Raw genomic sequence first — 57120 nt, forward strand, 5'->3', positions numbered from 1 at the left:
ACTGTCGCGATGTCCTCCATGCGCACAAAGCCGCCGTCGTTGGCTTTGACGATCATGCGCTTGAAGTCGTCAACACTCCGCAGATCAGTGTTGACCGTGACGTCGGAGAGAGTGAAATAGCCCTTAGTCTGGCCGGCCGCAGCCTGGAAGTTGTTGGCCGCGATTGCAGCCGAAACATCAGCTGGCGACACGCCGTGGCCCGCCATTCTCGCGGGATCGAGCCATAACCGCATCGCAAAACTCTGGCCGCCGAGGATGTCTGCCGCTGCGACGCCGTCTACAGTTGACATAATCGGTTGCACCACGCGCGAGAGATAGTCGGAGATCGCGCTGGCCGTCAGTTCTTCGCTGGAGAAGGCGATATACATGACAGCTGTGGTCTGACCGGCAGATTTGGTGACGACCGGATCGTTCGATTCCTTAGGGATTAAATATTTGACCGAGTTGACCTTGGAGAGCACTTCAGTGAGCGCCTCGTTGGGCCCGAAATTGAGCTTGATATAGACCTGGATCGTCGAGGCACCGAGCACCGAGGAGGACGTAATGTAATCAACGCCTTCGGCCGAAGCGAGCGCTTGCTCAAGGGGCGTGGTGATGAACCCCTGGATCATGTCGGCGGAGGCGCCAGGATAAGAGGTTGTGATATTGACGACCGTGTTGGTCAGCTTAGGATACTGCCGGATTGGCAAAACGGTGGCCGCACCAATGCCGGTCAGCAGGATCAGGAGACTGACGACGATAGACAATATCGGACGTTTGATGAAGAGCTCGGTAAATGCCATCGCGATGCTCGCATTCAAGAGACTGACGGAAATTCGCCAGTAAGCCAGGCTACAGCAACAGTCATCAACGCGGCGACTGTGGCTAGGGGACCTTCTCAGGGTAGAGCCCCATGTTTCTCTTAAGCTAGCAACCGCCCCGGGGGGTCCGGCTCGAACCAGTAGAGCTGAGCCTCTGGGCAAAGCCGCAGACAATGTAAAGAGTCAGCTCCGTCGTAGCAGCCGATGTCCAAGATCACTGGGTCTTGCTTCTGGAGGGAGCACACCATGTGCTGATGGACCTCCAACGCGGAAGTGGGCTGACGTATTTCCATTTAACCTCGTCCCACGCCTCAATGGCAGCAATGCCTTGCAGCACACTTATCAACTCAGCTTAGGATTTCGCGCCGCCCCACCCTTCGGACGATCCAGCTTCGACGCTGAAACTACAGACAAGCCGACGGGCAGCTCAACTCTACAGAGGTAAGCCGGGGATATAGAACGGGTTGCATAACCTATACCAACGTTTGTCGACGAGCGACGCCCGCATGAGCCGCGCGAGACTTGTGATGTTGCTCGAGAGCACAGGCGTTTCCCTTCGGTCTTGTGCTTCACGATGAACCGGCCATCTTGGGTCCGCCCGCAAAGTAAGTGAACGTCAGGAAGGCGAAGGTCTCGGCCACCGCTCGCTGCGCGGCTGACGCGGGAGGGCCGCGAACCGCGCCCAACTCGATCAACCGGGTTTTGTCCGCATGGAGCGCCGGCCAGTCGCGCCTTGAGGGCCAAGAGCATTTCCTGGGCATCTGCCTTGCTCTCGAAGCCGATGACGAAGTCGTGCGCAAAGCGCACGGTCACAACGCGACCGCGTGCGTGGCGACCGCTCCAGTGGTCGACCCAGCGATCGAGGAGGTAATGCAGGAAGATGTTGGAAAGGAGCGGACTGATCCTGCCCTTTGCGGCGTGTGTCCTGCTTCTCGCCGCTCTCACGAACGCCAGCTCGCAGCCGCATCTTGATGAGCTGCAGGATACGAGGATCGGCAATCCTGTGCGCCACCATCCGCAGCTTTCACTCGTGGTCGACCGAATCGAAGACACTGGATATGTCATGATAGCGGGATGCAGGGCATCAAGCTCCATCTGAGGATTCCGCCCCGGCCGGAAGCCGTAGGAGAACCCGAGGAATTCGACCTCATAGGCGGCGCTCAACACCTCGGCCACCGCGCTTTGGACGATCTTGTCCTCTAGCGGCCGGCACACCGAGAGGCCGCCTACCCCGTCGGCTTGGGGATGTAGACGCGCCGCACCGGCTGTAGCCGGTAGGGACAGTGTGGACCCGTGCGCAGAGATCGCGGATTGGCCCGTGAGCCCCTCTTCGTACTTTGCCTCCCTTATCCCATCGACCTCCGCGCCGGCCTGCGGGCTTTTGTCGTCGAAACGCCCGAAGCAGAGCGTCTTTCTCGATGTGGTGCAGCAGGGCTGTGAACCGGTTTGGACATATGGTCGGCATGTTCCCCAAGGAGAAGGCCATGGTTCGCCTCATTGGAGCGGTCCTGCTCGAACAGAACGACAATGGGCCGTCCAGCGCGCCCGTTACATGACGCTGAAAACCATCGCGCCTTTGCGCGATGATTCGAGCGTCAGCCTTCCGGCCGCCAGCTGAGCGGCGCGGCCCTCTTGCCGGCGAACCGGTTGCCCGAGCGCCAGTTACAGCATGCTGAGGAACACGAGTATTTCTGACAGTGCTTTTCGCGCCCTACTGCGGAGCTCACGAAGACGCGATTGCTAGCTCTTGGAGCCTCGACGCAAGAGCGATCGAACAAGCGGAATAAGAAAAGACCCAATCATCGAAGGCTCCTTGGGCTCGGACCACCGCGTCTGGGCTGAACGTTACAGTTCGCCGGGGCTCTGCGGCAGCCACTACAATCTGTGGGGAACCGAGGACGGCTCCTACGCACCGGGCACCCGCACCCGCACCCGATAACAAACTTACGCCGCCGACAGTATTTTTACTCCGCTTTGCTTAGCATTTCTGCTCTGGACTACGCGCCTCATCGCCAGGAATGCCCTCACGCACGCTGCGGCACTTGACGAATTTCATTTTCATTCGACGCTGCCGAAGCCAGCATGAGGGACGCGTTGCGAGTAATCGCTGCGGCTTGGCCGTAGCGCAGCGCGGAAATTTACGCTAGCTTCCGCTCGCGAGTTTGCAAATGCCTACCCGCATTCGATCTTTCCGAAGACAACGAGCGACCATTCGACCGCTTGCCCCCTCCCATCCTCAGAGCTGGGATAATCCGGACAATGAGGAAATCTGGTTTGAGTTGGCGCGCGCCATCGGACGTCAGATCGCACGGGATGAAAATCATGGCTCGGGGCAGCCGATAGAGGACCGGCATGACGACACCGTCATCGAAGAAAACGGCCGTAATATACGCGCGCTATTCGAGCGACATGCAAAAGGCGAGCTCGATTGACGGTCAGCTGTTACTCTGCCGCAAGGTCGCATTGCGCAACAACCTCGATGTCGTCGGCGAGTTTGTGGATGCCGCAAAATCTGGTCTTACCGAAGGTGCGCGGGACGGCTATCAGCGCTTGCTCAACGGTGTGCGAAGCCGGCAGTTTGACGTAGTCGTCGTTGAGCATTTCGACCGCTTGTCGCGCGATCCCGCAACCATCCAGCGTCTCAAGCAGGTTTTCGAGTTCAACGGCGTTGAGCTGATGGATCAGAAAGGAGTCTACGCGACCGCCACTGACATTAGCATCGCAAGTCTGTACAACACGATTTACAAGCCGCAGCTCGCCGAAAAGGTTCGGCGCGGCCATGACAACGCTGTTGCGAACGGAAGAATTCCGGGCTCATACGCCTATGGTTATCGGCCAAGGCCGGGCGCGCCCGGCGAGCGCGTAATCGATGAGAACGAAGCAAAGATTGTGCTCCGCATCTTCAAAGAATATGCAGCGGGCCGCTCGACCCGAACTATCGCCGCTGACCTCACCCGCGAAGGCGTGCCCTCACCAGGGGCAACTCGTCACAAGAACAAGGCGGGTCGCACCACCTGGAACCATCAGTGCATCACAGGCGGTCGGCATGGTCGCGGCATTATCGGCAACGAACTATACATCGGCGAGATACATTGGAACGTTCGCTCGACAATTCTTAACCCAGAGACGCAGAAGAAACAGAAGCGCCGCAATCCAGCAGAACGCCACATTATCGTCAAAAAGCCAGAGCTGCGGATCGTTCCGCAAGGGCTCTGGGAGCTAGCGCAGAAGGTTCGTAGGGTGCGCGCGGTATCTATGTTCGGACCGACTGGCCAGCCGCGGCGTCGCGCCGTGAGTCCGCGCAACAATGAGCACCCGCTTGCCGGTGTGCTCCGGTGTGGCGTCTGCAATGGCCATATGCGAATCGCTCAATCCTCGCGTAACGGTGCGCCGCGCGCGGCATGCGCGAGCGCGCATCAGCGGGGCACCTGCGAGCACACCCGTAGCTTTGATATGGACGTTCTGCTCGAGGATGCCTCCGAAAAAATCCAGGTGAAATTGCTTTCGCCGAAAGCCATTGAAGAGGCGATGCGTACTTGGAAGGAGGAGCGCAAAAACGATCGGAACAATGGCAGCGAACACAATAAGCTAGAGCGTCGACGCCGCGTATTGACTACCGAGATCGAACGCCTCTCTTATGCCATCGCAAATAGCCGCCGCAAGCCGGACGAATTGCTCAAGCGGATCGATGAGTGCGACCTGGAGCGGGAAAGCGTTGAAGAGCGCTTGCGGCTGCTGGGCGGTGGCGGCGAAAATATAGTTGGCTTCGATCGCCCGAAATTCAGTGACCGATACTCCTCGGAGGTTAGAAGGCTTATCACCGCGCTCAAAACCAATCCGAAGGCGATCGAAACTCGCATTGCCTTCCGCAACTTGATTGAATGCATAGTAGTGCATCCGGTTCGCAAGCGGATGCCCTACGAATATACGCCCTACCTGAACAGCTCCGCGCTTTGCGGAAAGAACCTTTTTCCCGAAAACCGCAGCAAGGAGCGAGAGATCAGCACGTTTGCATACTACGACAATGGCAAGTCAGGGAAATCCGTGTCCTCGTAATAGACGCGGACCTGCATGCGGTGGCGGCCGTCGCGGATCTCGCCGTCGAGATGAGACATCGGCGTACTCATTGGATATCGGCAGCCAATTTCAACGACCGAGCTGCCGCAAGCAATCGCTTGTCACGTGTCCAGATTGTTGCCTCGACTGTCAACATCGTCGATGCGAGCAAGTGGGCATCGACACACCCAATGCCCAATCCGGACAACTTTCGCTTAACGATAAACTCTAAGACTTCGCTATTGCTGGCGATCGTCGCCTTAGGGAGGAGGTTCAGTTCATCAAGCATGTCAGAAGCCTTCGACACGCGCCCCAGGAGCAATTCGCCGATCACGAACGGATGAATAACGATGTCACCGTGATCGAGGAGGCCAGCAAGCCGTCCATCCGTGCGGCGGAAGTGGTCGATCCAGATCGACGTGTCCGCCAGGACTTTCACTTGGGCCGGCGGCGCGGCGGAGCCTTGGCGTTGGGTTCGGTACCTCCCATCCGCGCGAGACGGCGTGCGGCCTCCCGTTCAACGAAGGCTATCAAGGCTTCCCTAACGACGGCTGCCTTTTCGCTGACGCCAGCAAATTCCTGCGCCTTGGCAAAAAGCTCGTCGTCTATCGCGATCGTCGTTCTCATGGGGCACCTCTACATCGAATATAGCATCATTTGATGCAGAATTCCATGCCTTAGATCACCACCGGCCCCCGCCCCAGCGTCACCTCGACGATCTCCGGCGGCACGCCGACGCGGACCGGCATAAGGCTGCAACCGAGGCCGCCGGAAACGATGAGGTCGCATTTGAGCCGGAAGTGACCATAGGCGAGCCGCAGGCCATGCTGCCGCGAAACTGCCGGCGACCAGCCGAGCAGGCGGATCTGGCCGCCATGGGTGTGGCCGGACAGTTGCAGCGCGACGCGGGCGGGCACGCGCGGCGCGATATTGGGCTCATGCGCGAGCAGGATGATCGGCGCATCGTCGGTGGCCTTGGCAAGCGTCGCGTCGAGATCGTCAGCGCCGAAGCGCCCCGTGCTCCGGAAGCGGCGCGCCGGCAGAAAGGCGAGCTGATCGCCGAGGCCAGCGAGCCAGAACGCGCGGCCGTCCTTGGCGAGCCGCACGACGTCGTTCTCGTAGACAGGAATGCCGGCCGCCTCCAGCGCGCGATGCGCGACCGTCGGCCCGTGCCCCACCTGCTGCACGGTCCTGTCCGCCCAATAATCATGATTGCCCATGACGGCATGGACGCCGAGCGGCGCTTTCAGACCGGCCAGCACCTTGGCCCATTCGTTCGCCGGAATGATGCGCGTGACCTGGTGCAAGCCGGCGACATAGTCGCCGAGCAGCACGATGATATCCGCGTTCAGTGCGTTGGTGCGCTCGACGATGGAATCGATCCGCTCCAGTGACATCCAGGGATCGCAGGCATGGATGTCGGCGATCACGGCGATCTTCAGCGGAAAGTCCGCGGGCCATTGCCGCGGCGTCGGATGATAGCGGGTGACGCGAAGCCGCAGGACCGGCTCGACGCCGACGCCATAGGCCGCGGTCGATACGCCGAGGGCGGACAGGCCGCCGATGGAACGGAAGAAATGACGGCGCGTGATCATGGCAGCCCGATCGTGATGCGGCTTCTTGATGCGATCCTATTGGAGCGGAAATGGGGTGGGTTTGTGCAGACCCTCTGCACGAGATCACCGGAAATTCATGACGGCGCGAGCAGTCTGCAGTTGCGTAGATCAGTCGTCGCTCTCGTCGGTGCCGAACAGGCCGATCTGTGCCGCCGCATCGCGCGAGGGCTCGCTGATGCCGAGATGGCGGAAGGCGTGCGAGGTGAGCAGGCGGCCGCGCGGGGTCCGCTGCAGATAGCCACACTGGATCAGATAAGGCTCGATGATGTCTTCGATCGCATCGCGCGGCTCCGACAGAGCGGCGGCCATCGTCTCGACGCCGACCGGACCGCCGCCATAGTTCTGCGCGATGGTCGTGAGGTAACGGCGGTCCATGGCATCGAGGCCGGCGGCGTCAACCTCGAGCGCGCTCAGCGCGTGGTCGGCAATCTTGCGATCGATCCTGTCGGCATCGGCCGCCGAAGCAAAATCGCGCACGCGGCGTAACAGCCGGCCGGCGATACGCGGCGTGCCACGCGCGCGGCGCGCGATCTCGTTGGCGCCATCCACGCTCATGCCGACGTTGAGCACGCGGGCGCCCCGGGTGACGATGCTTTCCAGCTCCTCGATGGTGTAGAAATTGAGCCGGACCGGAATGCCGAAACGATCGCGCAAGGGATTGGTGAGCAGGCCGGCCCGGGTGGTGGCGCCGACGAGAGTGAATTTCGACAGCTCGATCTTCACCGAACGCGCCGCCGGGCCCTCGCCGATGATGAGGTCGAGCTGGAAATCCTCCATCGCGGGATAAAGCACTTCTTCCACTGCCGGGCTCAGGCGATGGATCTCGTCGATGAAGAGCACATCGCGCTCTTCGAGATTGGTGAGGAGTGCTGCGAGATCGCCGGCCTTGGCGATCACCGGGCCTGACGTGGCGCGAAAGCCGACGCCGAGCTCCTTGGCCACGATCTGCGCCAGCGTGGTCTTGCCGAGGCCCGGCGGGCCGACGAACAGCACGTGATCCAGCGCCTCGCCGCGCTTGCGCGCCGCCTCGATGAAGATGGACAGATTCTTGCGCGCCTGCTGCTGGCCGACGAAGTCGGACAGCGATTGCGGGCGCAGCGCAGTGTCGCCGACATCATCGCTGCGGCGCTCGGGCGTGACCATGCGGGGAGGCGTGCTCATGCGGGCAGGATAACACGGTGCAGCGGTTTCGCGAGCCACCAGCACAGGCTCGCCGGGATGACAGCGACGACGGCGAGCATGGCGGAAAGCTTCAGCGCCTCAGGCGCGGAACGGACACTCGGCAAGATCACCGCCGAGGTTTCGGAGGGCACAACGAACATGCCAAACCCGACGAACCCGGCGGCGGCCACGGCCGCGGCGAGCCACGCCATCCAGATCATGTTGAGGTCGGCGTAGACCGCGGCAAGCGCGAAGATCAAGCCGGCGGCGACTGCGGGAAGGAACGAGGCGAGAACCGTGGCGATGGCCAGCAGCACGATCGCGATCGAAACCAGGGTGCGCAGTGCTTCCAGCTCGACGAGCGCAAGAAACATCTGCAGCACCGCGGCCCCGAGCGTCGCCACCATCACCGAAACCAGCGTGGCGACCGTCAGCGGCCCCACAACGGAGAAGATCACGACGATGCCGGCCACGCGCGAAAGGCGGCGAAAAAGACCGGCGACGGGATTGGCGCGGGCCGCATTCACTTCGACAGCTCCTTCAGGCCCAGCCGGATGAGCTGCGCGGTCTCGGCGCTCTCGCCCGCGCTGCGCGAGGCCGATGCGATCGCGGCCGCAGCCTGCGGCTGGCCGTAGCCGAGATTGACCAGTGCGGAGATCGCATCCGCGACCGGCCGCGGGGCGCGCTGGTCATCGACAGCGCCGGCGAGGTGCACGACCGCCGGATCGACATTGGAGAAGGCCGGCGCCTTGTCCTTCAATTCGGTGACGATGCGCTCGGCGACCTTGGGACCGACACCGGGCGTGCGCGTCACCGCAGCCTTGTCACGCAACGCGATCGCGTTGGCGAGATCGGACGGCTGTAGCGTGCCGAGCACGGCGAGCGCGACCTTGGCGCCGACGCCCTGCACGGTCTGGAGCAGGCGAAACCACTCGCGCTCCTGGTCGCTGCGGAAGCCGAACAGTTTGATCTGATCCTCGCGAACATAGGTCTCGATCGACAGCACGGCGGCCTCGCCCGGCGAGGGCAGATGCTGCAGCGTGCGCGTCGAGCAATGCACCTGATAACCGACACCGCCAACATCAAGGATGACGAAATCCTCGCCGTAGGAATCGATCAGGCCCTTGAGCTTGCCGATCATAAGCCTGCCACCTTCAGCCGCAGCGCGGTGCTCTGGCGATGATGGGCGTGGGTGATGGCGATGGCGAGCGCGTCGGCGGCGTCCGCGGACGGCGGATCGGCCTTCGGCAGCAAAATCTTGAGCATCATCGCGATCTGCTGCTTGTCGGCGTGGCCGGCGCCGACCACCGTCTTTTTCACCTGGTTCGGCGCGTATTCGGCAACACTGATGCCGAACATCGCGGGGGCGAGCATGGCGACGCCGCGGGCCTGGCCGAGCTTCAGCGTCGCGACGCCGTCCTTGTTGACGAAAGTCTGCTCGACCGCGGCTTCCATCGGCTTGTGACCGGACAGGACGGCGGCGAGCCCCTCATGGATCGCGAGCAGCCGGCTCGCCAGCGGCAAATCGTCCGGCGGCTCCACCGAGCCACAGGCGACGTAGATCAGGCGGTTGCCCTCGGCCTCGATCACGCCCCAACCGGTACGGCGCAAGCCAGGGTCGATGCCGATGATGCGAACGGGGCCACGAATCGGGAGCGTCGTCATGAGCCAGTGATAGCGGCTGGCTGCCGTGGGGGAAACAGAAACAGAACGAAAGTAACAGGGGAAGTGGCCCCCTACCCGCCCATCTTCGCCAGCAGCGCGTCCGACACCTCGAAATTGGCGTAGACGTGCTGGACGTCGTCGTGCTCGTTCAGCAGGTCTATCAGCTTGAGCAGCTTCTCGCCGGTCTCGTCGTCGACCGCGACCGTGTTCTGCGGCTTCCAGATCAGCGCGGCCTTGCGCGGCTCGCCGAACTTGGCCTCCAGCGCCTTGGCGACGTCGCGATAGCCTTCGGTCGAGGCGTAGATCTCGTGGCCGCCTTCGCTCGAGATCACGTCGTCGGCGCCGGCCTCGATCGCGGCATCCAGCACGGCATCGTCGGAGGCGACGCTGCGGTCGTATTCGACGATGCCGGTGCGATCGAACATGAAGGACACCGAGCCGGTTTCACCGAGATTGCCGCCGGACTTGGTGAAGAAGGAGCGGATGTCGGAAGCCGCGCGGTTACGGTTGTCGGTCAGCGCCTCGACGATAACGGCAACGCCGCCGGGGCCGTAACCCTCGTAGCGGATTTCGTCGTAATTCTCGCCGTCATTGCCGAGCGCCTTCTTTACGGCGCGCTCGATATTGTCCTTCGGCATGTTCTCCTGGCGCGCCGCGGTGATGGCCGCACGCAGGCGCGGGTTCATGTTGGGGTCGGGCGTCCCCAGCTTGGCCGCGACGGTGATTTCCCGCGCCAGCTTGCCGAACAGTTTCGACTTCTGGGCATCCTGCCGCCCCTTGCGGTGCATGATGTTCTTGAATTGGGAATGTCCGGCCATGCGTGATCTTCTCTAGGGGAATCGTGCGCCAAGGTGAGCGTGGGAAGCGCGGCCTTATAGGCCGCCACCCCACTGGAAAGAAAGAGGCTCTACGACTTTAAGGTAACACCGTACGGGCCCGTGCCTAGATGTCAGGCATCGTTAACCCTGATTTCATTCCAGCTTGCGAAAATAGCGCCCGACCGTCCCCCGACAAGAGAGAGCTGATGGCGTTCGGACTATTTCGGAAGCGTCTGCCGGACATGGCTGCAACTGCGGCCGCCCCGCAGGCTGCGCAGCCGGCGGCCCATTCCGAGTCTGCCGTGGCCGTCGAAAGCGATTCGGCCAAAGAAATCCTGGAACTGCTGGAACTCGAGCTGGGCGCGATGATTCGCCAGCTCGAGCGCGCCGCCAATTCGGTGGCCGGCGGTGCCGAGGCGACCGCCACGACGCTTGCCGCCATTCGCGACCGTACCGACGCCCTCACCGGCCGGACCAACGCCGCGCAATCGAACGCCTCCACCTTCGCCCATGCCGCCGACAAATTCACCCAGTCGGCGCTAGGCATCGGGGCCCAGGTTCGCGAGGCCGGCAAGCTCGCCGACGAGGCCAGCGCCGCGGCACAGGAAGCCCGCGCCAATGTCGACCGCTTGCGCGAATCCTCGGCCGCCATCGGCAACGTCGTCAATCTGATCGCACAGATCGCACGGCAGACGACGCTGCTCGCGCTCAACTCGACCATCGAGGCCGCGCGCGCGGGCGCTGCGGGAAGAGGCTTTGCGGTCGTCGCCACCGAGGTCAAGGCACTCGCGGTGCAGACCCAGGGCGCGACGGAGGAGATCACCAAAAAGATCGACGCGCTGCAGCGCGACGCCGCCGGCTCCGCGGATGCGGTGCACCGCATCTCGCAGGCGATCGAGGCCATCCGCCCGGTCTTCGAGACCGTCAACGGCGCGGTCGCCGAACAGAACGCCACCACCAGCGAAGTCTCCGGCAACGCGACAAGCGCATCGGAGTTCATCATCTCGGTCGGCGAAAGCGCGGCCGAGATCGATGCCGCGACCAAGGCGGCCGAGAGCCACGGCGAGAACGTCGCCAGCGCAGGCAAGGCCGTGACCGCCTTCGCACAGAAATTGAAATCGCGCTGCGCCGTGCTGCTGCGCCAGAGCGAGCACGACGACCGCCGCAAGACCGAACGGCTGCCCTGCCATCTCAAGCTCGAAACCGCCCGCGGGGTGCTGCCGGTCTACGAGATAGCGATGGACGGCGTGCTGATCGGCGGCGCGGACGCGGGCCGCCTTGCATCGCAAGCCATGATCGAAGGCACCCTCGAAGGCGTCGGCGCCTGCCGCCTGCGCGTAGTCGAGCAATCCAAGGCCGGCGCCCGCGCGCACTTCGTCCATCCCGATGCAACGCTCAGCGAGAAGATCGAGGACAGGCTCTGGTCGATCCACGAGGAAAATACGGAGTTCGTCACCCGCGCCATGGAGGCCGGTAACGCGCTGACCGGAATCTTCGAGCAGGCGATTGCCCGCGGCGAGGTGAAGATCGACGAGCTCTTCGACACCGATTATGTCGAGATCGCCGGAACCAATCCACAGCAGTACCGCACCAAATATCTCGACTGGGCCGACCGCGCGCTGCCGGCGTTCCAGGAAGCCTTTTTGGCAAAGGACCCGCGCCTGGCGTTCTGCGCCATGGTCGATCGCAACGGGTTCCTGCCGGTGCACAACAGAATCTACTCGCATCCGCAGCGGCCGGGCGATGCCGCCTGGAACACGGCCAATAGCCGCAACCGGCGGATGTTCAACGATCCGGCGGGGTTGGCCGCCGCGCGCAACCTGCGCTCGTATCTGGTGCAGAGCTATGCGCGCGACATGGGCAACGGCAATACGGTGATGATGCGCGAGATCGACGTTCCGATCCGCGTGCAGGGCCGGCACTGGGGCGGATTCAGGACGGCCTACAAGCTCTAGTGCGCGCTCAGGCAAGACGCCAACGCGCGAATCACCTCTTAAGACCGGAATTGGAATGGGAATGCCGCGGAGAGCCGGCGAACGGCTCTGACTGGAGGACTCTCAAGACATGTCCGTCGTACAACTTGCAGTACTGGACACCGGCTCCAACCGAACACTTTCCGAACGGCTGATCGATCAGCTCGCCGACCGCATCGGCGGCCTCGGCGTGGAACTCGCTGACATCGCCGGCAACGTCCAGGAAGTCGCAAGCCGCGTCGCGAACCAGTCGGAGCGGTTCCATCACCTCCAGGAAACCGCCGAGACGATGGTCTCGGCCAATCACGACATCGCCAATGCGTCACAGGCGGTGCAAACGACCACATCAGCGGCGGTCGGCGAGATCGCGCAGTCGCGTGGCGCGGTCGATGCCGCGGTCAGCCACATCTCCGAGCTCGTCGCGGCGGTGGAGCGGATCGAGGCGCGGCTCAGCGCCGTCGGCTCCGCGCTGGCACAAGTCGCAAAAGTGTCCGGCTCGATCGAGGCGATCGCGAAGCAGACCAACCTGCTCGCGCTCAACGCCACCATCGAGGCGGCACGCGCCGGCAATGCCGGCCGCGGCTTCGCGGTGGTCGCAAGCGAGGTCAAGAACCTCGCGGAAGCCACCCGCCAGGCCACACACCAGATCTCCGACACCGTGCGCGATCTCGACGGCCAGATCGAAGGCCTGATCGGCGAGAGCAGCGATGCCTCGCAGCGCGCGAAGACGGCCGGCGAAGGCGCCCAGCGGATCTCCGGCATCATCTCGCGGGTCCAGCAGGGCTTCGCCTCCGTGGAAGCGGAGATCGGCAGCGTCACGCGCGCCGCGACCTCCAATCTCGGACATTGCGACACCGTCATCAGCGAGCTCAACGAGCTCGCCAAGGGCGTTGACCTCTCCTCGCGCGATCTCAAGAACGCCGATCAGCGCGTGACCAAACTGCTCGACACGTCCGAAGGCCTGATCGCGCTGATCGCCGACAGCGGCGTCGAGACGTCGGATGCGCCGCTGATCAGAATCGTGGTCGAGACCGCCAAGCGGATCTCCGACGAGTTCGAAGCCGCCATCGGCCGCGGCGAGATCACGCTCGACCAGTTTATGGACGAGAATTACCGGGAAATCCCCGGCACCGATCCCAAGCAGTACAACACTGGCTATGTCGACTTCACCGACCGCGTGCTGCCAGCGATCCAGGATCCGATTCAGAAGTCCGATCCCCGCATCGTGTTCTGCGTCGCCTGGGCCAAGGGCGGCTATCTGCCAACGCACAACCCGAACTACCGTCTGCCGCAGGGCAAGGATCCGGTCTGGAATAATGCCAATTGCCGCAACCGCCGCCTGTTCACCGATCGCGCGGTGCAGAAGGTCGCGGCTAACACCAAGCCGTTCCTGCTGCAGACCTACCGCCGCGACATGGGCGGCGGGCAGTTCGTGCTGATGAAGGACCTGTCCTCGCCGATCATGATCCGCGGCAAGCACTGGGGCGCCTTCCGGATGGGCTTTCGGCAGAGCTGACGGTCGTCGCGACGCGCTTACAGCGGCGACCAGGGCCTCCCTGAATCAAAAACCTCGAAAACAACCCCATGCACAGTAGCCGGGGCGAGTGGAATCAATGGCTTAAGCGCCTGTTGAATCCGTCCGATCCAGGGCCTGTTGAACGAGGGCCTGTTGAAGCCGTTGCGCCGTCGGGCAAAACAGGCGTAGGATGCTATTATTCCGAAATTTCCATTCCTTCCTCTTCCCTTCTCCCCTTGGGAATATGCGGCTCTATGCAACTGACTGACGCAAATAGCAAAACCGATATCGGTGTCGGTAGAGTGTCCCTTGCGTGCGGTTCCTGATCGTGCGCGTCGTCTCGGTGGGATTTGGCCCGGCAGATCGCGGCCCGTGGGGCTGATGCGCTGCCCGGCCTTTGCCCGATTCTGGGCCCTGCGCTGGCGGCGCGACGAACGGCCCTCCTGCGGCCCGCGCTGGCGCGGGCCGATGCTGTTGTTACCCCGATGGACGATTACTTCTTCTGCTCCGTCGCGGCGCCGGTGGTGGTGCCGTCGCGTGCGTCCCGCCGCTCGTCGCGTCCCGTACGCCGTGCTTGCCGCCGCTCCGTGCGGCCGGCGCGGCGCTCCTGCCGCCGCTCTGTTCGCCCGCTGCGCCGCTCCTGGCGGCGTTCCGTACCCGACTTAGGCGCGTCCGCTGGCGGCGTAGTAGGCGCGGCGGCTGGCGCGGTGGTTTGAGCAACAGCCTCTGAGGCCGCAAAAATTGAGGACGAAGCCACAAGCCCAAACACCCCTGCGTATCCAAGGAAAGTGAGTGCGTTGCGACGACAGACCTGTTTCGGCTCCGAACGTTCATTCATGTTCAGGCTCCCGGTTGCTGCCCCGTCAGAGCATGTCACCAGCGTCCGTGGCCTAGCTATTGATCTGGATCAACTTGTTTCGGTGCTTCAAGCCACGTTGGGATTTCGGTCGATGGGATCGACACTCTCGGAAAGTGAGGGATGATAGTCCCTGCAGTGACGATCAGTCCGTCGTTGAATTTGGTGCGCGCAAAATCCTTAGCTGCTGCTTCGCTTTCAAACGTGTTCGTTAGACGCGGATGTCGCCGCCTTGACAGTGTGCCGTCCGGCGGCACTTCAAAAGTGACATACCAAGTGTGTTTCATGCCCTAATGCCGCCCCGGCGGTACTAGTGACTATCCCCGCCAGACCAAGAAAAGCCGCCACCGGGACGAAACGATGACGGCTTCTTGCTGGCTTGCGAAACCGGCCTTTACCGCCCGGCTCCAACGCGGTTGACGCCACCATTCGCATTGCCACCGGCGTTATGACGGACTGCGGCGCGCGCCACCGGGCGCGGCCTGAGCACGACGCCTGCCCGGGCAACGCAACCCGCGGGATATTCTACGTACTGGCAGTAAATCACAGCCTTGGCTGGGGTTGGACTAAGCGACAGGGTTGCAAGCCCAAGCAGGCCGCTGGCGGCAATGCCCGCGACCGTCGCTGACTTGATCGAAAGAAGCTTCCTCGGATGCATGGCGGACCTCCCTCTTCGCACTTGCGTCACCGAAAGGTGACGGAAGCCGCCTCAGGTGCGGCTGAACATAGCGTAGGCGTGGCAGTGCGCGGGTTCGATTGATCTACATCAAGCCCACGCGCACAGGGAGCCGCAATCTCGCGAGCGGGGCTCAATGAATTCATGGAAGGGTTCCATCATGCTCCGCTATATTCTCGCTCCTCTTGCCGCTTTCGTTTTGCTCATCGTCTGCTTGATCCCCGATGACGCCGAGGCTCGGCGCGGCGGAGGTGCCTATCGGGGCGGCGGCGGTTACCGCGGCGGTGCGGTCGCAGTTCGAGGACCGCGGGGCGGCGGCGCTGTTGCAGTGCGCGGCGCAGGCTACCGTGGCTACGGCTATCGTGGCGGCTATCGCGGCTACGGCTATCGAGGCTACGGTGTAGGAGCGGCAGCGGTCGGCGCGGCTGCCCTTGGCACTGCTGCGTACCGCCGCAGTTGCTACGATGCTTACGGGAACTATATTTGCGCCTATTAATCCGTGGCGACGCGGCGATAGCGCAACTTGGCCCTCTGTGCGCGCAAGCAAGCGCTGGCGGTGACCGTCCGACGATAGCGACCCTGCGCCATCGGTCTGCAGGTACTCTGGACGACGTGGCGTATCGCGGGGACCGCGCGACGCCCCGCTATGAAATCTTGCGGACTGTTCGTGTCAGAATTGCCCCGTAGTTTCCCTTGTCTCCGCTTGTTGATAATCTGATCGAGCGGATACGGTACTCCACTTGGATCGGGGCTCGGAGTGCGATGCTTTTCTGGCTGCCTCACTCATGGCGAACCTGTCGCGTGCGGAGATTCACCGCTGCGTTGACCGTCGCATTTTTGATCGCGACGACAGGCCAAAGTCATGCAGCTGATCCAGCGCCCAAACGTGTTCTGATGCTGCATTCGTTCGGCCTTCGGTTCAAGCCCTGGACCGTTTATGCAGAGGCCATTCGATCCGAAATAAGTCGGCGCAGCAACGTGGAGTTTCAGGACCACTCGCTTGTGGTTGCTCGCCTGAGTAACGACAAATCAGATGGTCCGTTCGTCGAATATCTTCACGCCCTTAATGCCCAGCACCCGCCCGATCTAATCATGTCCATTGGCGCCCCAGCCGCCAATTTTGTCCAGCGACACCGAAAAGAGCTTTTCCCAAATACGCCGATGGTCTTGACGGCTGTGGAGCGGCGGCGCGTGGCCTTCGATAAATTGGGCGAAAATGACACCGTGGTAGGGTCGACCAACAACACCATCGAGTTCTTCGAAAATATTCTGAGTGTTTTGCCTCTAACAACCACGATTGCAGTCGTAATTGGAGCATCTCCAAGCGAAACGTATTGGCTGGAAGAGACGCGCCGACGAACCGCGCCGCTGGCCGGGCGAGTACAAATTCGATACTACAATGAACTTTCATTTGAAGAAATTCAGAAGGACGCAGCGACCCTCCCGCCACATAGTGCGATCTTCTGGCTCTTGCTGAATGTTGACGCCGCGGGCGTGGCGTATGAGGGGCCCGGCGCGTTACTCCAACTTTCCAAGGTGGCCAACGCGCCGATCTTTACTCACGACCAATCTTTTTTTGGAGACGGCATCGTCGGTGGCCCCATGCATTCCGTGATTGAGCAAAGCACCAAAGCCGCCAAGGTCGCGCTTCGCATCCTCAATGGCGAAAAGATCGCCGACATCAAGCCATCATTCGTTGACGTTGCATCTCCCATATTCGACTGGCGACAAATGCAGCGGTGGGGAATTGCCGAGCGCAATCTGCCGCCCGGTAGCGCCGTCTACTTCCGGGAGCCCACGTTGTGGGAGCGATATTGGTGGCAAATCACATTCACTATCGCGCTTGTCCTCGCGCAAGCGGGACTGATCGCGCTTTTGTTATTTGAACATCGTCGTCGGCAATTCGCCGAAGTACAGTCGCGACAGCGCATGACTGAACTGGCTCACGTTAATCGCTTCGCGACCGCTGGTGAACTGACCGCCTCGATTGCTCACGAGATCAACCAGCCGCTGGGGTCTATTCTGACGAACGCTGAAACCGCAGCCGCGATCCTGCAATCGCAGCGTCCCGATATCGCTGCACTTTCCGATGTTGTTGAACTCAGGGAAATTGTGAACGATATTTTACAGGATGACCGGCGCGCCACCGAGGTCATTCGCAGGATGCGCAGCCTCCTAAAGAAGGCGCCGTTCGAATTGAAGCAACTGGACCTCAACGAGGTAGTGCAAGAGACGGTCAGATTTCTTTCGGCGCTAACCGTCAGCCGAAAATTCGAAATGGTCAACGTGATCACGTCCGATGCGCTACCGATCCTCGGCGACCGCATTCAGCTTCAACAAGTCATTTTGAACCTTGTGCTGAACGGGGTCGAGGCTATGAAGGACACGTCTCACGAAAGCCGCACTATCAGCATCCGGACTGCGCGCGCCGATCAGTTTGCCGAGCTATCCGTATCAGATCGCGGACCCGGCATTCCAGAAGACAAATTGAAACAGGTTTTCGAGCCGTTTTACACCAGCAAAGCGGAAGGCATGGGCATGGGCTTGTCCATTGCGCGCACCATTATCGAAGCGCACAACGGATTCATATCAGCGAGTAATCGGGAGCACGGCGGTGCCTCGTTCACGATCAGGCTCCCCTTTGTCGGTTGATCCACAACGGCGCCCATACGCGGACAGAGACCCCTCACCCGAGTGAGCCTGCGTCTACCGGCGTCGCTGTCCTCTCTCACAAGGGGAGAGGGCACAACAATGAGTTGCTGCAATTGATCGCGTCAGAAGTCCGCGTCGCCGTCTGACTTCCACAATCGCACGACTTTCGTCATCGCATGATTTTGCGCATTCGCACGATCATCTGCGGCGATCAACGGCGCGCATGTGAAGCAAAAGCGTCAAAACATGACGATTATCATATCAATTAGCCCAAAATCACTGCAGTGATCGCCGCACAAATTCGTGAACGTCATGGCCTGACCCGCTCGCTGCGCAAATATGCATTGCCGGAAATGTCGACGCTTCATCGTTTCGCATCGATATGATTATTGTGCGCGCAAATTCGCTGACTAGATCGCCGTAAGCGATCGCGCGAGCAAGGGGATGCATATGGCAACTGTTCTCACCATCAATGGCGAAACGAAGTCGTTCGACGCCCCACCTGACATGCCGCTGCTGTGGGTGCTGCGCGACGTCCTTGGGATGACCGGCACCAAGTTCGGCTGCGGCATCGCGCAGTGTGGCGCCTGCACCGTGCACGTCGATGGCAAGGCAGTCCGCTCCTGCGTCTTGCCGGTCAGCGCGGTCGCGAACCGCACCATCACCACAATCGAGCATGTCGGCAGCACGCCAGCGGGCGCAAAGGTGCAGAAGGCCTGGCTCGATGCCGAAGTGATCCAGTGCGGCTATTGCCAGTCCGGCCAGATCATGGCGGCCGCGGCACTGCTGGCGGCAACGCCCAGCCCTGACGATTCCGACATCGACGCGGCGATGGCCGGCAACATCTGCCGCTGCGGCACCTATGTGCGCATCCGCGAGGCCATCAAGCAGGCCGCCTCCGGCCGTCAGTCATGAGGTCCGCCATGATCACCGACAAGACTCTTCCTGACGTCTCCCGCCGTGCGCTTCTGACCGGCGGTCTCGCCACCGGCTTCCTGCTCGCCTTCCACCTGCCGCTGCGCGCCGCCGTCAACGAGCCGGAGCAGCCGCGTGACACCACCGACGGCAAGTTCGCGCCGAACGCGTTCATCCGGATCGAGGAGACCGGCCGCACCGTGCTCCTGATGCCGCAGGTCGAGATGGGCCAGGGCGTCTATACCTCGATTGCGATGATCCTGGCCGAAGAGCTCGACGCCGATTGGGCAAAGGTTGCGGTGCTGCACGCGCCGCCCAACGATAAGCTCTACGCCAATCCTGCCTTCGGCTTGCAGGCCACGGGTGGTTCGACCTCGATCCGCGCCTGGTGGACACCATTGCGCGCAGCCGGCGCCAGTGCGCGCGCGATGCTGGTGCAGGCCGCAGCAGTGCAATGGCAGGTCGAGCCTGCAAGCTGCACCGCGTCGAAAGGCGAGGTCGTGCACGCCGCAAGCGGCCGCAAGCTTGGCTATGGCGAACTGGCACTGGCTGCACAGGGCCAGTCGCCGCCGAAAGACGTGCCGCTTAGGGATCCCAAGGATTTCGTGATCATCGGCCAGCCCTTGAAGCGGCTCGACACGCCGGACAAGGTCAACGGCAAGGCCGTGTACGGCATCGACGCGATCCTGCCCGGCATGAAGATCGCCGCGATAGCCAATTGCCCGGTCTTTGGCGGCAAGGTCGGCAAGGTCGACGACAGCGCGGCGGTGAAAATCCCGGGGGTGCGCAAGGTCGTGGTGCTCGAGGACACGGTCGCCGTGATCGGCGATCACATGTGGGCCGCGAAGAAAGGCCTCGATGCGCTCAAGATCGAGTGGAACGAGGGACCGAACGCGAAGCTCAGCACAAAGGATATCTGGCAGCATCTGCGCGCCGCCAGCGAGAAGGACGGCGTGGTCGCGAAATCGGTCTGCGACATCGCCAAGGGGCTCGCAAGCGGCGACAGGTTCGAGGCGAGCTTCGAACTGCCGTTCCTTGCGCATGCCTCGATGGAGCCGATCAACGCCACCGTTCACGTCAGGCCTGAAGCCTGCGAGATCTGGACCGGCACGCAGATCATGACGCGCGTGCAGTCGGAGGCGGCGAAGGCCGCGGGCCTCCCGGTCGACAAGGTGATCGTCAACCAGCATCTGCTCGGTGGCGGCTTCGGCCGCAAGCTCGAGCCGGACATGGTGGTGGCCGCCGTGAAGATCGCAAAACAGGTCGACTATCCCGTGAAGGTGATATGGACCCGTGAGGAGGACATCCAGCACGACGTCTACCGCCCGGTCTATCGCGACCAGGTCACGGCATCGCTGGTCGACGGCAAGGTCGCAGCGTGGAAGTACAAGGTCGCCGGCTCAGCCGTGCTGGCGCGCTGGCTGCCGCCGGCGTTCCAGAAGGGTATCGACATCGACGCGGTCGATGCCGCCGTGGATGCGCCCTACGACTTCGCCAACTTCCATGTCGAATATGTCCGCGCCGAACCGCCGGCGGTGCCCACCGGCTTCTGGCGCGGCGTCGGTCCGAACAACAACGTGTTCGCGGTCGAATGCGCAATGGACGAGCTCGCGCGGAAGGCCGGCAAGGATCCGGTCGAATTCCGCCGCGCGATGCTGACCAAGAATCCGCGCATGCTCGCGGTGCTCAATCTCGCGGCCGAGAAATCCGGCTGGGGCCAACCGCTGCCCCCGCGCGTCGGTCGCGGCGTCTGCGTTCAGCCGTCGTTTGCGAGCTTCCTCGCCACCGTGGTCGAAGCGGAGATCGACGATATCGGCGAGATCGTGCTCCGCCGCATCGTCTCGGTGGTGGACACCGGCATCGCGGTCAATCCTGACACGGTGAAAGCGCAGATCGAGGGCGGCCTGGTGTTCGGCCTCACCGCCGCGCTCTACGGCGAGATCACCATCGAGAAGGGCCGCGTGCAGCAGTCGAATTTCCACGACTATCGCATGATGCGCATCAACGAGATGCCGAAGATCGAGGTCGTCGTGGTCAAGAGCGGCGAGGCGCCCGGCGGCATCGGCGAGGCCGGCGTCAATGCCGGACCGCCGGCGCTGCGCAACGCCATTTACGCGGCAACCGGCGTCGCGCTGCGGCGCCTGCCGATCGATCGGAAACTGCTGGCTGCGGGGAAAAAGGCATGAGCGGCAAGATGCGTATCCTCACTGGCATCGTCGTGATCGCCATCGTCGCGGTGGTATCAGGCGTCTGGATCATCCGCGGGCCCGGCCCGCTCGACTTCGCCGGCGGCCCCAAGGTGGCGCTGGCGGATTACCGTGCCGGCAAGCCGACCGGCGTGCCGGCAAAGCTGGAGAAGGCGAGCCTGGTCGAACGCGGCGAATACCTCGCGAAGGCGGCCGACTGCATGGTCTGCCACACCAAGCCCGGCGAGAAGGACTATTCCGGCGGGCTCGGCTTCAAGCTGCCGTTCGGCACGCTCTATTCCACCAACATCACGCCGGACAAGGACACCGGCATCGGCAATTACAGCGACCAGGATTTTCTCAACGCCGTCCAGCGCGGCAAGCGCCATGACGGCGCCCGGCTCTATCCGGCGATGCCCTACACGTCCTACACCTATATGACGGACGAGGACGTGCTGGCGGTGAAGGCCTATCTGTTCAGCCTGCCGGCGGTGCGCGCGAAGCCGCCGGAGAACACGCTGTCGTTCCCGTTCAATCAGCGCTGGGCGATGATCTTTTGGTCGGTCGTGTTCAATCCCGACACGCGCTTTGCGCCTGATACGTCGAAGAGCCCGGGGTGGAATCGCGGCGCGTATCTCGTGGAGGCGCTGGCACATTGCGGCGAATGCCATACGCCGCGCAATCTCGGCTTTGCGCTGGACAACCGCAAGAAATTTGCGGGCGCGATCACGGCCGGCTGGCGCGCCTTCAACATCTCCTCCGACAAGGCCACTGGTCTCGGCAGCTGGCGCGACGAGGACCTGATCTCCTATCTGTCGCTCGGCCATGCGCCGGGCCACGGCTCGGCGTCGGGTCCGATGGGTGAAGCGGTCGACCACAGTTTCAGCCAGTTCGCGCCTGAGGACATAAGCAGCATCGTCGCTTATTTGCGCAGCGTGCCGCCGCAGCCCTCGCCCGACCTGCCCGCAACCATCGCACCCATTGCCCCCGCCTCGCACAAGGACGGCGTTACGGCGGACGCGCGCGGCAAGAAAATGTTCGCCAGCGCCTGCGCCAGCTGTCACGGCTGGAGCGGCGAGAGCCCGGTCTCGCCGATGGCGACGCTGACCGGCACCTGGGCCGTCAACGACCCCGCCGCCACCAACGTGGCGCAGATTGTGCTGTCCGGCACCAAGCGCCACACGCCCGACGGCGCGCTGTCGATGCCGGCGTTCGGTGAGGCGTATAGCGACGACGAGATCGCGGCGGTGGCGAACTATGTCACGGCGCGGTTCGGGACGAAGGGGTCCAAGCTGACCGCGAAGGATGTGGCGGGGTTGAGGGAGCAGACGGCGGAGTAGGCCCCATTGTCGTCCTGGCGAAAGCCAGGACCCATTACCCCGACTGCCTGTTTGATACGACACTTTGGACCGCGAGCCTGCCCATTACCACGGCCGGTGGTAATGGGTCCTGGCTTTCGCCAGGACGACACTGAGTGTGTGGTGAGCTACGCGAGAACTCAGCTCAACCAGAATTTCGGCGTCGCCGGCTCCAGCCGGCCGCCCGCGCGCACCGGGGCAATCCGCAGTGCGAGCCCTGTCGCGTCATCGGTCTCCACGGCGACGCCGCTGAGCGTCGCCGCGCCCGCCGCCGGCTCGAAGCGGCCTGACGGGATTCCGGAGGTGAACCTCCGCAGCGGCTCTTCCTTCTGCATGCCGATGATGGAATCGTAGTCGCCGGTCATGCCGGCATCGGTCATGTAGGCGGTGCCGCCTGACAGGATCTGGTGGTCGGCGGTCGGCACATGGGTGTGGGTGCCGACGACGAGGCTGGCGCGGCCGTCGCAGAAGAAGCCGATGCCCTGCTTCTCGCTGCTCGCCTCGCAATGGAAGTCGACGACGATGGCGTCCGCGGCGATGCCGAGCGGGCAGGCGCCGAGCTCGCGCTCCAGCGCTGCGAAGGGATCGTCGAACGGGGTCATGAAGACGCGGCCCAAAGCGTTGACGACGAGCGCATGCTTGCCGTTCTTGGTCTCGACCAATGCGGCGCCGCGGCCGGGCGTACCGCGCGGATAGTTCGCCGGCCGCACCAAACGCTCGGCGCGCTCGATGAATACGAGTGCTTCGCGCTGGTCCCATGAGTGATTGCCGAGCGTCACCGCGTCGGCGCCGGCATCGAGAAACTCCTGATAGATCGCTTCCGTGATGCCGAAGCCGCCGGCGGAATTCTCGCCGTTGACGACGACGAAATCGAGCGACCAGTCCTTGACCATGCCGGGCAGATATTCGGCGATGGCATTGCGCCCGGCACGGCCGACGACATCACCCACGAACAGAATGCGCAACTTCAGAACTCCGGAAATCGAATACGTCGGATTCCGTTAGCACATAATCCAGCGCGACGTCGTGGGATAGTGCCGGAACCGCCTTGATCTCCTGCGCTGCAAAAGCGAGCCCGATGCCGACGATGGTCTTGGTTTTTCGCAGATGCGCGAAGGTGTGGTCGTAGTGCCCCGCGCCATAGCCGATGCGGTGGCCGAGACGATCGAAGGCAGCGAGCGGCGTCAGCATGATGTCGGGAATGACTTCAGCGGCCCCAGGCGACGGCTCGGGAATGCCGAGCGGGCCGAGCATCAGGCGATCGTTCGGATTGAAGATGCGGAAGATCAGCGACTGGCCGCGCGCGGTGACGCAAGGCAGTGCGAGCCGGGCACCCTGCTCTGCGAGCGTCTTCAGTAGCGGCATCGGATCGATCTCGCTGCGGATCGGCGAATAGCCTGACACAATGCTGCCGGGCAGGAGCTGGAACGGCAGCCCGCGCTTGGCGAGCTTGGCGGCGGCGGCGGTGCGTTTCTTTTCGCTCAGCGCATCGCGCGCCGCGAGGGCTTTGGCGCGGAGTTCGGCTTTGGTGTTGGACATGTGCGCTTGCTCCGAAGGCGAAGTCTTGCTCCGCTGTCATCGCCCGCCTTGTGCGCCCTTGCGCACTGGGGCGGGCGATCCAGTATTCCAGAGACGCCAGTAATCAAATTTCGACGCCGCGGCGTACTGGATGCCCCGGTCAAGCCGGGGCATGACACCTGTTGAATTGGCCGCAGTCGTTTCAACAGGCACAAACCAAGCAAACAAAAGTGCGAAGCCGCGAACGCCGTTGAAGCACTCGATCCCGGAGTTCCCTACGAAAGTAGGTGGGCACCATATGTCCGAGCCCACGGGCCCGGCCAGGGACAGTTCCCTAAAGGATCGATAAGGCCCCGGGGATAATGGCTCCTGACGCGCGTCGCAGCCCCGCTCGGGCAATGTAACAACGATGCTGACGAATCGCCAGCCCGGTGAACGGTCAGCCGATGGCGATCCCGTTGCCGACGGTGCGGTTCAGGACCTGGGTCGACTTCTCGATGCGCTCGGCCGCGGAGTTCAGTGCGTTCACGACCGCGGTCTGGGTCAGCCGGGCGCGCTCGACCGCGGCGTTGCGGAAATCCCGCAGTTCGGTCAGCTCCTGCTCCATGGTCCGGATGCGGTTGCCGGCGTCGACCAATTCGTCGCAGACGGTCAGCGCCGCCATCACGGTGAGCCTGGCATCACCGATCTCGCCGAACTTTCCGCGCAGCGACTGAATCCGCGTCTCCAGGCTTTCGGCGAGCTTGAGCAGCCGCACCTCCTGGCCCTCCTCGCAGGCCATGCGGTATTGCCGGCCGTTGATGGTGACGTTGATGTGGCTCATCCGTCCTCTCCGGTATCGAGCACCGAACGTATCGTGACGATCGCGGAATCCAGCCGATCGGAGATCTCGCGACTGGAGCGCTCGAGCTTGCGCGCCTTCACCAGCGCGCCGTCGAGCTCGTCGGCAAGCCGCGAGCGGTCCGCGCCCAGCGCCTGGATCCGCGCAGCGAGCTCGTTCTCGTCGCGATCGGCGTCGCGCCGCCGCTCCACCGCGCTTTCGAGCGAGTCGAGCGCCGCCATGAGCCTGCGGGTCGCGATCTCGATCTCGACGGCCGAGGACTCGGTCATGGCAGAGCTGTTGGATACGCGATCGTTCATGCAGTCAGCGGCGGAACCTGTGGCCTATCCCCTGGGGGCTTGCCGTCCGGCAAAAGACTCGGTTCGGCAAGCGGTTAGAAGCAGAAATTTACGTGGCAAGCTAGCGGAGCGCAACGCCGCCACGAAACTATGCACTGCTAAGCAACTTTTGCGGCCAAACCGGCGTTTGATTGCCTTGGCCTGTCGGAACCGAGATGCTATCCCAGCCGCGACCCCAGCGGCCGAAAGGCTCCTTCCGGCGCGGCCAAATCCAGCCACAAGCGCCTCATTTCAGACGGATTTTCAGACATGACGCAGGTCGACCACAACCGTATGGCCAATGCGATCCGCGGCCTCGCCATGGACGGCGTCGAGAAGGCGAAATCGGGTCATCCGGGCCTGCCGATGGGCGCCGCCGACATGGCGACCGTGCTGTTCACGCAATTCCTGAAATTCGACGTCGCCGCGCTGGACTGGCCGGACCGGGACCGCTTCGTGCTCTCGGCCGGGCACGGCTCGATGCTGATCTATTCGCTGCTGTATCTGATCGGCAGCCCCGAGATGACGATCGACCAGCTCAAGGACTTTCGCCAGCTGGGATCGCTGACGCCGGGACATCCCGAGCACGGCCACACCAAGGGCATCGAGACCACCACCGGTCCGCTCGGCCAGGGCATTTCCACCGCTGTCGGCATGGCGCTCGCCGAGAAGATGCTCGCCGCCGAGTTCGGCAAAAAGATCGTCGATCACCATACCTATGTGATCGCTTCCGACGGCGATTTGATGGAAGGCGTGTCGCAGGAAGCGATCGCGTTGGCCGGGCACTGGAAGCTCAACAAGCTGATCGTGCTCTACGACGACAACGGCATCTCGATCGACGGCCCGACCTCGCTTTCCGATTCCGTGGACCAGGTGAAGCGGTTCAAGGCGTGCGGCTGGGCGGCCGAGAAGATCGACGGTCATGACCAGGCTGCGATATCAGCCGCGATCACGCGCGCGCAGAAATCAAACAAGCCGACGCTGATCGCCTGCCGCACCACCATCGGCTTCGGCGCGCCGCACAAGGCCGGCACCAACAAGGTGCACGGCGAAGCGCTCGGTGCCGACGAACTCAAGGCCGCCAAGGAAAATCTCGGCATTTCGCTGGAGCCGTTCTCGGTGCCCGACGACGTGCTCAAGGCCTGGCGCGCGGCCGGCAGCCGCGGCGCGGCGGCACGACAGGAATGGGAAGCAAGGCTCGGCGAACTCGGCAGCCGCAAGCGCGCCGAGTTCGAGCGACGGCTGCGCCACGAGCGCCCAGCGGCGCTGGCGAAGGCGTTCAAAGGCTACAAGAAGGAGCTCTTGGAAAAGCCGATGAATGCGGCGACCCGCAAATCCTCCGAAGCCGTGATCGAAGTGATTGCTGGCGCGATGCCGATGGAATTTCTGGCGGGCTCGGCCGACCTCACCGGCTCCAACAACAACAAGGCGAAGTCGGCAACCGCGTTCTCGGCCAAGACGCCGAAGGGCCGCTTCATCCATTACGGCATCCGCGAGCACGGCATGTGCGCGGCGATGAACGGCATCTTCCTGCACGGTGGTTTTGCGCCGAACGGCGCGACCTTCCTGGTGTTCACCGATTATGCGCGGCCGGCAATGCGGCTCGCCGCGTTGATGGGGACCGGGGTCGTTTATGTGATGACCCATGATTCTATCGGCCTCGGGGAGGACGGCCCGACCCACCAGCCGGTCGAGCATCTCTCGGCACTTCGCGCCATTCCCAATATGCGCGTGTTCCGCCCGTGCGATTCCATCGAGGTTGCCGAGTGCTGGGAGCTCGCGCTCAACCGCATCGACGGCCCGACGGTGCTGGCGCTGACCCGTCAGAACCTGCCGCAGCTGCGCACCACCGCACCGAACGAAAGCCCCTGCCGGTTTGGTGCCTACGAACTGGTGGCCGCCCAGGGCGAAGCAAAGGCGACGCTGTTCGCCTCGGGCTCCGAAGTGGAGATGGCCGTGGCCGCCCAGAAGCAGCTCGCCGAGCGCGGCATTCCGACCCGGGTGGTTTCGGTTCCCTCGCTTGAGCTCCTGTTAGCGCAACCAAAGGAGCGCCGCGACGAGATCATCGGCAACGCCCCCATCAAGGTCGCGATCGAGGCCGCCGTGCGCTGGGGCTGGGACGCCGTGATCGGCCAGGATGGCGAATTTATCGGCATGCACTCCTTCGGCGCCAGCGCCCCTCTCAACAAGGTATTCCAGCACTTTGGCATTACCGCCGAGGCCGCGGTTAACGCCGTTCTGAAACGCGTTTCCTGAGAGTTGAGATTGCCGAAAAAAAGGACTACCTAACTCTCATATGATCAAGCCCCGCCCGGCCGAACCGGGCGTCCGCCCTAAAAAAACCCTCGCAGGCGCGCTAGCGCGTTGTGCGGGATGACAACGGTCATTGAAGGAGACGAAACATGGCAGTCCGCGTCGGAATCAACGGTTTTGGCCGCATCGGCCGCAACATCCTGCGGGCCATCGCCGAGTCCGGCCGCAAGGACATCGAGGTCGTCGGCATCAACGACCTCGGCCCGGTCGAGACCAACGCCCATCTGCTTCGCTTCGACAGCGTCCATGGCCGCTTCCCCGGCACCGTGACCGTCGATGGCGACACGATCAGCCTCGGCGGCAACAAGATCAAGGTGACCGCCGAGCGCGATCCCTCGAAGCTGCCCTGGAAGGATCTCGGCATCGACATCGCGATGGAATGCACCGGCATCTTCACCTCGAAGGACAAGGCCTCCGCGCATCTGACCGCCGGCGCCAAGCGCGTTCTCGTTTCTGCGCCCGCCGACGGCGCCGACGCCACCATCGTCTTCGGCGTCAACCACGACACGCTGACCCGGGAACATCTGGTCGTCTCCAACGGCTCCTGCACCACCAACTGTCTTGCGCCGATCGCCAAGGTGCTGAACGACCTCGTCGGCATCGAGACCGGCTTCATGACCACGATCCACGCCTATACCGGCGACCAGCCGACGCTCGACACCATGCACAAGGATCTCTATCGCGGCCGTGCGGCTGCGATGTCGATGATCCCGACCTCGACCGGCGCCGCCAAGGCGATCGGCCTCGTGCTGCCGGAACTGAAGGGCAAGCTCGACGGCGTCGCGATCCGCGTGCCGACCCCGAACGTCTCGGTCGTCGACCTCAAGATCGTGGCCAAGCGCGCCACCGATCCGAAGGAAATCAACGAGGCGATGAAGCGTGCCTCCGAGCAGCAGCTCAAGGGCATCCTCGGCTACACCACCGCGCCGAACGTCTCGATCGACTTCAACCACGACCCGCACTCCTCGACGTTCCACATGGACCAGACCAAGGTGCAGAACGGCACGCTGGTGCGCGTGATGTCCTGGTACGACAACGAGTGGGGCTTCTCGAATCGCATGGCGGACACCGCCGTCGCGATGGCGAAGGTGATCTAACTCCGCTCTCGTGTCCCGGACGCGATGCAGCGTGAAGCGCTGCGTCGCAGAGCCGGGGCCCATTCAACCGCGGGACTCGCCGCAATTTGGGTCCCGGTTCTGCACGGCGGCACTACGCGCCGCGGTGCGCCCGGGACAAGGGCCTCCGATGACCAACAAATTCCGCACCCTCGACGACGTCGACGTGAAGGGCAAACGCGTCCTGCTGCGCGTCGATCTCAACGTGCCCATGGAGAACGGTCGCGTCAGCGACGCGACCCGGCTCGAGCGCGTCGCGCCGACCATCACCGAAATCTCCGACAAGGGCGGCAAGGTCATCCTGCTCGCGCATTTCGGCCGGCCGAAAGGGCGCGATGGCAAGGACTCGCTCAAGCCCGTTGCCGAGGCGCTGTCGAAGGTCGTGAAGAAGCCCGTAGGCTTCGCCGACGACTGCATCGGCGAGCCCGCGGCCAAGGCCGTGGCGGCGCTGAACGACGGCGACATCCTCTGTCTGGAAAACACCCGCTTCCACAAAGAGGAAGAGAAGAACGATCCGGCCTTTGTCGCGGAGCTCGCAAAACTCGGCGACATCTGGGTCAATGACGCGTTCTCGGCCGCGCACCGCGCCCACGCCTCGACCGAAGGCCTCGGCCACAAGCTACCCGCCTATGCCGGCCGCACCATGCAGGCCGAACTGGTCGCGCTGGAGAAGGCGCTGGGCTCACCGACCAAGCCCGTCATCGCGATCATCGGCGGCGCCAAGGTCTCGACCAAGATCGACCTGCTCGAAAACCTCGTGACCAAGGTCGACGCGCTCGTGATCGGCGGCGGCATGGCCAACACCTTCCTGCACGCCCAGGGCGTCGGCATCGGCAAGTCGCTGGCCGAGAAGGATCTCGCCGCGACCGCGCTGCGCATCATGGAAAAGGCGGAAGCCGCCAACTGCGCCATCATCCTGCCGGTCGATGCCACCGTCGCCTATCATTTCGCGGCCAACGCGCCGTCGCACGCCTATGGCCTCGACGCGATCCCGGCCGACGGCATGATCCTCGACGTCGGTCCGCAGTCGATCGCACGTGTCCACGCCGCGATCGACGATGCGGCGACACTGGTCTGGAACGGACCGCTCGGTGCCTTCGAGATGCAGCCGTTCGACCGCGGCACGATGTCCGCCGCCAAGCACGCCGCCGAGCGCACCAAGGCCAAGAAGCTGATCTCGATAGCGGGCGGCGGCGACACCGTCGCGGCCCTCAACCAGGCCCATGTGGCCGGTCAGTTCACCTATGTCTCGACCGCCGGTGGCGCATTTCTTGAATGGATGGAAGGCAAGCCCCTGCCCGGCGTCGAAGTTCTGCGCACCAAGTAATCGGTCGGCAAGTCGTAGCCGCCTTCAAGCAGTGGCCTTGCAGGCCCAAACGGGAGAAAAACACAGATGGCTCGGATCACGTTGCGTCAATTGCTCGACCATGCGGCGGAGAACGATTACGGCGTCCCGGCCTTCAACATCAACAACATGGAGCAGGCGCTGGCGATCATGGACGCGGCCAACCAGGTCGACGCGCCCGTCATCATCCAGGCTTCGCGCGGTGCGCGCTCCTACGCCAACGACGTCATGCTCAAGCACATGATGGACGCGGTGACCGAGATCTATCCGCACATTCCGGTCTGCGTGCATCTCGACCACGGCAACGAGCCGGCAACCTGCATGACCGCGATCCAGGCCGGCTTCACCTCGGTCATGATGGACGGCTCGCTCAAGGCTGACGGCAAGACCCCCGGCGACTGGGGCTACAATGTCGGCGTCACCAAGACCGTGACCGACATGGCCCATCTCGGCGGCATCTCGGTCGAGGGCGAACTCGGCGTGCTCGGCTCGCTCGAAACCGGCATGGGCGACAAGGAAGACGGCCACGGCGCCGAGGGCAAGCTCAGCCACGACCAGCTCCTGACCAATCCGGATGAAGCCGTGAAGTTCGTCCAGGAGACCCAGGTCGACGCGCTCGCGATCGCGATGGGGACGTCTCACGGTGCTTACAAATTCACCCGCAAGCCCGACGGCGACATCCTCGCCATGAACGTGATCGAGGAGATCCACCGCAAGCTGCCGAACATGCATCTCGTCATGCACGGCTCCTCGTCGGTGCCGCAGGACCTCCAGGACATCATCAACGCCTATGGCGGCAAGATGAAGCCGACCTGGGGCGTGCCTGTCGCCGAGATCCAGCGCGGCATCAAGAACGGCGTGCGCAAGATCAACATCGACACCGACAACCGCATGGCGATGACCGGGCAGATCCGGAAAGTGCTCAAGGACAATCCGGAAGAGTTCGATCCGCGCAAATACCTGAAGCCCGCGATGGAAGCGATGACCAAGCTGTGCAAGCAGCGGCTCCAGGAATTCAATACCGCAGGCCAAGCCTCCAAGATCAAGAAGGTGCTGACCACGGCCGAGATGGCCAAGCGCTACGCCAAGGGCGAGCTCGCCCCGAAGGTGGCGTAAAGCTGCTCTATCCTCCTCCTCTCCCCGCCCTTCGCGGGGAGAGGGTTGGGGTGAGGGGCTCTCTCCGCAGATGAGATGACTGCGGGACCTGTACCCCCTCACCCGGATCGCAAGGGCGATCCGACCTCTCCCCGCAGGCGGGGAGAGGTGAACAAGCCCTCCCCCTTACCCTGCGACGAACGTTAACTCGGCATTTGCCCGAGAACGGTCTATTTTCACCGGCAAGGGCAGAATCGTTTTGGGAGGACATCTCGATGAATCTGACTGAGCTCAACAGGATCGCGACCGCTCTGGTCGCGCCCGGCAAGGGCATCCTTGCCGCCGACGAATCCTCCGGCACCATCAAGAAGCGTTTCGACGCGATCGGCGTGGAATCGACCGAGGAGAACCGCCGCGACTATCGCGAGATGCTGTTCCGCTCGAACGAAGCCATGAGCCGGTACATCTCCGGCGTCATCCTCTATGACGAGACGATCTGGCAGAACGCAAAGGACGGCACGCCCCTGGTCAAGCTGATCGAACAGACCGGCGCCATTCCCGGCATCAAGGTCGACGAAGGCACGCAACCCCTGCCGATGTGCCCGGGAGAGCTCGTCACCGTCGGGCTCGACAAGCTCGCCGAGCGCTTGAAGAAATATTACGAGCGCGGCGCGCGCTTCGCCAAATGGCGCGCGGTGATCGATATCGGCAGCGGCATCCCCTCAATGACCGCGATCAGCGTCAACGCCCACGCGCTGGCGCGCTATGCAGCGCTGTGCCAGGCCGCGCAGATCGTGCCGATCGTCGAGCCCGAAGTGTTGATGGACGGCGATCACGACATCGATCGCTGCTATGAGGTGACGAGCCGTGTGCTCAACAAGACGTTTCAGGAATTGCGCGTGCAGCGCGTCGCGCTCGAGGGCATGGTGCTGAAGCCGAACATGGCCATCTCCGGCAAAAAATGCCCGAAGCAGGCTTCCATCGAGGAGGTCGCGGAGAAGACGATACGGCTGCTTAGGGCGTGCGTGCCCGCGGCGGTACCCGGCATCGCCTTCCTCTCCGGCGGCCAGTCGGATGAAGAGGCAACGGCGCATCTCAACTCCATGCACAAGCGCGGGCCCCTGCCCTGGGGCCTGACCTTCTCCTACGGTCGCGCACTGCAGGCCGCGCCGCAGAAGGCCTGGTCGGGCAAAGCCGAGAACGTCGCGGCCGGACAAAGCGCATTCAGTCACCGCGCGCGAATGAATGGCCTCGCCTCCAAAGGCGAATGGCAAAGCAGCCTGGAACAGAAAGCGGCCTAGATCTTGTCGAACAAATCTCCTCCGCCGCGCCCGGCGCCGCGCCTTTATCTCGCGACGCCTGTCGTCGACGATCCCGCTTCGCTTCTCACGGAGCTGCCCGGTCTGCTCGCCGCCGCCGACGTCGCGGCCGTGCTGCTGCGCCTGAAGGAGACCGATCAGCGCACCATGATCTCCCGGATCAAGGCGCTAGCGCCGCCGGTTCAGAAAGCGGGCGCCGCGCTGCTCGTCGACGACCATCCTGAGCTCGTCGCACGCGGCGGCGCCGACGGTGCGCACCTGCCCGGCATCGCCGCGCTGAAAGAGGCGCTGCCATCGCTCAAGCCCGATCGCATCGCCGGCGTCGGCGGGCTGACGACGCGGCACCATTCCATGGATGCGGGCGAGATCGGCGCCGATTACGTCTTGTTCGGCGAGCCCGACGCAAAGGGCCAGCGGCCGTCGTCGCAAGCGATCGCCGAACGGCTGGACTGGTGGGCCGAGCTGTTCGAGCCGCCCTGCGTCGGCTTTGCCCTGTCGTTGGAGGAGGCCCGCGAATTCGCCGCCAGCGGCGCCGATTTCGTGCTGGTGGACGACTTGATCTGGGCCGATCCGCGCGGACCCAAGGCCGCGCTGGTCGAGATCGACGCTGCGATCAAGAATGCTCATGCGACGGCGCTTGCGGGCCAAAATCCTGCGGGTCAGGAGCACGGCTAGCGCCCGTCATGAAGCTCCCGCGCATCACCATCCTGGCCACGCTGCTGCTCACAGTGCCCGCGGCCGCGCAGCTCCAGATCACGCCGCCCGTGGCAACGCCAAGCCCTTCGGCCGAGAAAACCAAGGACAAGCCGAAGGCCACGCCGCACACCATCACCAAGAAGAAGGAAGCGGCGCCGGCAACCAAATCCTCGGCGTCGCCCAAACCTTCAGCCTCCCCAAAGCAGGCTCCTGCCGCGACCGTGATCCCTGCGCCTCCGACCGACAATCCCAACGTCGATCTGGTGTACGGCGCCTATCAGCGCGGCCAGTACAAGACCGCCTTCGAACTCGCCACCGCCCGTGCCGAAACCGGCGATGCCAAGGCGATGACCATGCTGGGTGAGCTCTATTCCAATGCCATGGGAATCCGGCGCGACTACGCCAAGGCGCTGCAATGGTACAAGCGCGCCTCCGACGCCGGCGACCGCGAGGCGATGTTCGCGCTCGCTATGCTCAGAATGTCCGGCCGCGGCGGCCCGGTCGACAAAAACGAGGCGGTCAAGCTGATGGCGTCCGCCGCCAAGCTCGGCGAGCCCAAGGCGGCCTATAACCTCGCGCTGCTCTATCTCGACGGCCAGACCCTGCCGCAGGACGTCAAGCGCTCCGCCGAGCTGCTGCGCCAGGCGGCTGATGCCGGCCTGCCCGAGGCGCAATACGCGCTCGCGACCTTCTACAAGGAAGGCACCGGCGTGCCGAAGGATTTGGAACGGGCGGTGCGTCTGCTCCAGGTCGCCACGCTGACCGACAATGTCGATGCCGAGGTCGAATACGCCATCGCGCTGTTCAACGGCACCGGCACGCCGAAGAACCAGCCGGCGGCCGTAGCCCTGCTCCGCAAGGCCTCCCGCCAGGGCAGCGCGATCGCGCAGAACCGGCTGGCCTGGGTGCTGATCAACGGCATGGGCACGGCCGTGGACAAGGTCGAGGGCTTCAAATGGCATCTGGTGGCCAAGACCGCCGGCAAGGGCGATCCGGAGCTGGACAAGCAATTGTCGGATTTGCCGGCCGAGGACCGGGCCAAGGCCGAGGCCGCCGCCAGGAAATGGCTCGGGGCCAAATGACTTGACGTTGAGGCCCCCGCAGGGCACCCCATCCCTCAAACAGGTGCGATTTCGCGCCATTTCCCCCGATCAAGACCGGAAGCTCATGCTGTATTCCGCAACTATCAACGTCATGGTCAAGGCCGCGCGCCGCGCCGGCCGCAGCCTCAAGCGCGATCTCGGCGAGATCGAGCATCTCCAGGTCTCGCTGAAGGGGCCGGCGAATTTCGTCTCGCTGGCCGACAAGCGCGCCGAGGAGATCCTCTACCAGGACCTCGCCAAGGCGCGGCCCGGTTACGGCTTCATCGGCGAGGAAGGCGGCACGCGCGAGGGCTCCGACAAGAGCCACACCTGGATCGTCGATCCGCTCGACGGCACCACCAACTTCCTGCACGGCATCCCGCAATTCGCGATCTCGATCGGGCTTTCGCGCGAAGGCACGATCATCGCCGGCGTGATCTACAATCCCGCCAATGACGAGCTCTACATTGCCGAGCGCGGCAAGGGCGCCTTCCTCAACGACCAGCGCCTGCGCGTGGCCGGCCGCCGCCAGCTCAACGAATGCGTGGTGGCCTGCGGCCTGCCCCATATCGGCCGCGGCGACCACGAGGAATTCCGCCGCGAGATGACCGCGATGCAAGAGCGCGTCGCCGGCCTGCGCCGCTTCGGCGCCGCCTCCCTCGACCTCGCCTTCGTCGCGGCGGGCCGCCTCGACGGCTATTGGGAGCGCAATTTGCAATCCTGGGACATCGCGGCAGGCATGATCATGCTGCGCGAGGCCGGCGGCACGATCACCGACATCGACACGCCGGGCGATGCCCTGGTGACGGGCAATGTCGTGTGCGGGAATGAGTTCGTGCACGGGGAATTGGCGAAGATTTTGCGGAAGTAGGCCGCAGTAGCACGACAGCTCGATCTACGACGGTTAAGAATCGTCGTCCTCGTCGGATTCCTCGTCGTCCTCGTCGTCGCGATATTCACCGCCGATGGTCAGGCCCTCGATCGCCGTGGCGCCCTTCGACTTGATCACCCGGCGGAGCGGGACCGAACTCTCGCTTCGCAGCGCGTCCATCAACTGTTCCGAATGGGTGACGATCCAGATGTCGGCGCGGCGTGATGCCTTGGCGATGAGCCGGGCCAGCGGCGCCAGCAGCGACGGATGCAGGCTGGTCTCGGGTTCGTTCAGCGCAATGAACGGCGGCAGCCGATAGCCCATGAACACCGCGAGCAGGCAGATGTATTTCAGCGTCCCATCGGATAGTTCATGCGCCCTGAACGGCCGCGGCATATCCGGCAATTGCAGATCGAATTCACACCTGCCATTTTCTTCCCATGCGCGGAGTTCGGCATCCGGGAATGCATCCTGTATCGCGTCCTGCAGGTCGTTGGCGTCTTCCCGAATGACATAGAGGGTCGCCAGGGTGGCCGCCAAATCGATTCCATCGGCGCTGAGCGAGGGCGTCGCGATCGCGAGACAAGGCTTTCGTATCGGTGACGCCGGATCAGTGCGGAAGTCATGATAGAATCGCCAGCCCAGCATCGCATTTCTGATCAGGTCGATTTCCGGACATTGCTTGCCATCGGAAAAAGCCGCAAGCGCGGTCTCTGACGGCAGCACCGCATCCTTGTGAGCGTTCCAGGCGCCGCTCTCGCCACGGACGCTGATGAGCGAATTGATCCGCTCCATCAGCTTGACCGTGCGTTTGCCGCGTGTCGTTTCGATCGTTTCAGCCTTGATCATCGGCTCGCCGGAAAACGCGGCCTGAAGCGGGCTCGGAAACCCGAGCTCGATGGAATACCTCATGCTGTCGAATGTGGCCGACAGCCGCAGCCGCCCGTCTTCGCCCTTTTTGCGAATGCCGGACCAGCAGACCGAATTCAATCCGCCTTCATCGGCGATCGTGCGGGTGATTTGACCGGTCGCCGCGTCGCGCAGCAGCGACAAGGACTTGTAGAGATTGGATTTGCCGACGCCATTTTCACCGACAAACACCGACAAGGGATGGATGGGTATGGAGAGCCGCCGAATGGAGCGATAGTTCGAGATCGCAATTTCGGTCGGACGCATGACGTGCTCTCGATCGGCGGGATGCCAGGGTATTCGCGGCGTGGTGCGAATACGTTGTTCAATCCAGGGATGCAGTCTGGATTGAGGCCTCCGAGAAATCAAGCCGAGGGATCCGGCGTTCAGTCAGGGCAATCGCATATGGTGCACGAGGACCACGCGGCTTGCTCCGCCTCTCCCGCTTGCGGGAGAGGCCGACGCGCCCCGGGCGATGCGAAGCATCGTCCCGCGCGCGGCGGGTGAGGGCTCTCACCACACGGGGGCATCCTCCGCAATTCTCGACAATCCCGACGCGGAGACACCCCCACCCCAACCCTCCCCCGCAAGCGGGAGAGGGAGCCCACTGCCGATGCCGCCGCACGTGCGCGCCATATGCGATTTCCCGGCCGTTCAGTGGCCGGCCCTTGCCGGCGCGGGCGGCCCATACATCTCGGCCTCCTTCGCCACCTTCTCCCGATCCCCGCCCAGCACGCGTTGCACCGAGACGAAGAACACCGGGACCATCAGCAGCGCCAGGATCACCACCGCGATCATGCCGCCCATCACGATGCTGCCGAGTGCCTGCTGGCTGGCGCCGCCGGCGCCATGGGCGATGGCCATCGGCAGCACGCCGCAGATGAAGGCGAGGCCGGTCATCAGGATCGGGCGGAAGCGCAGGCGGCAGGCCTCGATGGTGGCGTCCACCAGCGGCTTGCCTTCTTTCCGCAGATCCTTGGCGAACTCGATGATGAGAATCGCGTCCTTGGCCGCAAGGCCAATGATGGTGATCAGACCGACGGTGAAATAGACGTCGTTGGGCAGGCCGCGCAGCATCGCCGCGACCACCGCGCCGACGATGCCGAGCGGCACGGTGAGCAGCACCGCGAGCGGAATGGTCCAGCTCTCGTAAAGGGCGGCCAGGCACAGGAACACCACGAACACCGAGAGCCCGAGCAGGAACGGCGCCTGCGAACCCGACAGTTTCTCCTGGAGCGACTGCCCGGTCCATTCATAGCCGAAGCCGCGCGGCAGCTTGCCTGCGAGCCGTTCCATCTCGGCGATGGCATCGCCCGAGGTGAAGCCGGGTTTCGCCTCGCCCGAGATGCGCACCGCCGGATAATAATTGAAGCCGGCGATCTGCGTCGGTCCGCGCGCCCATTCCACGGTGGCAAAGGACGAGAATGGCACCAGCTGGCCGCGGCTGTTCTTGACGTTGTAGTTGAGGATGTCCTCGGTGCGCATGCGGTCGCGGGCATCGGCCTGCACCACGACGCGCTGCATGCGGCCGCGGTTCGGGAAGTCGTTGATGTAGTTCGAGCCGAGATTGGTCGAGATCGTGTTGTTGATGTCCTCGAAGGTGACGCCGAAGGCGCCGGCCTTTTCTCGGTCGATCACGAGATTGACCACGCCCGCCTCGGGCAGGCCTTCGACATAGACCTTCTGAAGCACAGCGCTTGCATTGGCCTCCGCGATCAACTGATCGGCGGCGCGCATCAAGGCCGGATAGCCCTTCTGGCCGCGGTCCTGGAGCCGGAACGAGAAGCCCGAGGAATTGCCGAGATTGTCGATCGGCGGCGGCTGCAGCGCGGAGATTTTTGCGTCGCGGATCGACGACGACAGATCGCGGTTGATGTCGGCAACGATCGCCGCTGCCGAATCCTTCGGCCCGCGCTCCGACCAGTCCTTCAAGGTGATGAAGGCCTGCGCGGTGTTCATGCCCTGGCCGGAGAAGCTGAAGCCGGTAAGAAAGGTGACGTTATCGACGCCCGGCCGTTGCGCCAAATATTTTTCCACTTTCTCGATCACCGCCTCGGTCCGGCCATAGGACGAATCCGACGGCGTCTGCACGTCGGTGGTGACGAAGCCCTGGTCGTCGACGGGGAGGAAGCCGCCGGGCAGATTGACGAAGGCCCAGGACAGGCCGGCGAGCAGCGCGACATAGACCAGCATCAAGCGGCCGGTGCGCTTCAGCGAGAAACCGACGGTGCGGGAATAGCCCTCCTTGCCGCCCTCGAGCATCCGGTTGAACCAGCCGAACACGCCCTTCTTGGCGTGACCGTGGCCGGCAGCGACGGGCTTGAGCAGCGTCGCACACAGCGCCGGCGTCAGCGACAGTGCCAGGAAGGCGGAGAAGCCGATCGCGGCGACCATGGTCACGGAGAACTGGCGGTAGATGATGCCGACTGAGCCCGGGAAGAACGCCATCGGCACGAACACGGCCATCAATACCAGCGTGATGCCGATGATGGCGCCGGTGATCTGCGACATCGCTTTGCGCGTCGCTTCCTTCGGCGGTAGCCCCTCCTCGGCCATGATGCGCTCGACGTTCTCGACCACGACGATGGCATCGTCGACCAGGATGCCGACCGCGAGCACCATGCCGAACATCGAGAGCATGTTGATGGAGTAGCCGGCGAGCAGCAGCGTGGTACAGGCGCCCAGCAGCGCTACCGGCACCACGATGGTCGGAATGATGGTGTAGCGGATGTTCTGCAGAAACAGGAACATCACCACAAACACCAGCACGATGGCTTCGACCAGCGTCGACAGCACCTTCTTGATCGAGGCCTCGACCACGGGCGTGATGTTGTAGGGAATCTCGTAGCCGATATTGGCCGGGAAGAAGCGCGACAGCTCCTTCATCTTCTCTTCGACGGCGCTCGCGGTCGCCAGCGCATTACCGGTCGGCGACATCAGCACGGAGAGGCCGGCGGTCGGCTTGCCGTCGAGACGGGTGTTGAACTGGTAGCTCAGGCCGCCGACCTCGATGCGCGCGACATCGCGCAGCCGCACGGTCGAGCCGTCGGCATTGGCGCGCAGGATGATGGTGCCGAATTCATCCGGGGACGAGAGCTGGCCCTTGACCAGCACCAGCGCGGAGGTGCGCTGGGTCGAGGTCGACGGTTCGGCGCCGATGCTGCCGGAAGCGACCTGCGCGTTCTGCGCGGCAATGGCCTTGTTGACGTCGTCGGCGGTCAGGCCATAGCCGACCAGCTTGGCCGGATCGACCCAGACGCGCAGGCTGCGTTCGGTCGAATACAGCGTGGCGCGGCCGACGCCGGGGATGCGGCGGATCTCGCCGAGCACGTTACGGATCATGAAGTCGCCCAGCCCGACCTCGTCCAGGCTGCCGTCGGTCGAGTTCAGCGTGATGATCTGGAGCACCGCGCTGGAGGCTTCCTCGATCAGAATGCCCTGCTGGATCACCGCGCGCGGCAGCCGCGCCTCGACGCGCTTGATGCGGTTCTGCACCTCGACCGAGGCGGCGCTGGTATCGGTGCCCGGCACGAAATTGGCGATGATCTCAACCTGGCCGAGCGAGTCGCTGGTGGATTCGAAATTGAGGATGCCGGAGGCGCCGTTGAGCTCCTCCTCGATCAGCCGCGTGACGCTGTTGTAGAGGTTTTCGGGCGAGGCGCCGGGATAGCTGGTCGAGATCGAAATCGAGGGCGGCGCAATGATCGGATACTGCGCGATCGGCAACAGCGGAATCGAAATTGCGCCGACCAGACAGATGAACAGCGCGACCACCCAGGCGAAGATCGGCCTGTCAATGAAGAAGCTCGCCATTACCGCTTTTAACCTCGTTGTTTCACTAGTCCCTCATGGTGAGGAGCGCGAAGCGCGTCTCGAACCATGAAGGCCCGGCTCTCGCCCGTGGCCATCCTTCGAGACGCCCGCTTTGCGGGCTCCTCAGGATGAGGGATCAAGACAGTCGCGACGCCCGAACGTTACCGCATCAGCTTCTGGGCGTGCCGGTTATCGGCAGTCGCATCCGCTTCCGACCAGGATTGCGGCTTGACCTTGTCGCCGGCGGCGAACTTCTGGAAGCCTTCGACCACGACCTTGTCGCCGGCCTTCAAGCCGTCGGTGACGAACCAGATTCCGTCCTGCACCGAACCGGTGCGCACCGGCTGCACTGCGATGCGATTGTCGTCCTTGACGACGAACACCTCGCTGCCGCCGCCGCCATTGCGCTGGATCGCCTGCTGCGGCACCGCGATCGCGTCGCTATCGAGACCCTGGTCGATGCGGACGCGGACATACATGCCCGGCAGCAATTCGCGTTTGGGATTGCGGAACTCACCGCGCAAGGTCACCTGACCGGTATTGGCGTCGACCTTGGCATCCGAAAACAGCAACTTGCCGTCGAGCGAGTAGAGCGTGTTGTCGTCGAGCACGAGATGCACCTTGGCGGCGTCAGGCGCGATGCGCTCGAGGTCACCGCTCTCGAAGGCGCGGCGGAGCTGGTTGAGCTCGTTCACCGACTGGGTGAAATCCGCATAGATCGGATCGAGCTGCTGGATCGTGGCCAGATTGGTCTCGTTCTGGACCGCGAGCGCGCCCTCGCTGACCAGGGCAGCACCGACGACGCCGTCGATCGGCGCGCGTACGGTGGCATAGTCGAGATTGAGCTTGGCGCGCGCGAGATCGGCCTTGCGGCCCTCGACCTCGGCATGAGCCTGGCGCTCGGCCGCGATCGCCTTCTCGTTCTCGGCTTCGGGCGCGGCGCGCTGGCTGGTGAGCGTGGCGATGCGGCGCGCCTGCTGCTGCGACTGCATCAACGCGGCCTCGGCCTTGGCGACCGCGGCATCGTTGGCCATCACCTCGACCTCGAACGGACGCGGATCGATACGGTACAGCGGATCACCGGCCTTCACCTCGCTGCCCTGTCGGAACAGACGCTCGACCACGATGCCGGACACGCGCGGCCGCACGTCGGAGACGCGCGTCGGCGCAATGCGGCCCGGCAGCTCGCGCACAACGGCGCGCGGCTGCGGCTTGACGATGACGATGCTGACGTCGGGATCGTTGGGCTGGGCGGCTGAAATGGCGGAGCTGGATTCGTCGCAGCCTGCCAATAGCGGCGTAAAGGCCGCGAGCATCATTGCAACGCATGCCGATCGCGCGCGAAGTCCTGACATGAAGTTAAGTGCCCCGATATTGTTGAAACTGATCACGCTGCGCGGGGCCTGTTCTCGGCGATTCCGCGCTGGCGATGCCGCCAAAATAGAGGGGACGTGCTGCGACGCAACGCACCTTGCGGGCGGCCCAATGTCACACGGTCTATGGTGCTGACTTCAGTGCGCTTTTCGCGCCTCACCCGATTGTGAGTCCGGTTCCACCGCCGCATGCTGCGACGGAACATCGCAATTACGCCGCCGCCCTCATCCGGTAGTGGCTGACGCCCCATTCGTTGCCATCGGCATAGCCGAACAGGCCCGAGGTCGCGAGAAAGAACCAGCGCCAGCGTCGCATCCGCAGGCCGGTCTCCTCGCCATGGACGTTGCGCAAGGCCGCCTCGATGGCATCGCGATGCGTGTCGAAATTGGCGAGCCAGTCGTTGGCGGTGCGCTGATAATGCGTGCCGCTCCAGCACCATTCCTTCTCCACGGTGAAGATATCGTCGAATTGCCTGACGAGGTGATGGCTCGGCATCAGCCCGCCCGTGGAGACGCGCTGCGCGATCCAGTCGTCGCGATCGGCCCGGTCGAACAGGTGAGAGCCGGAGCGATGGGCGACGATGTGCATGAAGAACCGCCCCTCCGGCGCGAGCCACGCGCGCAGGCGCGTCATCAGCTTGCGCCAGTTCATCACATGCTCGAACATCTCGACCGAGACGATGCGGTCGAATTGCCCATCGGGCGCGAACACGTTGATGTCCGCGCAGATCACGCGCAGGTTGAGGAGACCGCGCAGCCGCGCCTCTTCCTCGATATGGGCGCGCTGCGCCTGTGAGCTCGACACCGCGGTGACCTTGGCGTGCGGAAACTGCCGCGCCATCCACAGCGACAGCGAGCCCCAGCCGCAGCCGAGCTCGAGGATGGTCTGGCCGTCGGCGAGAGCGGCATGCTCGGCGGTCTGGCGCAGCGCCTCCTCCTCGGCCTCCCGCAAGGTGGTCGCGCCGGTCTTGTAGAAGCAGCAGGAGTATTTGCGGTTGGGACCGAGCACCTTCGCAAAGAACGAAGCTGGCACCCCCTCGTGCCCGGCATCCGCGTCCTCGGCGATCGGCCGCAGCATCATCCGCCCGGCGAAGGCGGCATCATCCGCCCCGCCCAGCGCGGACAGCCGCGTCACCGTGCGCGAGCACAGGCGCTGGATCGCCGCGCGGATCACGACATCAGGCAAAGGCACCCGTTCGGCAGTCCCGATGATCGCGGACACGACGCTCATGCGACGACTCCGTCTTTGGGCGGCAGATCTTGGACGGCAAGTCTTGGGCGCCAAGGGGAAAAGTGCGAACTGAACCTGTGGAATGCCGACGATTTGGAAAGTATGTCCTTACCAAAGCCCGGTTTCAGCGTTGGGTTCCCCAGCTCTCCCCGAAATCGGCGCATCCGGCGCTTTTTTTGGGCGGGCGCTGTGCCATAGTGCGCCCCGCAAGCAAGTTAACGGATGATACCGGCCATGCCGCCAGGCGCCTCGCCCCGCTCCTCCCTCGACATCGAATATACCAAGCTATCCTCGCCCAGCGTCTTCCTGGTGCGGATGCTGGTCTTCCTGGTGCTCTGCACCCTGGTGGGGGTGGTGCTCTACAAGCAGATCATCCAGGCCTTCTTCGCCAATCCCGGGCTCAATGCGCTGATCGGCGGCGTGCTGTTCATCGGCATCATCCTGGCCTTCCGCCAGGTGATCCGGCTGTATCCCGAAGTGTCCTGGGTCAACAATTTCCGCATCGCCGACCCCGGCCTTGCGCCCGCCCGCCACCCCAAGCTGCTGGCGCCGATGGCGATGATCCTCGGCGGCGAGCGCACCGGGCGGATGTCGATCACCCAGACCACCATGCGGCACCTGCTCGATTCGATCGCGACCCGCCTCGACGAAGCCCGCGACATCTCCCGCTACATGACCGGGCTTCTGGTCTTCTTGGGACTGCTCGGCACCTTCTGGGGCCTGATCGAGACGGTCGGCTCGGTCGGCAAGGTAATCGACGGGCTCAAGGTCGGGGGCGATTCCGGCGCCCTGTTCGACACGCTGAAGGAGGGGCTGGCCGCCCCGCTCGGCGGCATGGGCATCTCGTTCTCGAGCTCGCTGTTCGGTCTCGCCGGCTCGCTGATCCTGGGCTTCCTCGACCTGCAATCGAGCCAGGCGCAGAACCGTTTCTACACCGATCTCGAAGACTGGCTTGCCACCACCGTCCGCGAATATGGCAGCGGCGAAGTGGCGGTCGCCGCCGGTGGCGGCGGCATTGCCAGCGGCGAGCTTCAGGCCGTCGTCGAGCGCTTGCGCACGGTGCTCGAGGAAGGCAGCGGCAGCCGCGGCACCACCGCGGCGATGGCAAGCCTCGCCGAAGCCATCCAGGCGCTGGTCTCGCATATGCGGACCGAGCAGCAGATGATCCGCGAATGGGCCGACGGCCAGGGCGAGCAGAACCGCGAGATCCGGCGCCTGCTGGAGCGCATCGCGCGTCAGCCCGAGAAGGGTTAGCGACATGGCACTGGCGCGCGGCCGTCGCGGCGATACCTCCTTCAACTATTGGCCCGGCTTCGTCGACGCGCTGTCGACGCTGGTGCTGTCGATCGTGTTCCTGCTGTCGGTGTTCCTGGTGGTGCAGTTCTTCCTCTCGCAGGAGGTCACGGGCAAGGACAAGGCGCTGGAGCTGCTCAACGCCAAGATCGCGCAGCTCAACGAGCTGCTGTCGCTGGAGAAGCTCGGCAAGCTCACGCTGGACGACCAGGTCTCGTCGCTGAAAGCCGGCCTCGCCTCGGCCGAGAGCGAGCGCGACCGCATCAAGGGCCTCTATGAGGGGCTGGCCGCCGCGGGCAATGACGCGCAAGGCAAATCCTCCGAGCTCGGCAAGGCGCTGGACTCCGAGAAAGCGGTTTCGGCCCGCGCGCTGGCGCAGATCGAGGTGCTGAACCAGCAGATCAGCGCGCTGCGGCGGCAATTGGCGGCGCTGGAAGAAGCGCTCGACGTCTCCGAGAAGCGCGACAAGGAATCGCAAAACCGAATTGCCGATCTGGGCTCTCGCCTGAATGTCGCCCTGGCGCAGCGCGTGCAGGAATTGTCGCGCTACCGCTCGGAATTCTTCGGCCGCCTGCGCGCCATCCTCGGCAACCGCCCCGACATCCGCATCGTCGGCGACCGCTTCGTATTCCAGTCCGAAGTGTTCTTCGACACCGGACAGGCGGTGCTGCTGCCCGAAGGCCGCGCCGAGCTCGACACTTTGGCGACCGCGCTGATCGACCTCGACAAGAAGATCCCGAACGAGATCCCCTGGGTGCTGCGCGTCGACGGCCACACCGACGTGCGCCCGGTGAACGGTCCGAACTTCAAGTCGAACTGGGACCTCTCGGCCGCCCGCTCGATCTCGGTGGTGCAGTACCTGATCTCGCTCGGCGTGCCCGCCCAGCGCCTCGTCGCCGCCGGCTTCGGCGAATTCCAGCCGCTCGACACCGCCAACACCGAGGAAGCCTACAAGCGCAACCGCCGCATCGAGCTGAAGCTGACGGAGCGGTAGTGAGCGCCCTCCACCTTCGTCTCTACCGACCCGAGGACGAGGCCGCCTCGATCGACCTCTGGCATCGCACCTGGCAGCAGGCCTATCCGCAGATCGACTTCGCCACGCGCCTGGACTGGTGGCGCGAACGCTGGCGTAGGGACCTGGTGCCGAAAGCCTCCATCGTGGTCGCGGAGCAGGACGGCGCGCTGACCGGCTTCGTCACCATCGACGGCGACGGCTATCTCGACCAGCTCGTGGTCGATCCCGCGCATTGGGGCTCGGACGCGGCGCGGCTGCTGGTCGACGAGGCCAAGCGCCTGTCGCCGACAGGCGTGACGCTGCTCGTCAACAAGGACAACAGCCGCGCCATCCGCTTCTACGAGCGCAACGGCTTTGCCCATGCCGGCGACGAGGTGAACCCGACCTCGGGCCGGCCGGTGCTGAAGATGGAGTGGCAACCTTAGATTCTGGGGCGCGTGACGCCCGTCACGCCGGGATCCCGGGACGTCGGCTAGTCGTTGTGTCCGGAAGTTGCGCCGGCAAGCGGATGGAGATGACCGATGAAACTGAGCGATCTGGCCAAGGGATCTTCGGTCCTGCTCGGCGTCATCGTCGCCGGATATGTCTCGACGAGCTATGTCGACCAACGCCTCGCCACGCCGGTCAAGACGACGAGTGCTCCGACGCATGGCCTTGAGCCATCGGCCTGCGTTGATGAGGACGGGAGCTGGAAGAATTGGCCGTGGCCGAATGTGCCGGCGCTGTCGCCGAAGTGTCGATGAGCGGCGCTGTCGCGTAACTCGCCGCGAGGCGCTCTCGGCTCAAGCGGAGCTCAAGATCGAAATGCCAGCTTTCAGCCTGGCGGAGCGCGCGGTGGCTGTCTTCGCGGAGCCGGATCGACTCATCGATCGCTCGCTGCGCCCGCTCCAAAAGCTCGAGGGTCTCTTTGCTGTACGGCTGGGCCATGAGGCGCACTCCCGTTGAGGCGGGAGCACAAATCATCTCTCAGGCACCGACGCCTACGGACGAGCCTTTGGCCGGCGATACCTGATTAGGCGCCACATCTGGGGGAACTGCAAGGTTCATGCACGCGGCTCAGGGCGCGGGCTGCGCCTATCCGAAGTTGCGGAAGCCTACGATGAGCAAGCCGAAACTCATGAAAACGATGACGCCGCTACCTGCGACAACAAGCAGGGCCGCTTTCCATCCCGCAAGGCCGCGCTTCTGCTGTCGAATGGCGAACAGGATGAGGAGGATGAACAGGATTGGGCAGATGAGAACAATCATGCACGTTTCCAAATCACGACGGCACTTCAGTTAAGGAGCCGTGTGAGGCTGGTGTCCGCTAAGGGCGGTGAGCGCGGTTTGTCGGTCGAGCGGCCAAGTCCCGTCTACCCTGAGCGCGAACGTCGTGACCAACCGTTCGGGGCCACCGAAGGCCGAGCGATTTCACATCGATCCCAGCTCCTTGATCAGCTTGGGAAGCATTCTGCCAGGTATCGAGCCGGACGGAGCAAAGCCGGAGTCCTTCGCCCCCATGCGTCGATAGAATGGCGCGGCATCTGGGTCGGCCTCGATCGCCATGCGGTGAGCACCCATCGCTGTTGCTTCGCTGGCAGCCCAATGAAACAACTTCATTCCCAAGCCACCGCGAAGCATCGTCGGCTCGACGAACAACTTCAACAAATCAGCCCAGCTTCCAGTGACCCTGACTTGGGCGACGCCGACGATCTTGCCGTTCTCTTCCGCCACTGCAATTGAACTGGATTGGAGTTCGCATGCTTCGATGGTGAGTTCGCTCCGACAGGCCTCCATGAAGTCGTTGCCGTAGCCCCATACAGCTTTCGATCTAAGGCACAAGGCCGAGAGCGTAGGTAGCTCCTCAACTGTTGGCGGTCTGAGAACACAAGTCACGAGGCTTGGCTCCATGCATTGATTTCGGATACCACATCGCCGCCTCCGATGTCTCATACTGGCCTAGCAGCGGGCCTCGATGAGGCGGGCACTCCGTCCCCTTCGCGTCCGACAAGGGCAAGCCAGCGGAAACGAAGCCGCCTGGTTCGCTGGTCCGAGCGCAGTCGCAGCACCGGCACCGGCACCGGCAAAGCACACAGCCCGACCAATCTTGCGATGCGGAAGATCCGCTCGTGCTGTTCGAGGAAGCCGATGTGGCGCGAAGCGGCTTCCAAAACCTCCGCTGTCATTCCCCGCGAAGGCGGGGAATCCAGTACGCCGCGGCTTATCGGTTGATCACTTCCGTCTCGGAGTACTGGATCACCCGCTTTCGCGGGTGATGACACCTTGAGTGGGGCGGCGTTCCGAGCGCCCTCGCCTCACGCCCCCTCGAACTGCAACCTCGCCAGCCTGGCATAGAGCCCGTTCGCGGCGACCAGCTCCGCATGCGTGCCCTGTTCGACGATCCTGCCCTGGTCCATCACCAGGATGCGGTCGCAGGACAAGACGGTTGCGAGGCGGTGCGCGATCACGAGGGTGGTGCGGTGGCGCATCAGCTCTTCCAGCGCGGTCTGCACCAGCGTCTCGCTTTCGGCATCGAGCGCGGAGGTGGCTTCGTCGAGCAGCAGCAGCGGTGCATCGCGCAGGATCGCGCGCGCGATCGCGATGCGCTGGCGCTGGCCGCCTGATAGCGTCACGCCGCGCTCGCCGAGCGGGGTGTCGAAACCTTCGGGCAGGCGGCGGATGAACTCGGCGGCATGCGCGAGCTCGGCGGCGCGCTCGACCTCGGCATCGGTGGCATCGGGCCGGCCGAAGCGGATGTTGTCGCGGGCGCTTGCCGCGAACACGTTGGATTCTTGCGGCACCAGCGCGATGCGCGAACGGAATTCACGCGGATCGGCGGATTTGACCGGCACGCCGTCGAGCGAGATCGCGCCGCTGCGCGGATCGTAGAAGCGCAACAGCAGATGAAAGATCGTGCTCTTGCCGGCGCCGGACGGACCGACGATGGCAACCTTCTCGCCGGGGCGCACGGTGAACGACACGGCATCGAGCACATTGACGTCGCGCCGCGCCGGATAGGCGAAGCTGACCTGGTCGAAGCCGACTTCGCCGCGCGCCGGCACCGGCAGCGCGCGCGGCGACGTGGGCGCGGTGATGTCCGGCTGCACATGCAGAATCTCGAACAGGCGCTCGGCAGCGCCGGATGCCGCCGAGATCTCGCCCCAGACCTCGCTGAGCTGGCCGAGGCCAGCCGCGGCGAAAGCCGCATAGAGCACGAACTGGCCGAGCCGGCCCGGCGTGATGGTGCCAGTGAGCACGTCGTGCGAGCCGATCCAGAGGATCGCGACCACGCTTGCGAACACGATGAAGATGATGATGGCGGTGAGCACGGCACGGGCCTGCGTGGAGGTGCGCGCGGCTTCATAAGCCTGCTCGACCTCGCCGCCGAAGCGCCTCTCGGCGAGGCTCTCGCTGGTATAGGCCTGCACGGTGCGGATCGCGCCGACCAGCTCGCTCGCATAGGCGGAGGCCTCGGCCAGCGTGTCCTGCGCATTGCGCGACAGACGGCGCACCCAGCGCCCGAAGGCGACCAGCGGCAGCACGATCAGGGGAATCGCGAGCAGCACGAAGCCTGACAGCCGCGGGCTGGTGATCACCATCATCGCGGCGGCACCGAAGAACATCATCAGGTTGCGCAGCGCGATCGAGACCGAGGCGCCGACGGAGGATTTGATCTGGGTGGTGTCGGCGGTCAGGCGCGACACCAGCTCGCCGCTGCGCGCGGAATCGAAGAAGGCCGGCGATAGCGACAGCAGATGGGCGAAGACGTCGCGCCTGAGATCGGCGACGATGCGCTCGCCGATCGTCATCACGAGGTAGTAGCGCGCGGCGCTTGCGAGAGCGAGCACGGCGACGACGGCGATCATCACCGAAAAGTAGCTGTTGATCAGCTCGATGCCCTCAGGCGTCAGGCCGAAATCGATCATCCTGCGCACCGCAACCGGCACCAGCAGGGTGGTCAGCGCCGCGATCGTCAGCGCCACGAACGCCAGCGCCGCCCGGCCGCTATAGCGCGCCACATAGGGCGCGAGCGCCAGCAGCGGCCGCAGCTTGGCGCGGCTCTTCGCCGGCGCCTCGATCAGGTCGGCCTCGATCGACGGGGCTTCTGCGGGCCCGGTTTCAAGCCGTTCAACTGCGCTCATGAGATCCGACCAAAAGACAAAGAGAGGTGCTCCGCTCCAGATAGGCCGGGCGAGCGGGAGTGGCAAATCCGGGATGTCCCTTAGGGGCCCGCCCGGTCCCCTATTAAGGCCCTGCAATGGCTTGTTTTACAGGGCCTCGTGGGGTATAGACCGCGCCAAATCCGTCATTCGATAGCCACTCAAGTGAGGCGCCGGGGCGCCGAGGAATTGCCATGAAAGCCGAAATTCACCCGAACTATCATACGATTAAGGTCGTGATGACCGACGGAACCGAGTACCTGACCCGTTCCACCTGGGGCAAGGAAGGCGACACGCTGAACCTCGACATCGACCCCAAGTCGCACCCGGCCTGGACCGGCGGCAACGCGCAGCTGATGGATCGCGGCGGCCGCGTCTCGCGCTTCCAGAAGAAGTTTTCGGGCTTTCTCAAAAAGGATTGATCCGGCCGCAAGGCTGGAGACGAAAACGCCCCCGGAGAGCCGGAGGCGTTTTTTTTGTTTTGAGGCGATGTGCTCTCGACCAGGACGAGAACTCGTAGGGTGGGCAAAGCGTAGCGTGCCCACCAACCTTGATTGCGATCCGAGAGAAATGGTGGGCACGGCGCTGCGCGCCTTTGCCCACCCTACGGCACCTGCGCTTACCGCTCGAACGCCGCCTTCAGCGCGTTGAGATGCGGCACCAGCGGATTGCCGATCGAGGAATGATCGACCGGCGGGGTGTGGATGGTGGCGTCCAGGCGGCGCACCCGGGTCTGGAGGCTCATCGAGCGATGGATCAAATCCTGGAGCTGCGACGGCAGCTTCTCGATGCTGTCGGTTGAGCCGGGATCGGCGGCGGAGAGCTTGACCTTGGTTTTTTCGCGGTTGGCCTGGCCCAGCGTCATCTCGCCTTCCTTCACTGCGCGGTGCAGCAGCAGCCACGAGGCGAGTTGCATCAGGCGGGTGGTCAGACGCATGCTCTCGGTCGCATAGGTGAGGCTGACGGCGCGATCGAGCGCCTTGGCCTCGGTGCGGCCGGCGCCATCGAGATAAGCGGCGGTCTCTTCAACCAGGTCCATGCCCTCACGGAACAGGACGCCGAACGCCGCAGAATTGGTGAACCGCTCGCTGAGTTGAACGAGAGCGCCTTCGGCCTGCAAACGTTCCATGGTTAACGCCCCTTACGCAACTGTCTGACTGCCCGGCTTTGGCGCCGGCTTATGATGAACAAATCATTGCGCGCTGGGAGCGCCGAGTCCAGTGACAAGCGCGGATATGGTTTCCGCGGGTCTTTGCCCGGACTTCAACCGGAGCGAGACGCAAAAAGCGGGCGTCGACGCAAAAAAAGAGCCGCCGGAAAACCGGCGGCTTTGAAAGTTGATAACAGGGAGGCGTCAAACAGAGTGGACAGGAGCCACTCGGTGTCCAAACAAGGACAGTTCCCAGTCATAAACTCGAAAGCTTAATGTGGAGTAAACGAGCGATTATTTTGAGGGTTCGTTAGCCATGTCGGTCAGTGGCCGAGTGGGCGGTGGAACGAATTCTTCACGCGCATCCGCAGCGAAGGCCGAAACCAGACCCTCATGGTGAGGAGCGCGCTCTTCGCGCGCGTCTCCGGACGATGCTTCGCATCGCCGGGACCATGCAGGCCCTGCTCTCGCCCGCGGCCATCCTTCGAGACGCGCGTGCCGCGCTCCTCAGGATGAGGACCGTGTGTGAGGCCAGCCCCGCTCCAGCGTCGGACCCTACGACTTGAAAACGCTGTTGGCCGCATCGCGCGAGGCGCGCTTCTTTGTTGTGGCTTCTTCCAATCTTGCGATCTCGGTCTTGAGCAGCGCGATGCGTTCGGTCAGTTCCTCCACTGACAAGAGTGAGAGATCCTGTCCGATGTCATGGCTGATCTTTTTGCGCGGACGGTCGTCGTCTTCCATCGCCATCCTTGTTCCTCCTGCGTTCGCATCACAAGCGGCTGAGGCGGTTGCCAGCCTGCATTGCGCTGGCTAAGCAATGGCCTCGTTCCATCCCGCACCTTTGCTCAAGGACACATCATGGACAAGCTGCCCGCGCAAATGACCGTGGTCGCCATCTCCAAACCCGGCGGACCGGAAGTGCTGGTGCCGGAACAACGGGCACTGCCGCAGCCCGGTCCCGACGAGATCCTGGTCAAGGTGCAGGCCGCCGGCGTCAATCGGCCCGACGTCGCGCAGCGCTCCGGCGCCTATCCGCCGCCGCCCGGCGCCAGCGACCTGCCCGGCCTCGAAATCGCGGGCGAAGTGGTGGCCGTCGGCAGCAACGCCAAGCGGCACAAGATCGGCGACAAGGTGATGTCGCTGGTCGCCGGTGGCGGTTATGCGCAGTACTGCATCGCCCAGGACGGTCAGGCGATGAGCGTGCCGCCGTCGCTCTCGATCAAGGAAGCCGGTGCGCTGCCGGAAACGCTGATGACGGTCTGGCACAATGTGTTCGAGCGCGGCGGGCTGAAGGCCGGCGAGACGCTGCTGATCCATGGCGGCTCCTCGGGCATCGGCACCATGGCGATCCAGCTCGCAAAAGCGTTCGGCGCCAAGGTGATCGTCACCGTGGGATCGCAGGACAAGATCGATGCCTGCCTCAAGCTCGGCGCGGATCGGGCCATCAACTACAAGGACGAAGACTTCGTCGCCGTGGTCAAGGCGGAGACGAACAATGCCGGCGCCAATCTGATCCTCGATATGGTCGCCGGCGACTATGTCGATCGCAACTATGACGCCGCCGCGGTCGACGGCCGCATCGTGCAGATCGCGACCCTCAACGGGCCCAAGGTCACCGTCAACATCGCCAAGGTGATGGTGAAGCGCCTGACCCACACCGGCTCGACGCTGCGCCCCCGTAGTAATGCGGACAAGGCGGCGATGGTGGCCGCGATCGAGGCGAAAGTGATGCCGCTGTTGCGCGAAGGCCGGGTCAAGCCGCTGGTGGACAGCACTTTCCCGCTGGAAAAGGCATCCGACGCGCACCGGCGGATGGAAACCTCTGCACATATTGGCAAAATTGTGTTGGAGGTCTAGGCCAGCGGCCCACAGGGCAAGCCGGAAACCCTTTGATTTTCCTCGCTTTCGTGGCATCTATCGCGACGCACCGAACCACTTTGTTCCGTTCGGAAAACGCCGTGCACCGAAAAGCCTGCACCGAAGAGTTTGCGTCGAACGCGGAGAACTGACCTTGCGTCTGATCAGGTGCCTCGCGCCCATAGCGCTGGGCCTCATGATTCTCGTCTGCGCGTTCCCGGCGCGCGCGCTCGACGCTGTCAGCGTCCGCGGTGACGCGCCCGCAATCGACCTCACCGGCGTGCTCGAGCATCAGCGCAGCGACGCCGACCGCATCCAGGTTTCCACTGCGCCCGGCACCGACGGCATCGTCCGCCGCATCGAGGTGCGCGCCCGCGAAGGCGGCCAGAACTGGGTGGTGTTCGCGCTCGCCAACAACACCGACGACCAGCTCGACCGCCTGATCGTCGCCCCGCATTACCGCATCGTCTCCTCGGGGCTGCTCTGGCCCGACCTCGGGCTGTCCCGCATCGCGACCATCACGCCCTCGACCGGCGACCGGCCGGAGCGGCAGGAGAGCCCGACCGCCGACGTCTTCCGCGTCACCCTCGATCCCGGCGCCGTCGTCACCTTCGTCGCGGAGCTGCGCACCGACAAGCTGCCGCAGCTCTATCTGTGGGAGCCGGAATCCTACAAGGACAAGGTCAACTCGTTCACGCTGTACCAGGGCATCGTGATCGGCATCTCCGGCTTGCTGGCGCTGGTGCTGACCATCCTGTTCGTGGTCAAGGGCAGCATCATGTTCCCGGCCGCCGCGGCGCTGGCCTGGGCGGTGCTGGTCTATATCGGCGTCGATTTCGGCTTCTGGGGCAAGGTGCTCGACATGTCGAACAACGCCGAGCGCATCTGGCGCGCGGCGGGTGAGGCGATCCTGGCGGCGACGCTGCTGGTGTTCCTGTTCGCCTATCTCAATCTCAGTCGATGGCACGTGCGGTATTCCCACATCACGGTGGGCTGGCTCGCGTTCCTGGGCTCGCTGGTTGCGCTGGCCCTGTTCGACCCCGCGGTGGCCTCCGGCATCGCGCGCATCTCGCTGGTGCTGATCGCCTTCGCCGGCTTCGCGCTGATCGTCTATCTCTCCACCCACGGCTTCGACCGCGCGGTGCTGCTGATCCCGACCTGGTTCCTGCTGGTGGTCTGGGTGGTCGCGGCCGGCATGACGGTCGCAGGCTCCGTCACCAATGACATCGTCGGCCCTGCCCTGCTCGGCGGCCTCGTGCTGATCGTGATGCTGATCGGCTTCACGGTGATGCAGCATGCGTTCGCGGGCGGCGGCGCCACCACCGGCGTCGTCTCCGACATCGAGCGCCGCGCGCTGGCGCTGGCCGGTTCCGGCGATCTGATCTGGGACTGGGACGTTTCCGCCGACAAGGTCTTCACCAGCCCCGAGACCGAAGCCCTGCTCGGCCTCAAGCGCGGCACGCTGGAAGGTCCGGCCGCTTCCTGGCTCGAAGTGCTGCACCCGCTCGACCAGGACCGTTTCCGCGCCGCGCTCGACAGCGTGCTCGACCAGCGCCGCGGCCGCCTGGTGCAGGATTTCCGCCTGCGCACGCCGGACGGTCACTTCATGTGGTTCGCGCTGAAGGCGCGCCCGGTGGTCGGCTCCGACGGCGAGGTCTCGCGCGTGGTCGGTACCCTCACCGACGTCACCGAGCTGCGCAACGCCGAGGAGCGCCTGCTGCACGATTCCGTGCATGACAATCTCACCGGCCTGCCCAACCGCAAGCTGTTCATGGACCGGCTCGGCGCCGTCGCGCATTTCGCCAAGACCATGCCGACGCTGCGGCCGACGCTGATGGTGATCGACCTCGACCGTTTCAAGCAGGTCAACGATTCCGTCGGCATCGCCGTCGGCGATTCCATCCTGCTGACGCTGGCCCGCCGCCTCACCCGCATCCTGAAGCCGCAGGATACGCTGGCGCGGCTCGCCGGCGACCAGTTCGGCCTGATCCTGCTCTCGGAGCAGGACCCCGCCCGCATCACCGCCTTTGCCGAGACCATCCGCAAGACCATCCGCGCGCCGATCGCCTTCAACGAACGCGAGATCTTTCTCACGGCCTCGATTGGCCTTGCCTTGTCCGATCCGCAAGTTCAGCTCACGGACGAGATCATCAAGGACGCCGAGCTTGCGATGTATCACTCCAAGCGCATCGGCGGCGACCGCATCGACGTTTACAAGTCCGCGATGCGCGCGCGAAAAACCGACCGGCTGACGCTGGAGAGCGAATTGCGCCGCGCCATCGAGCGGCAGGAGCTCACGATTCTATATCAGCCGATCGTACGGCTCGAAGACCGTTCGGTCGCCGGCTTCGAGGCGCTGGTGCGCTGGGATCATCCCAAGCTCGGACGCATGGCACCGTCGGAATTCATCACCATCGCGGAAGAGACCGGCCTGATTATCGACCTCGGCATGTTCGTGCTCGACCAGACCGCCAAGCAGCTCTCGATCTGGCAGCGCGCGATGCGCTCGCGCGAGCCGATCTTCGCATCGGTCAACGTCTCCTCGCGGCAATTGCTGCGGCACGATCTGATCCACGACATCCGCACCGTGCTGTCGCGCTCCTCAGTCGCGCGCGGCACGCTGAAGCTGGAACTGACGGAATCGCTGGTGATGGAGAATCCGGAGCACGCGGCGCAGATGCTGACGCGGATCCGCGAGCTCGGCACCGGGCTGTCGCTCGACGATTTCGGCACCGGCCATTCGTCGCTGGCCTATCTGCAGCGCTTCCCGTTCGACACCATCAAGATCGACCAGTCCTTCGTGCGCACCACCAACCGCGGCACCCGCCCGGTGATCCTGAAATCCATCATCGCGCTCGCGCACGACCTCGGCATGGACGTGGTCGCCGAAGGTGCCGAGACCGATTCCGACGCGGTCGAGCTCTACCAGATGGGCTGCGAATACGCGCAGGGGTTTGCCTTCGGCGAACCCATGGACGCCGACGCCGCGATGCGCCTGCTCACGGAAGTGCGCCTGGAAGCGGCGAGCTGATCTCAACGCGAGTCCGGTCCCGTAGGGTGGGCAAAGGCGCACTTGCGCCGTGCCCACCATCAATCCAACATTGCAACAGAGGTGGTGGGCACGCTTCGCTTTGCCCACCCTACGATACTGGCCGCCGCCGGTCGCTCTTCAGCTTCGTGAACCGCACGCTCGCACCGTCCGGCATTCGCATCGCCTTGAAACCCGCGGCGAGGCAGGCTTCGCGCTGGGGCATCTGGATGTCCGGGCTGCGCAGGCTGTCCCACCATGAGGCACGATTCGCCGCGCGCGGCAGGGCCGCGCCGATGATCTCTTCGATCTGTTCATAGGTCAGCACGAATTCCGCCTGCTTCTGCCGCATCAGATAATCGCGCAACGCGTCGTAGTCGTTCACCGCTGTCCTCTTCGCTGGTCGAAGCCCCGCTTTGCCCAAAAACGTCAGCCGCGGAAACCAATTTTTAACTCATTCCGGCAGCGCCGTCCCGGCTTAAACACTGCTCAAGCTTTCGGGCGCATTCACTAATGTCGGGAGCAAATGATGTTGTCTCGATGGCGCGACGTCACGGCCCGGCGGCCATGGCGGCTTTCGGCGAAACTGCTGATCATCTCGTCCGTGGTGACGGTGATCGGCTTTTCCGCCATTTGCGTCAACGTCATGCTGGACATGCGCCGCGGCGAGGAGGCGCTCGCCCGCCAGACGTTGGAAAACCTGGCGACGACCATCGAGTCCGACGTCAGCCGCAACATCGAGATCTACGACCTGGCCCTCAAGGCGGTCGCCAGCAACATGCTGCTGCCGGAAATCGGCACGGTCTCGAAGCCGATCCGTCACCTCATCCTGTTCGACCATGCGACCACGGCGAGGCATTTCGGCGCGATCCAGGTGTTCGACGCCGACGGCCGGCTAACCATCGACGCCTCCACGCTCGATCCCGTTGCCGAGAACCGCAGCGACGAGGATTACTTCAAGGCTCATCGCGACAATCCGGACGCAGGCCTCTTCATCAGCCGTCCCATGCTGTTCCGCGGCGCCTATTCGATCGTGCTGAGCCGGCGTATCAGCGACACCGACGGGGGCTTCCTCGGCGTCGTCGCCGGCTCGATCCGCTTCAGCTATTTCCACGAATTGTTCGAGCGGCTGAGCCTCGATGCCGACGACACCATCACCGTGCTCAGGCGCGACCGTACCGTCATGATGCGGCGGCCGTTTGATCTCGACGTGATCGGCACGAATCTGGCCAACCGGCCGGTCTGGAAGGCCGAAAATCTGAAGGTCGGCGGCGCATTCGCCGGACAGGGGCCGATCGACGGCACGCCGCGGCTCTATGTCCGCAGTAGTGGGAGCAGCCCGCTATTCGTGGTGGCAGGCAAGCCACTGAACGCCGTGTTCGAGCTCTGGCAGAAGGAAGCCTACCGCATCGGCGCCGTGGTGCTGGCGCTCAGCGTGTTCATGCTGGCATCGACGCTGGTGCTCGCGCGCGAGATCGGCCGGCGCGCCGAGGCCGAGCGCAAGCTCGAGGAGATGGCGACGACCGACGCGCTCACCGGCCTGAAGAACCGCCGCAAGTTCGACCAGGTGATCGACGTCGAATGGCGCCGCGCGATGCGGCAGCAGACGCCGATCGCGCTCTTGATGATCGATGCCGATCACTTCAAGGCTTACAACGACACCTTCGGCCACCAGGCCGGCGACCAGGTGCTGGTCGGCATCGCCATCTGCATTTCCGATTCGGTGAGCCGCGCCAGCGACTGCGCCGCACGCTATGGCGGCGAGGAATTCGCCGTGCTGCTGCCGGGCACCTCGGTCACCGACGCCCTCACGGTGGCCGAGAAGATCCGCGCGAAGGTGCAGGGCTGGTCCGACGACCACACGAGCTCGACAGTGTCCTGCGGCATCGCGAGCCTCGTTCCCACCACCGGCATGGACTGGCCGCTCCTGGTCGCCGCCGCCGACAAGGCGCTCTACGCCGCAAAAGCCGGCGGCCGCAACCAGTCGGTGGTCGCGAGCCTGCCGAAGCTGTCGCTGGTGGCTTAAGTCTCGGCGTTGGAGCGTGTCGCTCGCCACAACTTCAGTGTCGTCCCGGCCTAGTGTGCAATTGCGCACTAGGCCGGGACGACTGGGAGCGTTACTGCCCCAAATACTTCTTCATTTCCGCAATGAGCCCGTCACGCAGCTCCGGCCGCTTCAGGCCGTAGGCGATGTTGGCGCGGAGGAAGCCGGGCTTGGAGCCGCAATCGTGGCGCTCGCCCTCGAACTCGACGCCGTAGAATTTTTGCGATCTGGCGAGGCCGATCATGGCGTCGGTGAGCTGGATCTCGCCGCCGGCGCCGCGCTCCTGGGTCTCCAGGATCTTGAAGATCTCCGGCTGCAGGATGTAGCGGCCGGTGATCGAGAGGTTGGAGGGCGCGGTGCCCTTGGCCGGCTTCTCGACCATGCCGTCGACCTCGAACATCTTGCCGGTGCGTTTGCCGACGCCGCAGATGCCGTATTGATGGGTCAGATGGTCGGGCACCGGCTCGACCGCGATGACATTGGATTTTTCGCCGAGCTTGCTGGCGGT

At 64.0% G+C, this 57120-nt stretch carries 50 protein-coding genes, 1 other RNA gene and 2 pseudogenes (2 of these 53 running past the window's edge); 25 read left to right on the forward strand and 28 right to left on the reverse strand.

Features of this window, described 5'->3' with window-relative positions:
• Positions 1 to 782, reverse strand: the beginning of a protein-coding gene (locus FXB41_RS19320; RefSeq protein WP_219682861.1) for an efflux RND transporter permease subunit. Its footprint begins 2323 nt before the window's first position; 782 of the gene's 3105 nt are visible here — the first part of the coding sequence; the start codon lies at positions 780 to 782; its stop codon lies off the left edge, out of view.
• 1475 nt (positions 783 to 2257) lie between these two features.
• On the opposite strand from FXB41_RS19320, the pseudogene FXB41_RS19325 reads away from it, so the two are divergent.
• A pseudogene (locus FXB41_RS19325) lies at positions 2258 to 2418 on the forward strand (IS256 family transposase); the annotation flags it as partial.
• 734 nt (positions 2419 to 3152) lie between these two features.
• A complete protein-coding gene (locus FXB41_RS19330; RefSeq protein ID WP_219682862.1) occupies positions 3153 to 4856 on the forward strand; it encodes a recombinase family protein in 1704 nt (567 codons plus the stop codon).
• On the opposite strand, the pseudogene FXB41_RS40890 reads toward FXB41_RS19330, so the two are convergent.
• The 9 genes and pseudogenes from FXB41_RS40890 to FXB41_RS19370 all read right to left on the reverse strand — a co-directional run.
• Positions 4838 to 4927, reverse strand: a pseudogene (locus FXB41_RS40890) (4-hydroxybenzoyl-CoA thioesterase); the annotation flags it as partial. The gene FXB41_RS19330 and the pseudogene FXB41_RS40890 sit on opposite strands and share 19 nt — an antisense overlap.
• The gene (locus tag FXB41_RS19335) at positions 4924 to 5295 is read right to left on the reverse strand and encodes a type II toxin-antitoxin system VapC family toxin (RefSeq protein ID WP_007599975.1); all 372 of its coding nucleotides are present in this window, start codon (positions 5293 to 5295) and stop codon (positions 4924 to 4926) included. The gene FXB41_RS19335 and the pseudogene FXB41_RS40890, both read right to left, overlap by 4 nt.
• Complete coding sequence (locus FXB41_RS19340; RefSeq protein ID WP_007599974.1) at positions 5292 to 5483, reverse strand: type II toxin-antitoxin system VapB family antitoxin; 192 nt, start codon at positions 5481 to 5483, stop codon at positions 5292 to 5294. The genes FXB41_RS19335 and FXB41_RS19340 overlap by 4 nt, the downstream gene beginning before the upstream one ends.
• Positions 5484 to 5533: 50 nt before the next feature.
• Positions 5534 to 6451, reverse strand: coding sequence for a metallophosphoesterase (locus tag FXB41_RS19345; protein ID WP_219682863.1), 918 nt, complete (start codon positions 6449 to 6451; stop codon positions 5534 to 5536).
• Positions 6452 to 6580: 129 nt separating this feature from the next.
• Positions 6581 to 7633, reverse strand: a complete 1053-nt coding sequence (gene ruvB, locus FXB41_RS19350) for a Holliday junction branch migration DNA helicase RuvB (RefSeq protein WP_219682864.1) — start codon at positions 7631 to 7633, stop codon at positions 6581 to 6583.
• Positions 7630 to 8160, reverse strand: a complete 531-nt coding sequence (locus FXB41_RS19355; protein WP_219682865.1) for a hypothetical protein — start codon at positions 8158 to 8160, stop codon at positions 7630 to 7632. The genes ruvB and FXB41_RS19355 overlap by 4 nt, the downstream gene beginning before the upstream one ends.
• On the reverse strand, positions 8157 to 8774 hold the full coding sequence (gene ruvA / locus FXB41_RS19360) for a Holliday junction branch migration protein RuvA (RefSeq protein WP_007599970.1): 618 nt from the start codon (positions 8772 to 8774) through the stop codon (positions 8157 to 8159). The genes FXB41_RS19355 and ruvA overlap by 4 nt, the downstream gene beginning before the upstream one ends.
• Entirely contained in the window at positions 8771 to 9298 is a 528-nt protein-coding gene (gene ruvC, locus FXB41_RS19365; RefSeq protein WP_007599969.1) for a crossover junction endodeoxyribonuclease RuvC, read from the reverse strand. Before ruvC ends, ruvA begins: the two co-directional genes overlap by 4 nt.
• Positions 9299 to 9369: 71 nt before the next feature.
• On the reverse strand, positions 9370 to 10116 hold the full coding sequence (locus FXB41_RS19370) for a YebC/PmpR family DNA-binding transcriptional regulator (RefSeq protein WP_007599968.1): 747 nt from the start codon (positions 10114 to 10116) through the stop codon (positions 9370 to 9372).
• Between the two features lie 206 nt (positions 10117 to 10322).
• Between FXB41_RS19370 and FXB41_RS19375 the strand changes: the two genes are divergently transcribed.
• Complete coding sequence (locus FXB41_RS19375; RefSeq protein WP_219682866.1) at positions 10323 to 12071, forward strand: methyl-accepting chemotaxis protein; 1749 nt, start codon at positions 10323 to 10325, stop codon at positions 12069 to 12071.
• A 109-nt stretch (positions 12072 to 12180) separates the two neighbouring features.
• A complete protein-coding gene (locus FXB41_RS19380; RefSeq protein ID WP_219682867.1) occupies positions 12181 to 13605 on the forward strand; it encodes a methyl-accepting chemotaxis protein in 1425 nt (474 codons plus the stop codon).
• Positions 13606 to 14499: 894 nt separating this feature from the next.
• On the opposite strand, the gene FXB41_RS19385 is transcribed toward FXB41_RS19380, so the two are convergent.
• Together FXB41_RS19385 and FXB41_RS40895 are read right to left on the reverse strand one after the other, a co-directional pair.
• Complete coding sequence (locus FXB41_RS19385) at positions 14500 to 14748, reverse strand: hypothetical protein (protein ID WP_007599964.1); 249 nt, start codon at positions 14746 to 14748, stop codon at positions 14500 to 14502.
• 107 nt (positions 14749 to 14855) lie between these two features.
• Positions 14856 to 15119, reverse strand: a complete 264-nt coding sequence (locus tag FXB41_RS40895; RefSeq protein WP_007599963.1) for a hypothetical protein — start codon at positions 15117 to 15119, stop codon at positions 14856 to 14858.
• A gap of 178 nt (positions 15120 to 15297) precedes the next feature.
• Between FXB41_RS40895 and FXB41_RS19390 the strand changes: the two genes are divergently transcribed.
• The 5 genes from FXB41_RS19390 (at position 15298) to FXB41_RS19410 (ending at position 22230) form a co-directional block, all read left to right on the forward strand.
• Positions 15298 to 15633 carry a hypothetical protein gene (locus FXB41_RS19390; protein ID WP_245285968.1) on the forward strand — a complete coding sequence of 112 codons (336 nt, stop codon included), beginning with the start codon at positions 15298 to 15300 and terminating at the stop codon, positions 15631 to 15633.
• 266 nt (positions 15634 to 15899) lie between these two features.
• Positions 15900 to 17789: a sensor histidine kinase gene (locus FXB41_RS19395; RefSeq protein ID WP_219682868.1), complete on the forward strand. Its 1890-nt coding sequence runs from the start codon at positions 15900 to 15902 to the stop codon at positions 17787 to 17789.
• Between the two features lie 450 nt (positions 17790 to 18239).
• Complete coding sequence (locus FXB41_RS19400) at positions 18240 to 18704, forward strand: (2Fe-2S)-binding protein (protein ID WP_219682869.1); 465 nt, start codon at positions 18240 to 18242, stop codon at positions 18702 to 18704.
• Positions 18705 to 18712: 8 nt separating this feature from the next.
• Complete coding sequence (locus FXB41_RS19405; protein WP_219682870.1) at positions 18713 to 20890, forward strand: xanthine dehydrogenase family protein molybdopterin-binding subunit; 2178 nt, start codon at positions 18713 to 18715, stop codon at positions 20888 to 20890.
• Positions 20887 to 22230 (forward strand): cytochrome c, encoded by a 1344-nt coding sequence (locus FXB41_RS19410; protein ID WP_219682871.1) that lies wholly within the window; start codon positions 20887 to 20889, stop codon positions 22228 to 22230. The genes FXB41_RS19405 and FXB41_RS19410 overlap by 4 nt, the downstream gene beginning before the upstream one ends.
• 158 nt (positions 22231 to 22388) lie before the next feature.
• Here the strand turns inward: FXB41_RS19410 and FXB41_RS19415 are convergent, their stop codons facing one another.
• The 5 genes from FXB41_RS19415 to FXB41_RS19435 all read right to left on the reverse strand — a co-directional run bounded on the left by FXB41_RS19415 (position 22389) and on the right by FXB41_RS19435 (position 24906).
• Positions 22389 to 23213 carry a TIGR00282 family metallophosphoesterase gene (locus FXB41_RS19415; RefSeq protein ID WP_007599952.1) on the reverse strand — a complete coding sequence of 275 codons (825 nt, stop codon included), beginning with the start codon at positions 23211 to 23213 and terminating at the stop codon, positions 22389 to 22391.
• Positions 23191 to 23787, reverse strand: coding sequence for a 5-formyltetrahydrofolate cyclo-ligase (locus FXB41_RS19420; protein WP_219682872.1), 597 nt, complete (start codon positions 23785 to 23787; stop codon positions 23191 to 23193). Before FXB41_RS19420 ends, FXB41_RS19415 begins: the two co-directional genes overlap by 23 nt.
• A gap of 210 nt (positions 23788 to 23997) precedes the next feature.
• Positions 23998 to 24157: non-coding RNA, 6S RNA (gene ssrS, locus FXB41_RS19425), on the reverse strand.
• Positions 24158 to 24205: 48 nt separating this feature from the next.
• Positions 24206 to 24589 (reverse strand): cell division protein ZapA, encoded by a 384-nt coding sequence (locus tag FXB41_RS19430; RefSeq protein WP_007599950.1) that lies wholly within the window; start codon positions 24587 to 24589, stop codon positions 24206 to 24208.
• Complete coding sequence (locus FXB41_RS19435; RefSeq protein WP_026232773.1) at positions 24586 to 24906, reverse strand: DUF4164 domain-containing protein; 321 nt, start codon at positions 24904 to 24906, stop codon at positions 24586 to 24588. Before FXB41_RS19435 ends, FXB41_RS19430 begins: the two co-directional genes overlap by 4 nt.
• A gap of 288 nt (positions 24907 to 25194) precedes the next feature.
• On the opposite strand from FXB41_RS19435, the gene tkt reads away from it, so the two are divergent.
• The 8 genes from tkt to FXB41_RS19475 all read left to right on the forward strand — a co-directional run bounded on the left by tkt (position 25195) and on the right by FXB41_RS19475 (position 34760).
• Positions 25195 to 27180, forward strand: a complete 1986-nt coding sequence (gene tkt, locus FXB41_RS19440) for a transketolase (RefSeq protein WP_219682873.1) — start codon at positions 25195 to 25197, stop codon at positions 27178 to 27180.
• Between the two features lie 146 nt (positions 27181 to 27326).
• A complete protein-coding gene (gene gap / locus FXB41_RS19445; protein ID WP_007599946.1) occupies positions 27327 to 28334 on the forward strand; it encodes a type I glyceraldehyde-3-phosphate dehydrogenase in 1008 nt (335 codons plus the stop codon).
• Positions 28335 to 28482: 148 nt separating this feature from the next.
• The gene (locus tag FXB41_RS19450; protein ID WP_007599944.1) at positions 28483 to 29679 is read left to right on the forward strand and encodes a phosphoglycerate kinase; all 1197 of its coding nucleotides are present in this window, start codon (positions 28483 to 28485) and stop codon (positions 29677 to 29679) included.
• A gap of 66 nt (positions 29680 to 29745) precedes the next feature.
• Positions 29746 to 30813, forward strand: coding sequence for a class II fructose-bisphosphate aldolase (gene fba, locus FXB41_RS19455; RefSeq protein ID WP_007599942.1), 1068 nt, complete (start codon positions 29746 to 29748; stop codon positions 30811 to 30813).
• 254 nt (positions 30814 to 31067) lie between these two features.
• Positions 31068 to 32093 (forward strand): class I fructose-bisphosphate aldolase, encoded by a 1026-nt coding sequence (locus FXB41_RS19460; RefSeq protein WP_219682874.1) that lies wholly within the window; start codon positions 31068 to 31070, stop codon positions 32091 to 32093.
• Between the two features lie 3 nt (positions 32094 to 32096).
• On the forward strand, positions 32097 to 32786 hold the full coding sequence (locus FXB41_RS19465) for a thiamine phosphate synthase (protein ID WP_219682875.1): 690 nt from the start codon (positions 32097 to 32099) through the stop codon (positions 32784 to 32786).
• Positions 32787 to 32794: 8 nt separating this feature from the next.
• Positions 32795 to 33889 (forward strand): tetratricopeptide repeat protein, encoded by a 1095-nt coding sequence (locus FXB41_RS19470; RefSeq protein WP_219682876.1) that lies wholly within the window; start codon positions 32795 to 32797, stop codon positions 33887 to 33889.
• Between the two features lie 85 nt (positions 33890 to 33974).
• Positions 33975 to 34760 (forward strand): inositol monophosphatase family protein, encoded by a 786-nt coding sequence (locus FXB41_RS19475; protein ID WP_007599929.1) that lies wholly within the window; start codon positions 33975 to 33977, stop codon positions 34758 to 34760.
• 33 nt (positions 34761 to 34793) lie between these two features.
• Here FXB41_RS19475 and FXB41_RS19480 read toward each other — a convergent pair whose 3' ends face one another.
• From FXB41_RS19480 to FXB41_RS19495, 4 genes are all read right to left on the reverse strand, one after another.
• Complete coding sequence (locus tag FXB41_RS19480) at positions 34794 to 35936, reverse strand: AAA family ATPase (protein ID WP_219682877.1); 1143 nt, start codon at positions 35934 to 35936, stop codon at positions 34794 to 34796.
• Between the two features lie 387 nt (positions 35937 to 36323).
• On the reverse strand, positions 36324 to 39482 hold the full coding sequence (locus FXB41_RS19485) for a multidrug efflux RND transporter permease subunit (RefSeq protein WP_007599927.1): 3159 nt from the start codon (positions 39480 to 39482) through the stop codon (positions 36324 to 36326).
• Between the two features lie 161 nt (positions 39483 to 39643).
• Positions 39644 to 40837, reverse strand: coding sequence for an efflux RND transporter periplasmic adaptor subunit (locus FXB41_RS19490; protein WP_088941393.1), 1194 nt, complete (start codon positions 40835 to 40837; stop codon positions 39644 to 39646).
• 229 nt (positions 40838 to 41066) lie between these two features.
• A complete protein-coding gene (locus tag FXB41_RS19495) occupies positions 41067 to 42086 on the reverse strand; it encodes an SAM-dependent methyltransferase (RefSeq protein ID WP_007599916.1) in 1020 nt (339 codons plus the stop codon).
• A 234-nt stretch (positions 42087 to 42320) separates the two neighbouring features.
• On the opposite strand from FXB41_RS19495, the gene FXB41_RS19500 reads away from it, so the two are divergent.
• The 4 genes from FXB41_RS19500 to FXB41_RS19515 all read left to right on the forward strand — a co-directional run bounded on the left by FXB41_RS19500 (position 42321) and on the right by FXB41_RS19515 (position 45137).
• Positions 42321 to 43340 carry a hypothetical protein gene (locus FXB41_RS19500; RefSeq protein ID WP_007599915.1) on the forward strand — a complete coding sequence of 340 codons (1020 nt, stop codon included), beginning with the start codon at positions 42321 to 42323 and terminating at the stop codon, positions 43338 to 43340.
• Positions 43341 to 43344: 4 nt separating this feature from the next.
• On the forward strand, positions 43345 to 44373 hold the full coding sequence (locus FXB41_RS19505; RefSeq protein WP_007599914.1) for a peptidoglycan -binding protein: 1029 nt from the start codon (positions 43345 to 43347) through the stop codon (positions 44371 to 44373).
• Complete coding sequence (locus FXB41_RS19510) at positions 44373 to 44819, forward strand: GNAT family N-acetyltransferase (protein ID WP_007599913.1); 447 nt, start codon at positions 44373 to 44375, stop codon at positions 44817 to 44819. The genes FXB41_RS19505 and FXB41_RS19510 overlap by 1 nt, the downstream gene beginning before the upstream one ends.
• A 96-nt stretch (positions 44820 to 44915) precedes the next feature.
• The gene (locus tag FXB41_RS19515) at positions 44916 to 45137 is read left to right on the forward strand and encodes a hypothetical protein (RefSeq protein ID WP_007599912.1); all 222 of its coding nucleotides are present in this window, start codon (positions 44916 to 44918) and stop codon (positions 45135 to 45137) included.
• Positions 45138 to 45468: 331 nt separating this feature from the next.
• Here the strand turns inward: FXB41_RS19515 and FXB41_RS19520 are convergent, their stop codons facing one another.
• The 3 genes from FXB41_RS19520 to FXB41_RS19530 all read right to left on the reverse strand — a co-directional run bounded on the left by FXB41_RS19520 (position 45469) and on the right by FXB41_RS19530 (position 48515).
• On the reverse strand, positions 45469 to 45642 hold the full coding sequence (locus FXB41_RS19520) for a hypothetical protein (RefSeq protein WP_007599901.1): 174 nt from the start codon (positions 45640 to 45642) through the stop codon (positions 45469 to 45471).
• Between the two features lie 162 nt (positions 45643 to 45804).
• Positions 45805 to 46170 carry a GNAT family N-acetyltransferase gene (locus FXB41_RS19525; RefSeq protein WP_157158624.1) on the reverse strand — a complete coding sequence of 122 codons (366 nt, stop codon included), beginning with the start codon at positions 46168 to 46170 and terminating at the stop codon, positions 45805 to 45807.
• A gap of 518 nt (positions 46171 to 46688) precedes the next feature.
• Positions 46689 to 48515, reverse strand: coding sequence for an ABC transporter ATP-binding protein/permease (locus FXB41_RS19530; protein WP_219682878.1), 1827 nt, complete (start codon positions 48513 to 48515; stop codon positions 46689 to 46691).
• A gap of 212 nt (positions 48516 to 48727) precedes the next feature.
• On the opposite strand from FXB41_RS19530, the gene rpmE reads away from it, so the two are divergent.
• Positions 48728 to 48955 carry a 50S ribosomal protein L31 gene (rpmE, locus tag FXB41_RS19535; RefSeq protein WP_007599895.1) on the forward strand — a complete coding sequence of 76 codons (228 nt, stop codon included), beginning with the start codon at positions 48728 to 48730 and terminating at the stop codon, positions 48953 to 48955.
• Positions 48956 to 49152: 197 nt separating this feature from the next.
• On the opposite strand, the gene rcdA is transcribed toward rpmE, so the two are convergent.
• Both rcdA and FXB41_RS19545 read right to left on the reverse strand, forming a co-directional pair.
• Positions 49153 to 49662, reverse strand: a complete 510-nt coding sequence (gene rcdA, locus FXB41_RS19540) for a protease adaptor protein RcdA (RefSeq protein ID WP_219682879.1) — start codon at positions 49660 to 49662, stop codon at positions 49153 to 49155.
• 576 nt (positions 49663 to 50238) lie between these two features.
• Positions 50239 to 50430, reverse strand: coding sequence for a DUF1192 domain-containing protein (locus tag FXB41_RS19545; RefSeq protein ID WP_219682880.1), 192 nt, complete (start codon positions 50428 to 50430; stop codon positions 50239 to 50241).
• A gap of 111 nt (positions 50431 to 50541) precedes the next feature.
• Between FXB41_RS19545 and FXB41_RS19550 the strand changes: the two genes are divergently transcribed.
• Complete coding sequence (locus FXB41_RS19550; RefSeq protein WP_219682881.1) at positions 50542 to 51540, forward strand: NAD(P)H-quinone oxidoreductase; 999 nt, start codon at positions 50542 to 50544, stop codon at positions 51538 to 51540.
• Between the two features lie 154 nt (positions 51541 to 51694).
• The gene (locus FXB41_RS19555) at positions 51695 to 54571 is read left to right on the forward strand and encodes an EAL domain-containing protein (protein WP_026232774.1); all 2877 of its coding nucleotides are present in this window, start codon (positions 51695 to 51697) and stop codon (positions 54569 to 54571) included.
• Positions 54572 to 54680: 109 nt separating this feature from the next.
• On the opposite strand, the gene FXB41_RS19560 is transcribed toward FXB41_RS19555, so the two are convergent.
• Positions 54681 to 54953 (reverse strand): DUF7662 domain-containing protein, encoded by a 273-nt coding sequence (locus FXB41_RS19560; protein WP_007599886.1) that lies wholly within the window; start codon positions 54951 to 54953, stop codon positions 54681 to 54683.
• 144 nt (positions 54954 to 55097) lie between these two features.
• Between FXB41_RS19560 and FXB41_RS19565 the strand changes: the two genes are divergently transcribed.
• Positions 55098 to 56594 (forward strand): sensor domain-containing diguanylate cyclase, encoded by a 1497-nt coding sequence (locus tag FXB41_RS19565; protein WP_219682985.1) that lies wholly within the window; start codon positions 55098 to 55100, stop codon positions 56592 to 56594.
• A gap of 91 nt (positions 56595 to 56685) precedes the next feature.
• Here the strand turns inward: FXB41_RS19565 and FXB41_RS19570 are convergent, their stop codons facing one another.
• Positions 56686 to 57120, reverse strand: the final stretch of a protein-coding gene (locus FXB41_RS19570; protein ID WP_007599884.1) for a UTP--glucose-1-phosphate uridylyltransferase. Its footprint extends 441 nt past the window's final position; 435 of the gene's 876 nt are visible here — the last part of the coding sequence; its start codon lies beyond the right edge, outside the window; it ends in the stop codon at positions 56686 to 56688.

Origin of the sequence: Bradyrhizobium canariense (assembly GCF_019402665.1) — a bacterium.
Taxonomy (GTDB): Bacteria; Pseudomonadota; Alphaproteobacteria; order Rhizobiales; family Xanthobacteraceae; genus Bradyrhizobium; species Bradyrhizobium canariense.

Excerpts from the sequence above, each read along its gene's own strand:
- FXB41_RS19330 (WP_219682862.1), top strand. The coding sequence starts at position 3,153 with ATGACGACACCGTCATCGAAGAAAACGGCCGTAATATACGCGCGCTAT.
- FXB41_RS19340 (WP_007599974.1), bottom strand. The coding sequence starts at position 5,483 with ATGAGAACGACGATCGCGATAGACGACGAGCTTTTTGCCAAGGCGCAG.
- FXB41_RS19345 (WP_219682863.1), bottom strand. The coding sequence starts at position 6,451 with ATGATCACGCGCCGTCATTTCTTCCGTTCCATCGGCGGCCTGTCCGCC.
- ruvB (WP_219682864.1), bottom strand. The coding sequence starts at position 7,633 with ATGAGCACGCCTCCCCGCATGGTCACGCCCGAGCGCCGCAGCGATGAT.
- ruvA (WP_007599970.1), bottom strand. The coding sequence starts at position 8,774 with ATGATCGGCAAGCTCAAGGGCCTGATCGATTCCTACGGCGAGGATTTC.
- ruvC (WP_007599969.1), bottom strand. The coding sequence starts at position 9,298 with ATGACGACGCTCCCGATTCGTGGCCCCGTTCGCATCATCGGCATCGAC.
- FXB41_RS19370 (WP_007599968.1), bottom strand. The coding sequence starts at position 10,116 with ATGGCCGGACATTCCCAATTCAAGAACATCATGCACCGCAAGGGGCGG.
- FXB41_RS19375 (WP_219682866.1), top strand. The coding sequence starts at position 10,323 with ATGGCGTTCGGACTATTTCGGAAGCGTCTGCCGGACATGGCTGCAACT.
- FXB41_RS19380 (WP_219682867.1), top strand. The coding sequence starts at position 12,181 with ATGTCCGTCGTACAACTTGCAGTACTGGACACCGGCTCCAACCGAACA.
- FXB41_RS19385 (WP_007599964.1), bottom strand. The coding sequence starts at position 14,748 with ATGAAACACACTTGGTATGTCACTTTTGAAGTGCCGCCGGACGGCACA.
- FXB41_RS40895 (WP_007599963.1), bottom strand. The coding sequence starts at position 15,119 with ATGCATCCGAGGAAGCTTCTTTCGATCAAGTCAGCGACGGTCGCGGGC.
- FXB41_RS19390 (WP_245285968.1), top strand. The coding sequence starts at position 15,298 with ATGCTCCGCTATATTCTCGCTCCTCTTGCCGCTTTCGTTTTGCTCATC.
- FXB41_RS19395 (WP_219682868.1), top strand. The coding sequence starts at position 15,900 with ATGCTTTTCTGGCTGCCTCACTCATGGCGAACCTGTCGCGTGCGGAGA.
- FXB41_RS19400 (WP_219682869.1), top strand. The coding sequence starts at position 18,240 with ATGGCAACTGTTCTCACCATCAATGGCGAAACGAAGTCGTTCGACGCC.
- FXB41_RS19405 (WP_219682870.1), top strand. The coding sequence starts at position 18,713 with ATGATCACCGACAAGACTCTTCCTGACGTCTCCCGCCGTGCGCTTCTG.
- FXB41_RS19410 (WP_219682871.1), top strand. The coding sequence starts at position 20,887 with ATGAGCGGCAAGATGCGTATCCTCACTGGCATCGTCGTGATCGCCATC.
- FXB41_RS19420 (WP_219682872.1), bottom strand. The coding sequence starts at position 23,787 with ATGTCCAACACCAAAGCCGAACTCCGCGCCAAAGCCCTCGCGGCGCGC.
- FXB41_RS19430 (WP_007599950.1), bottom strand. The coding sequence starts at position 24,589 with ATGAGCCACATCAACGTCACCATCAACGGCCGGCAATACCGCATGGCC.
- FXB41_RS19435 (WP_026232773.1), bottom strand. The coding sequence starts at position 24,906 with ATGAACGATCGCGTATCCAACAGCTCTGCCATGACCGAGTCCTCGGCC.
- tkt (WP_219682873.1), top strand. The coding sequence starts at position 25,195 with ATGACGCAGGTCGACCACAACCGTATGGCCAATGCGATCCGCGGCCTC.
- gap (WP_007599946.1), top strand. The coding sequence starts at position 27,327 with ATGGCAGTCCGCGTCGGAATCAACGGTTTTGGCCGCATCGGCCGCAAC.
- FXB41_RS19450 (WP_007599944.1), top strand. The coding sequence starts at position 28,483 with ATGACCAACAAATTCCGCACCCTCGACGACGTCGACGTGAAGGGCAAA.
- fba (WP_007599942.1), top strand. The coding sequence starts at position 29,746 with ATGGCTCGGATCACGTTGCGTCAATTGCTCGACCATGCGGCGGAGAAC.
- FXB41_RS19460 (WP_219682874.1), top strand. The coding sequence starts at position 31,068 with ATGAATCTGACTGAGCTCAACAGGATCGCGACCGCTCTGGTCGCGCCC.
- FXB41_RS19470 (WP_219682876.1), top strand. The coding sequence starts at position 32,795 with ATGAAGCTCCCGCGCATCACCATCCTGGCCACGCTGCTGCTCACAGTG.
- FXB41_RS19475 (WP_007599929.1), top strand. The coding sequence starts at position 33,975 with ATGCTGTATTCCGCAACTATCAACGTCATGGTCAAGGCCGCGCGCCGC.
- FXB41_RS19480 (WP_219682877.1), bottom strand. The coding sequence starts at position 35,936 with ATGCGTCCGACCGAAATTGCGATCTCGAACTATCGCTCCATTCGGCGG.
- FXB41_RS19485 (WP_007599927.1), bottom strand. The coding sequence starts at position 39,482 with ATGGCGAGCTTCTTCATTGACAGGCCGATCTTCGCCTGGGTGGTCGCG.
- FXB41_RS19490 (WP_088941393.1), bottom strand. The coding sequence starts at position 40,837 with ATGTCAGGACTTCGCGCGCGATCGGCATGCGTTGCAATGATGCTCGCG.
- FXB41_RS19495 (WP_007599916.1), bottom strand. The coding sequence starts at position 42,086 with ATGAGCGTCGTGTCCGCGATCATCGGGACTGCCGAACGGGTGCCTTTG.
- FXB41_RS19500 (WP_007599915.1), top strand. The coding sequence starts at position 42,321 with ATGCCGCCAGGCGCCTCGCCCCGCTCCTCCCTCGACATCGAATATACC.
- FXB41_RS19505 (WP_007599914.1), top strand. The coding sequence starts at position 43,345 with ATGGCACTGGCGCGCGGCCGTCGCGGCGATACCTCCTTCAACTATTGG.
- FXB41_RS19515 (WP_007599912.1), top strand. The coding sequence starts at position 44,916 with ATGAAACTGAGCGATCTGGCCAAGGGATCTTCGGTCCTGCTCGGCGTC.
- FXB41_RS19520 (WP_007599901.1), bottom strand. The coding sequence starts at position 45,642 with ATGATTGTTCTCATCTGCCCAATCCTGTTCATCCTCCTCATCCTGTTC.
- FXB41_RS19525 (WP_157158624.1), bottom strand. The coding sequence starts at position 46,170 with ATGGAGGCCTGTCGGAGCGAACTCACCATCGAAGCATGCGAACTCCAA.
- FXB41_RS19530 (WP_219682878.1), bottom strand. The coding sequence starts at position 48,515 with ATGAGCGCAGTTGAACGGCTTGAAACCGGGCCCGCAGAAGCCCCGTCG.
- rpmE (WP_007599895.1), top strand. The coding sequence starts at position 48,728 with ATGAAAGCCGAAATTCACCCGAACTATCATACGATTAAGGTCGTGATG.
- rcdA (WP_219682879.1), bottom strand. The coding sequence starts at position 49,662 with ATGGAACGTTTGCAGGCCGAAGGCGCTCTCGTTCAACTCAGCGAGCGG.
- FXB41_RS19545 (WP_219682880.1), bottom strand. The coding sequence starts at position 50,430 with ATGGCGATGGAAGACGACGACCGTCCGCGCAAAAAGATCAGCCATGAC.
- FXB41_RS19550 (WP_219682881.1), top strand. The coding sequence starts at position 50,542 with ATGGACAAGCTGCCCGCGCAAATGACCGTGGTCGCCATCTCCAAACCC.
- FXB41_RS19565 (WP_219682985.1), top strand. The coding sequence starts at position 55,098 with ATGTTGTCTCGATGGCGCGACGTCACGGCCCGGCGGCCATGGCGGCTT.